This is a genomic window from uncultured Arthrobacter sp. (genome assembly GCF_947495145.1).
Classification (GTDB): domain Bacteria; phylum Actinomycetota; class Actinomycetes; order Actinomycetales; family Micrococcaceae; genus Arthrobacter_D.
The window spans coordinates 1-56,779 of record NZ_CANLXP010000021.1; the positions used below are offsets into that span (position 1 = coordinate 1).

At 64.4% G+C, this 56,779-nt stretch carries 52 protein-coding genes (1 of these 52 cut by a window edge); 16 read left to right on the forward strand and 36 right to left on the reverse strand.

Annotated elements, in window-relative coordinates:
* Positions 1-210: 210 nt before the first annotated feature.
* The gene (gene gabT, locus Q0877_RS13835; RefSeq protein ID WP_299168810.1) at positions 211-1,578 is read right to left on the reverse strand and encodes a 4-aminobutyrate--2-oxoglutarate transaminase; all 1,368 of its coding nucleotides are present in this window, start codon (positions 1,576-1,578) and stop codon (positions 211-213) included.
* 43 nt (positions 1,579-1,621) lie between these two features.
* Positions 1,622-3,052 carry a gamma-aminobutyraldehyde dehydrogenase gene (locus tag Q0877_RS13840; RefSeq protein ID WP_299168813.1) on the reverse strand — a complete coding sequence of 477 codons (1,431 nt, stop codon included), beginning with the start codon at positions 3,050-3,052 and terminating at the stop codon, positions 1,622-1,624.
* Positions 3,053-3,200: 148 nt separating this feature from the next.
* Between Q0877_RS13840 and Q0877_RS13845 the strand changes: the two genes are divergently transcribed.
* Complete coding sequence (locus Q0877_RS13845; RefSeq protein ID WP_299168815.1) at positions 3,201-4,634, forward strand: PucR family transcriptional regulator; 1,434 nt, start codon at positions 3,201-3,203, stop codon at positions 4,632-4,634.
* A 12-nt stretch (positions 4,635-4,646) separates the two neighbouring features.
* Here Q0877_RS13845 and Q0877_RS17120 read toward each other — a convergent pair whose 3' ends face one another.
* The 6 genes from Q0877_RS17120 to Q0877_RS13875 all read right to left on the reverse strand — a co-directional run bounded on the left by Q0877_RS17120 (position 4,647) and on the right by Q0877_RS13875 (position 9,986).
* A complete protein-coding gene (locus Q0877_RS17120) occupies positions 4,647-4,760 on the reverse strand; it encodes a TraR/DksA family transcriptional regulator (protein WP_367182179.1) in 114 nt (37 codons plus the stop codon).
* A 325-nt stretch (positions 4,761-5,085) separates the two neighbouring features.
* On the reverse strand, positions 5,086-5,730 hold the full coding sequence (locus Q0877_RS13855; protein WP_299168820.1) for a hypothetical protein: 645 nt from the start codon (positions 5,728-5,730) through the stop codon (positions 5,086-5,088).
* Positions 5,721-7,028 (reverse strand): hypothetical protein, encoded by a 1,308-nt coding sequence (locus Q0877_RS13860; protein WP_299168823.1) that lies wholly within the window; start codon positions 7,026-7,028, stop codon positions 5,721-5,723. Before Q0877_RS13860 ends, Q0877_RS13855 begins: the two co-directional genes overlap by 10 nt.
* A complete protein-coding gene (locus Q0877_RS13865; RefSeq protein WP_299168826.1) occupies positions 7,025-7,786 on the reverse strand; it encodes an ATP-binding cassette domain-containing protein in 762 nt (253 codons plus the stop codon). Before Q0877_RS13865 ends, Q0877_RS13860 begins: the two co-directional genes overlap by 4 nt.
* A gap of 16 nt (positions 7,787-7,802) precedes the next feature.
* A complete protein-coding gene (locus Q0877_RS13870) occupies positions 7,803-8,216 on the reverse strand; it encodes a hypothetical protein (RefSeq protein WP_299168828.1) in 414 nt (137 codons plus the stop codon).
* Between the two features lie 1,005 nt (positions 8,217-9,221).
* On the reverse strand, positions 9,222-9,986 hold the full coding sequence (locus tag Q0877_RS13875; RefSeq protein WP_299168830.1) for a metallophosphoesterase: 765 nt from the start codon (positions 9,984-9,986) through the stop codon (positions 9,222-9,224).
* A gap of 230 nt (positions 9,987-10,216) precedes the next feature.
* Between Q0877_RS13875 and Q0877_RS13880 the strand changes: the two genes are divergently transcribed.
* Positions 10,217-10,849, forward strand: coding sequence for a putative glycolipid-binding domain-containing protein (locus tag Q0877_RS13880; RefSeq protein WP_299168832.1), 633 nt, complete (start codon positions 10,217-10,219; stop codon positions 10,847-10,849).
* A gap of 90 nt (positions 10,850-10,939) precedes the next feature.
* Positions 10,940-12,595, forward strand: coding sequence for a BCCT family transporter (locus Q0877_RS13885; protein WP_299168836.1), 1,656 nt, complete (start codon positions 10,940-10,942; stop codon positions 12,593-12,595).
* Between the two features lie 81 nt (positions 12,596-12,676).
* Here Q0877_RS13885 and Q0877_RS13890 read toward each other — a convergent pair whose 3' ends face one another.
* The 11 genes from Q0877_RS13890 to Q0877_RS13940 all read right to left on the reverse strand — a co-directional run bounded on the left by Q0877_RS13890 (position 12,677) and on the right by Q0877_RS13940 (position 25,878).
* Positions 12,677-14,377: a cell wall metabolism sensor histidine kinase WalK gene (locus Q0877_RS13890; protein ID WP_299168839.1), complete on the reverse strand. Its 1,701-nt coding sequence runs from the start codon at positions 14,375-14,377 to the stop codon at positions 12,677-12,679.
* Positions 14,378-14,482: 105 nt separating this feature from the next.
* Positions 14,483-15,940 (reverse strand): FAD-dependent oxidoreductase, encoded by a 1,458-nt coding sequence (locus Q0877_RS13895; RefSeq protein WP_299168840.1) that lies wholly within the window; start codon positions 15,938-15,940, stop codon positions 14,483-14,485.
* Between the two features lie 50 nt (positions 15,941-15,990).
* Positions 15,991-17,202 (reverse strand): uroporphyrinogen-III C-methyltransferase, encoded by a 1,212-nt coding sequence (gene cobA, locus Q0877_RS13900; protein WP_299168841.1) that lies wholly within the window; start codon positions 17,200-17,202, stop codon positions 15,991-15,993.
* A complete protein-coding gene (locus Q0877_RS13905; protein WP_299168844.1) occupies positions 17,199-18,125 on the reverse strand; it encodes an ABC transporter permease in 927 nt (308 codons plus the stop codon). Before Q0877_RS13905 ends, cobA begins: the two co-directional genes overlap by 4 nt.
* A complete protein-coding gene (locus Q0877_RS13910) occupies positions 18,115-18,828 on the reverse strand; it encodes an ABC transporter ATP-binding protein (protein WP_299168847.1) in 714 nt (237 codons plus the stop codon). Before Q0877_RS13910 ends, Q0877_RS13905 begins: the two co-directional genes overlap by 11 nt.
* The gene (locus tag Q0877_RS13915) at positions 18,825-19,991 is read right to left on the reverse strand and encodes an ABC transporter substrate-binding protein (protein WP_299168849.1); all 1,167 of its coding nucleotides are present in this window, start codon (positions 19,989-19,991) and stop codon (positions 18,825-18,827) included. The genes Q0877_RS13910 and Q0877_RS13915 overlap by 4 nt, the downstream gene beginning before the upstream one ends.
* The gene (locus tag Q0877_RS13920) at positions 19,981-21,360 is read right to left on the reverse strand and encodes a sulfate adenylyltransferase subunit 1 (protein ID WP_299168852.1); all 1,380 of its coding nucleotides are present in this window, start codon (positions 21,358-21,360) and stop codon (positions 19,981-19,983) included. Before Q0877_RS13920 ends, Q0877_RS13915 begins: the two co-directional genes overlap by 11 nt.
* Positions 21,360-22,487 carry a sulfate adenylyltransferase subunit CysD gene (gene cysD / locus Q0877_RS13925; RefSeq protein WP_299168855.1) on the reverse strand — a complete coding sequence of 376 codons (1,128 nt, stop codon included), beginning with the start codon at positions 22,485-22,487 and terminating at the stop codon, positions 21,360-21,362. The genes Q0877_RS13920 and cysD overlap by 1 nt, the downstream gene beginning before the upstream one ends.
* Positions 22,484-23,215 carry a phosphoadenylyl-sulfate reductase gene (locus tag Q0877_RS13930; protein ID WP_299168934.1) on the reverse strand — a complete coding sequence of 244 codons (732 nt, stop codon included), beginning with the start codon at positions 23,213-23,215 and terminating at the stop codon, positions 22,484-22,486. The genes cysD and Q0877_RS13930 overlap by 4 nt, the downstream gene beginning before the upstream one ends.
* Positions 23,216-23,238: 23 nt before the next feature.
* Positions 23,239-24,987: a nitrite/sulfite reductase gene (locus Q0877_RS13935; protein WP_299168858.1), complete on the reverse strand. Its 1,749-nt coding sequence runs from the start codon at positions 24,985-24,987 to the stop codon at positions 23,239-23,241.
* Between the two features lie 132 nt (positions 24,988-25,119).
* Positions 25,120-25,878, reverse strand: a complete 759-nt coding sequence (locus tag Q0877_RS13940; protein WP_299168861.1) for a sirohydrochlorin chelatase — start codon at positions 25,876-25,878, stop codon at positions 25,120-25,122.
* Between the two features lie 62 nt (positions 25,879-25,940).
* On the opposite strand from Q0877_RS13940, the gene Q0877_RS13945 reads away from it, so the two are divergent.
* Genes Q0877_RS13945 through Q0877_RS13955 form a run of 3 tightly spaced genes read left to right on the forward strand, consistent with a single transcriptional unit; the run spans position 25,941 to position 27,504 of the window.
* Complete coding sequence (locus Q0877_RS13945) at positions 25,941-26,576, forward strand: trimeric intracellular cation channel family protein (RefSeq protein WP_299168864.1); 636 nt, start codon at positions 25,941-25,943, stop codon at positions 26,574-26,576.
* A gap of 35 nt (positions 26,577-26,611) precedes the next feature.
* On the forward strand, positions 26,612-27,034 hold the full coding sequence (locus Q0877_RS13950; protein ID WP_299168867.1) for a hypothetical protein: 423 nt from the start codon (positions 26,612-26,614) through the stop codon (positions 27,032-27,034).
* Complete coding sequence (locus Q0877_RS13955; RefSeq protein ID WP_299168870.1) at positions 27,031-27,504, forward strand: HIT family protein; 474 nt, start codon at positions 27,031-27,033, stop codon at positions 27,502-27,504. The genes Q0877_RS13950 and Q0877_RS13955 overlap by 4 nt, the downstream gene beginning before the upstream one ends.
* A 4-nt stretch (positions 27,505-27,508) precedes the next feature.
* Here the strand turns inward: Q0877_RS13955 and Q0877_RS13960 are convergent, their stop codons facing one another.
* From Q0877_RS13960 to Q0877_RS13975, 4 genes are all read right to left on the reverse strand, one after another.
* The gene (locus Q0877_RS13960; protein ID WP_299168873.1) at positions 27,509-27,946 is read right to left on the reverse strand and encodes a hypothetical protein; all 438 of its coding nucleotides are present in this window, start codon (positions 27,944-27,946) and stop codon (positions 27,509-27,511) included.
* Positions 27,947-28,276: 330 nt separating this feature from the next.
* Positions 28,277-29,380: a polyprenyl synthetase family protein gene (locus Q0877_RS13965; protein ID WP_299168874.1), complete on the reverse strand. Its 1,104-nt coding sequence runs from the start codon at positions 29,378-29,380 to the stop codon at positions 28,277-28,279.
* Between the two features lie 194 nt (positions 29,381-29,574).
* Positions 29,575-30,843, reverse strand: a complete 1,269-nt coding sequence (locus Q0877_RS13970) for a geranylgeranyl reductase family protein (RefSeq protein WP_299168875.1) — start codon at positions 30,841-30,843, stop codon at positions 29,575-29,577.
* Complete coding sequence (locus Q0877_RS13975; protein ID WP_299168877.1) at positions 30,844-31,608, reverse strand: demethylmenaquinone methyltransferase; 765 nt, start codon at positions 31,606-31,608, stop codon at positions 30,844-30,846.
* Between the two features lie 97 nt (positions 31,609-31,705).
* Between Q0877_RS13975 and Q0877_RS13980 the strand changes: the two genes are divergently transcribed.
* The 5 genes from Q0877_RS13980 to Q0877_RS14000 all read left to right on the forward strand — a co-directional run bounded on the left by Q0877_RS13980 (position 31,706) and on the right by Q0877_RS14000 (position 37,118).
* Positions 31,706-33,058: an isochorismate synthase MenF gene (locus Q0877_RS13980; RefSeq protein ID WP_299168880.1), complete on the forward strand. Its 1,353-nt coding sequence runs from the start codon at positions 31,706-31,708 to the stop codon at positions 33,056-33,058.
* 123 nt (positions 33,059-33,181) lie between these two features.
* The gene (locus tag Q0877_RS13985; protein WP_299168884.1) at positions 33,182-33,985 is read left to right on the forward strand and encodes a transporter substrate-binding domain-containing protein; all 804 of its coding nucleotides are present in this window, start codon (positions 33,182-33,184) and stop codon (positions 33,983-33,985) included.
* Between the two features lie 79 nt (positions 33,986-34,064).
* Positions 34,065-34,850 carry an amino acid ABC transporter permease gene (locus Q0877_RS13990; protein WP_299168886.1) on the forward strand — a complete coding sequence of 262 codons (786 nt, stop codon included), beginning with the start codon at positions 34,065-34,067 and terminating at the stop codon, positions 34,848-34,850.
* A gap of 3 nt (positions 34,851-34,853) precedes the next feature.
* Complete coding sequence (locus Q0877_RS13995) at positions 34,854-35,606, forward strand: amino acid ABC transporter ATP-binding protein (RefSeq protein ID WP_299168889.1); 753 nt, start codon at positions 34,854-34,856, stop codon at positions 35,604-35,606.
* 93 nt (positions 35,607-35,699) lie between these two features.
* Positions 35,700-37,118 (forward strand): D-alanyl-D-alanine carboxypeptidase family protein, encoded by a 1,419-nt coding sequence (locus tag Q0877_RS14000; RefSeq protein ID WP_299168891.1) that lies wholly within the window; start codon positions 35,700-35,702, stop codon positions 37,116-37,118.
* Here Q0877_RS14000 and menD read toward each other — a convergent pair whose 3' ends face one another.
* The 3 genes from menD to Q0877_RS14015 all read right to left on the reverse strand — a co-directional run bounded on the left by menD (position 37,119) and on the right by Q0877_RS14015 (position 42,203).
* Positions 37,119-38,807 (reverse strand): 2-succinyl-5-enolpyruvyl-6-hydroxy-3-cyclohexene-1-carboxylic-acid synthase, encoded by a 1,689-nt coding sequence (gene menD, locus Q0877_RS14005; protein WP_299168893.1) that lies wholly within the window; start codon positions 38,805-38,807, stop codon positions 37,119-37,121.
* A gap of 115 nt (positions 38,808-38,922) precedes the next feature.
* On the reverse strand, positions 38,923-41,091 hold the full coding sequence (locus Q0877_RS14010; protein ID WP_299168894.1) for a PhoX family phosphatase: 2,169 nt from the start codon (positions 41,089-41,091) through the stop codon (positions 38,923-38,925).
* 125 nt (positions 41,092-41,216) lie between these two features.
* Positions 41,217-42,203, reverse strand: a complete 987-nt coding sequence (locus tag Q0877_RS14015) for an o-succinylbenzoate synthase (RefSeq protein WP_299168896.1) — start codon at positions 42,201-42,203, stop codon at positions 41,217-41,219.
* Positions 42,204-42,379: 176 nt separating this feature from the next.
* On the opposite strand from Q0877_RS14015, the gene Q0877_RS14020 reads away from it, so the two are divergent.
* Together Q0877_RS14020 and Q0877_RS14025 are read left to right on the forward strand one after the other, a co-directional pair.
* Positions 42,380-43,840 (forward strand): glutamyl-tRNA reductase, encoded by a 1,461-nt coding sequence (locus tag Q0877_RS14020; protein ID WP_299168898.1) that lies wholly within the window; start codon positions 42,380-42,382, stop codon positions 43,838-43,840.
* An 88-nt stretch (positions 43,841-43,928) separates the two neighbouring features.
* A complete protein-coding gene (locus Q0877_RS14025) occupies positions 43,929-44,849 on the forward strand; it encodes a phosphatase PAP2 family protein (protein ID WP_299168899.1) in 921 nt (306 codons plus the stop codon).
* A gap of 26 nt (positions 44,850-44,875) precedes the next feature.
* On the opposite strand, the gene Q0877_RS14030 is transcribed toward Q0877_RS14025, so the two are convergent.
* The 3 genes from Q0877_RS14030 to Q0877_RS14040 are packed head-to-tail and all read right to left on the reverse strand — an operon-like array spanning position 44,876 to position 47,021.
* Positions 44,876-46,081, reverse strand: coding sequence for an MFS transporter (locus Q0877_RS14030; protein ID WP_299168900.1), 1,206 nt, complete (start codon positions 46,079-46,081; stop codon positions 44,876-44,878).
* A gap of 9 nt (positions 46,082-46,090) precedes the next feature.
* On the reverse strand, positions 46,091-46,549 hold the full coding sequence (locus Q0877_RS14035; protein ID WP_299168902.1) for a hypothetical protein: 459 nt from the start codon (positions 46,547-46,549) through the stop codon (positions 46,091-46,093).
* Positions 46,542-47,021: a cupredoxin domain-containing protein gene (locus Q0877_RS14040; protein WP_299168904.1), complete on the reverse strand. Its 480-nt coding sequence runs from the start codon at positions 47,019-47,021 to the stop codon at positions 46,542-46,544. Before Q0877_RS14040 ends, Q0877_RS14035 begins: the two co-directional genes overlap by 8 nt.
* 101 nt (positions 47,022-47,122) lie before the next feature.
* Between Q0877_RS14040 and Q0877_RS14045 the strand changes: the two genes are divergently transcribed.
* Entirely contained in the window at positions 47,123-47,815 is a 693-nt protein-coding gene (locus tag Q0877_RS14045) for a dTMP kinase (RefSeq protein WP_299168905.1), read from the forward strand.
* Here Q0877_RS14045 and Q0877_RS14050 read toward each other — a convergent pair.
* Genes Q0877_RS14050 through pdhA form a run of 4 tightly spaced genes read right to left on the reverse strand, consistent with a single transcriptional unit; the run spans position 47,753 to position 52,349 of the window.
* A complete protein-coding gene (locus Q0877_RS14050) occupies positions 47,753-48,616 on the reverse strand; it encodes an MBL fold metallo-hydrolase (protein ID WP_299168907.1) in 864 nt (287 codons plus the stop codon). The genes Q0877_RS14045 and Q0877_RS14050 overlap by 63 nt on opposite strands.
* Before the next feature lie 36 nt (positions 48,617-48,652).
* Positions 48,653-50,161 (reverse strand): dihydrolipoamide acetyltransferase family protein, encoded by a 1,509-nt coding sequence (locus tag Q0877_RS14055; protein ID WP_299168910.1) that lies wholly within the window; start codon positions 50,159-50,161, stop codon positions 48,653-48,655.
* Positions 50,158-51,231 (reverse strand): alpha-ketoacid dehydrogenase subunit beta, encoded by a 1,074-nt coding sequence (locus Q0877_RS14060; protein ID WP_299168911.1) that lies wholly within the window; start codon positions 51,229-51,231, stop codon positions 50,158-50,160. Before Q0877_RS14060 ends, Q0877_RS14055 begins: the two co-directional genes overlap by 4 nt.
* On the reverse strand, positions 51,228-52,349 hold the full coding sequence (gene pdhA / locus Q0877_RS14065) for a pyruvate dehydrogenase (acetyl-transferring) E1 component subunit alpha (RefSeq protein ID WP_299168936.1): 1,122 nt from the start codon (positions 52,347-52,349) through the stop codon (positions 51,228-51,230). Before pdhA ends, Q0877_RS14060 begins: the two co-directional genes overlap by 4 nt.
* A gap of 260 nt (positions 52,350-52,609) precedes the next feature.
* Between pdhA and Q0877_RS14070 the strand changes: the two genes are divergently transcribed.
* A complete protein-coding gene (locus Q0877_RS14070) occupies positions 52,610-53,053 on the forward strand; it encodes an Lrp/AsnC family transcriptional regulator (protein WP_299168914.1) in 444 nt (147 codons plus the stop codon).
* 196 nt (positions 53,054-53,249) lie between these two features.
* Entirely contained in the window at positions 53,250-54,278 is a 1,029-nt protein-coding gene (locus Q0877_RS14075; protein WP_299168916.1) for a DUF808 domain-containing protein, read from the forward strand.
* 244 nt (positions 54,279-54,522) lie between these two features.
* On the opposite strand, the gene Q0877_RS14080 is transcribed toward Q0877_RS14075, so the two are convergent.
* The 3 genes from Q0877_RS14080 to paaE all read right to left on the reverse strand — a co-directional run.
* On the reverse strand, positions 54,523-55,119 hold the full coding sequence (locus Q0877_RS14080; protein ID WP_299168918.1) for a nitroreductase family protein: 597 nt from the start codon (positions 55,117-55,119) through the stop codon (positions 54,523-54,525).
* A 68-nt stretch (positions 55,120-55,187) separates the two neighbouring features.
* Positions 55,188-55,967, reverse strand: a complete 780-nt coding sequence (locus Q0877_RS14085; protein ID WP_299168919.1) for an enoyl-CoA hydratase/isomerase family protein — start codon at positions 55,965-55,967, stop codon at positions 55,188-55,190.
* 33 nt (positions 55,968-56,000) lie between these two features.
* Positions 56,001-56,779 carry the 3' portion of a 1,2-phenylacetyl-CoA epoxidase subunit PaaE gene (gene paaE, locus Q0877_RS14090; RefSeq protein WP_299168920.1) on the reverse strand. Its footprint extends 382 nt past the window's final position, so the window shows 779 of its 1,161 coding nt (coding positions 383-1,161); the start codon falls outside the window, past its right edge — the gene reads right to left on this strand; its stop codon occupies positions 56,001-56,003.

The window sequence follows — 56,779 nt, forward strand, 5'->3', positions numbered from 1 at the left end:
GACCCCAGCCACCCGGCTGAACCAGCTGCTCACAGCGGCATGAACCCCAGCGTTGCCCCCACTACTTGACTTCGCCCTCTCCATTCGGGGCGTGTCCTGCCAACTCAACGCACAGGAACGACGACGGCGGCCGGTTGAGCCAGTCCTCGAGGAACCGCCCAGCCGACCGCCGTCGTCGTGTTTTTCGTAAGTGCTACTTCACCGCGCGGATCACTTCACTGCGCGGATCGCCTTCTCCAGAACGTTCAGGCCGTCGTTCAGAAGCTCCTCGCCGATGACCAGTGGGGGCAGCAGCCGGATGATGTTGCCGTAGGTCCCGCAGGTGAGGATGATGACGCCCTCGGCAAGGCACGAGGCAGCAATGGCCTTCGTCGCGACGGGGTTCGGCTCCCTCGTACCGGGCATCACGAATTCGACGGCGAGCATGGCTCCGCGCCCGCGCACCTCGCCGATGATGCCGCTCTCCTCCTGCAGAGCCTGCAGACGGGGCACCACGATCTCCTCAATCCGCCGCGCACGCGCAGACAGGTCCAGGTCGGTCATGGTGTCGATGGCCGCGAGCGCCGCAGCACAGGCAACGGGATTGCCGCCGTAGGTGCCGCCGAGGCCGCCGGGGTGGACGGCGTCGAGCAGGTCGGCGCGGCCGGTGACGGCCGAGAGCGGCATGCCGCCGGCAATGCCCTTGGCCATGGTGATGAGGTCGGGAACAACTCCCTCATGGTTCACCGCGAACCATTCACCCGTGCGGCAGAAGCCCGACTGGACCTCGTCGGCAATGAAGACAACACCGTTCTCCTTCGCCCACGCGGCGAGGGTGGGCAGAAACCCATCAGCGGGGACGATGAAGCCGCCCTCACCCTGAATCGGCTCGATGATGATCGCAGCCAGCGACTCGGCGCCGACCTGCTTCTCCATCATGATGATGGCCCGCTTCGCCGCTTCCTCGCCGGTGATCGACGGGTTCTCCTCCCGGAACGGGTAGCTCATCGGCAGGCGGTACACCTCTGGAGCGAATGGACCAAAGGTGCCGTCGGGGCCGGCCTTATAGGGCAACGACTTTGCAGTCAGCGCCATCGTAAGGTTGGTACGCCCGTGATAGGCGTGATCGAACGCAGCCACGGCTGAGCGGCCGGTAGCCAGGCGCGCAACCTTGACGGCGTTCTCAACCGCTTCGGCACCGGAATTAAACAGCACCGTCCGCTTCTCGAAGTCGCCCGGCGTCAGCTCGGCGAGCTTCTCCGCAACGGCGATGTAGCCCTCATAGGGGGTCACCATAAAGCAGGTGTGGGTGAAGTGCTCGACCTGCTCCTTTACTGCGCCGACGACGGCGGGATCGGACGCACCGACACTCGTCACCGCGATACCGGAGCCGAAGTCGATGAATGAGTTGCCGTCGACGTCGTGCACGATGCCGCCGTCAGCATCCGCCACGTAGACGGGCACGCCTGAGGCAACACCCTTCGCGACGACGGCAGCGCGCCGTGCGTTGAGGGCGGTGGACTTGGGCCCCGGGAAATCGCCGATGATGCGACGTTTCTGCTCGAGCCGGAACTGCGGCTGAATCACCTGGGTGGTCATGGGAGGTCCTTTCTGGACTAGAAAATCTGGACGGAGAAGCGGTCTAGGCGTCCAGTGCGCTCATGACGTGCTTGATGCGGGTGTAGTCCTCCACGCCGTACATGGAGAGGTCCTTGCCGTAGCCGGAGCTCTTGAATCCGCCATGGGGCATTTCGGCGGTAAGGAGGATGTGGGTGTTGATCCAAACGGCACCGAAGTCCAGGTCGCGGGAGACGCGCATGGCTGTTCCGTGGTCGGTGGTCCAGACGCTGGAGGCCAGGGCGTAGTCGACGTCGTTGGCCATCTCGATTGCTTCATCCTCGCTGGAGAACTTCTGCACGGTGATAACCGGTCCGAAGGTCTCCTTCTGCACGATGTCGTCGGTCTGCTCGGCGCCGGTGATGATCGTGGCTTCGTAGAAGTAGCCCTTGTCGCCGGAGCGCTTGCCGCCGACCGCCACGGAACAGTGCGAGGGCAATGCATCCATGACCGCGTTGACGGCGTTGAAGTGGTTGATGTTGTTGAGCGGCCCGAAGTAGTTCTTCGAGTCGTCGGGGTCGCCCGTCGTAAGGGTTTTGGTGTGTTCAACCATCGCTGCTACGAGATCATCGTGGGCTGAGTCCTGCACCAGCACGCGGGTCACGGCGGTGCAGTCCTGACCTGCGTTGAAGAAGGCCGCCTCGGCGATGGCCGCCGCGCACTTCTTCACGTCAGCGTCGCCGAAGACAATGGCGGGAGCCTTGCCTCCGAGCTCAAGGTGGGCGCGCTTGAGCCCCTTCGCGGCTCCCGTGGCGACGGCGATGCCCGCCCGCACGGAGCCGGTGATCGACACCATGGCGGGAGTCTTGTGCTCAACCATGGCCGCACCGGTGGCGCCGGTGCCCAGCACAACGTTCAGGACGCCGTCGGGCAGGATGCCCTGGGTCAGCCGGGCGAGGACAAGCGTGGACTCCGGGGTGGTGTCGCTGGGCTTGAGCACAATGGTGTTGCCGGCGGCGAGCGCCGGCCCGATCTTCCAGATGGCCATGAGGAACGGGTAGTTCCACGGTGCAACCTGCGCGATGACCCCGACGGGTTCGCGGCGGACGTAGGAGGTATAGCCTTCGAAGTACTCTCCGGCGGACTTGCCCTCAAGGATGCGGGCGGCACCGGCGAAGAACCGCATCTGGTCAGCTCCGGCTCCGACTTCCTCCGAGGCGATCATTTCGCGGACCTGGCCGGTGTTGCGGTGCTGAGCCTCGACGAGTTCCTCGCTGTGGGTCTCGATGGCGTCGGCGAGCTTGAGCAGCATGAGCTGCCGCTGCCCGGGAGTCTCCCGCTTCCACGAGGCGAAGGCAGTCTTGGCGGCGCTCATCGCTGAGTCAATGTCAGCCTGGATGGATACGGGTGACTGTGCTACCACTTCACCGTTGGTTGGGTTGACGATGTCCACCAGCTCGCTGCCGCTCGGCGTCACGAACTGGCCGTTGATGAAGTTCTGCAGGGTTGTGACCACGGCGTATTTCCTTTCGTTCCGGGACAGGATTGCCCAAATCCACTGCCGACCCTACGTGGTCCACGCCACGCCGCCTAGGTTTGACCGCACAGCGCTTTTACAAAAGCGTGATGCATCCGCACAAGCCCACCCGCCTATAGTGGAGGTTATGGCGATCACACTGTCGGCTCTCCTGGCCACGCCCGCATTGAAGCTCCAACGGGTGGGCACCAGTGCGGTAGCGGACATCCCGGTCCAGTGGGTTGCGGTGACAGAACTGGAAGATCCGAAGCCGTTCCTCAGCGGAGGCGAAGTGGTGCTCACAACCGGACTCCGGCAGAAATCAGCCACCTCGCAGCGCAACTTCGTCCGGCACGTCCAAGCTTCAGGCGCTCTCGCGATCGGCTTTGCAACAGGCCTGAGCCACGAGAAGGTGCCGGCCGCGTTCCTCGACCAGGCGGACGAGCTCGGGCTCCCGGTGTTCCGTGTTCCGTACGAGACGCCGTTCATCGCGATCGGAAAAATCGTTGCCGATTCCCTGTCCGCCGAACACTACGCGCGGCTCGAAAACCTGCTGAAGGGCCACCAGGTGCTGGCCGCCGCCCTGCTGGGCGGTGGGGGTCTCCCCCAACTCCTGCGTGAGCTTGCAGCGATGCTGCGCACCGACGTCGCGCTGTCCCAGTACGGAACGGTGCTGTTCGCGACCGGCGGCAGCGCGCCGGGTTCCCCGGCCGATGAGCAGGACCGCGCGTGGCACCGTGTTCCGGTGGCGACGGGCCTGAAGGACCGCTGCACCCTGGCCATCGCCGAACCGTACCAACGCGATGCCATCACGGATTACGCGCAGAGTCTGATCAGCGTCGAACTGAGCAACCAGGCCAGGCGCAGGGCGAGTGAGCGCGCCGTCGTCGGGCAGTTGCTGCAGGACGTGGTGCGCGGCACACTCACCGGCAGCGATGCTGCGGCGCGCCTGGGCAGCGCCGGCATAGACACTGCCCGGAGGCAGTGCGTTGTGCTTGCCGATGTGGCAACCGGCCAGCGCCGCGCCCTGCGGACGCTTCCACTGCCGGGCACGTACGACGACGCCGTCACCGCAGTTCTGGACGACCGGCTGGTGATTGCGGTGCCGGAAAGTGACGGTGAGTCCTTCAGCCAGGCGCTGAGCACCTACCTGCATGGCGCCGGTTTCACAGCAAAAGTGGGCTTCGGCGGTGGCTACGCTCAGCCCAGCGGGCTGCGCTGGAGCTACTTCGAGGCGCGGGAGTCGCTGACCCGTGGCCAGGCGGTCAACCAGCCGGACCGGCTCAGCCTCACGTCCCTGCTCATGGCAAGCGAGGACGTGCCGCTGGCTGATCTGGCCGCCGAAGCGCTCGATCCGGTCGTGGCGTTCGATGAACGGCACGGCGCGGAACTGATGCTCACGCTCGAGAAGTACCTTGCGCATAACGGGTCAGTGGCCGCCGTCGCAGACGTATTACAGCTGCACCGCAACACAGTCCGGTACCGTCTGCAGCAGATCGTGGACCTCACGGGCTACGATCCCGGCGTCACCGCAGACCGCGTGCACCTGTACCTGGCGTTGAACGTGCGCGGTCTCCGGTAGGTGCCGGGAAAGTCAAGCGCCGCCTGCGTGGTCAATGCAGAACCTCGTCCAGGGCCGCGCTTCCAGCCGCCCGTCGGCAATGCGCCCGCCGCAGACTTCGCACGTCCCGTAACGCCCCTCCTCCAACCGCTGCAGGGCAGCCTCAAGTTCGGTGATGCGGGAGTTTGCGTCCCGCAGCAGCGTGGCGGACTGGGAAAGTTCGAAGGCAATGGTCGATCCCTCGGGATCATGTTCGTCGTCGACATTCGAGTCGCGGCGCAGTTCGCTGGTGGACGTGAAATCCTCACTCAGTGACGCCTGTGCCTTGCGGGATTCCGCGAGCTCTCGCGCAAGTAGTGACCGAAAACGATGGATTTCGAGACTCCACGAATGGGGGGCGTGCCCGTGTCTACGAGTAGTGAGGAGTCGTTGCTCGCCCGTGGGTGGAAGAATTGGCCAATCTCAGCTGGTTTCAGTTCGCTGGTTGAGTGCCACGGCTGGGTTGCCGGTGGCTGAATGCTGTGTGTGCGATTAGGACCAAGAATACGGCTGAGAGGCTCAGGAAAGCTGCCGGGATGAGTGCGGCATCGGTTGCGGGGTTATAGATGACGTTCCATTTCCAGGAGATGAGACCGGGGATTGTGTTGAGGATGATGAAGGCCGGGGCGAGGAAGCCGGCCCAGGTGCTGCCGATTATGAGTGCTGCTATGAATGTGAGGGCGAGTAGCAGCATGAAAATGCTGACGATCCGGATCCATCGAATGTCACTGGGGTAGAGGGCTGCCGCTGCCATCGCTGATGAGACGCTCACAGCGGTGATGAGCCCTATATTCGCTAGGCGCAGTAGCCGGGGGTTTCGGGGGCTGGAAGCTGTGAGCCATGTCGTACGGTCTGGAATGAGGATTGCCACCAGCACGAGAGGGACACACAGGCCGATGGCACCAAGCTGCTCAAGTGCTGAGCTGGCGGATGACACTCCTGGATCGATTCGGGGGATAGCGACCCTTGCGCTGAGGACTGCGGCGGTCCAGGCGATAACCCACCATCCGAGCCATACCTTGTTCAGACCACTGTGCTGTAGGAGTAGCGCCGGTGCGGGTATAGAGATCACGGCCATATGACCTCATCTAGTTCGCAGTCGCTTATTCGTGGTCCGTTCTCTTCGAACCAGGTTTGACGCTCTGGCTCGGTTAAGTTCGCGAGTTCTTGGGCGAGCATGGGGGCATTTGAGAGATTCGGGTCGATCAGCCAAGGCGCGCCGGTGAAGGTGATCATGTCTCGCAGGCTGATGTCCTGTTCGATTCGCCACCAGGCGTAAAGGCCAGCAGCGGTGAGTTGCGCTTCTTCACCACGAGGTGAGCACTGAAAGAAGATCTGTTCCCCTAGGGCGGCAAGGAGCATGTCGCGGTCGATGGTCAACGATGGAACGGTATTGCCGTCCATCGGAGCTAGTGGCAATGCTCCCTGCTGGGGCGTGGTCGTGCTGTCCAGTTCTTCACGGCGTAAGGACTCCGGCAGGACCTTTAAGGCATTGGAAGTGAGTGAGTGAAATTCTGGGAGAGCCGGGGCATGTGCTCCATCTGTGCAGACACGAGGCTCGGCCCCTAGGCATACGCGTTCTTCCGCACCCGCTATGGGGATGAGCGTGGATCCTACGAAGGCGGCAGCGGTGAGGCCGGCGATGGTAATCCACGCACCTGTTTCCAGTAGTCGTCGGAGGCTGGTGGCGACACCGTAGAAGAACAGCGCCAACCCACTCCAAAAAAGCAGCTTCGCAGGAAGCTGGAAGTCCGCGGGCTGCAGATATGTCCACGGCCGCCCGTCCGTGAGCAATACACCAAAGAGCGGAGTGTCCAGGAGGTAGAAGACGGGGACGACGTAGGACGCGTAACTGAGTATGAGAGCTAGCGGGATAGCGATTTCGGAGCGGAGATAGCGACCGAGAATAGTACCGAAAGCTGACCACGCAACGGCTGATGCCCAGGCGATGATCAGCACTAACGACAAGTCGATTCCCCCGGGAAATTCGCTCGGGGCACGGACCATGGTCATGATCACCATCGCTAGGAAGGTGATCGTGTAGGCGATAACACTCAACAGGGTACAAGCGGCGATGGGTTGGCGGTAGACACCTCTGACTCCGCGAGCTGATGCCGCTGTCCATTCCGAGAGGCCGCTTCTTCTTACACTGCCGGCCAGCCATGCCGCGCTAGTGCAGATCGTCAGCGACCCGAACACCGTGCTCAGGAGGAACGCGCTCATTGTTGCCGGGAACCAGCCGAACCATATCTCTTGAAGAAATACCAGTGGGTAAACCATCGAAAGCAGATAGATCACGAATATCGTGAGGAGTGATCGCTTGGGGCGAGGCAGCAGAAGCGGCGAAGCTAATTCAGTTCTTGTGGTGGTGGTCATACCGATCCCGCAGCGTTACGGTCCATGCTCAAGATGACTGCTTGACGCAACGTGTCACCCAATTGATCGGCAGGCACTTCCAGGTCAGCTCCTGCAAGGTCGGCCGAGATTCTTCCCCGGTCGAGAACTAACACCCGTGATGCAGTGCGTACGACGTCGTCGACGAGATGGGAGGAGTACAGCACGGTTGTTGTCTGGCTGAGCCGTTTCAGCATGGCGAGGTAGCTCTCCCTCTGAGCCGGGTCCAAACCAGTAGTGGGCTCATCGAGCAGGAGGAATTGCGGATCCCCGACGACCGCTGAGGCAAGAATCACGCGTTGCCGTTCGCCACCGGAAAGGCTCTTGATTGTCCGTGTACTTAGTTCGGCCGCGTTGCAAGCCTCAAGGGCGCTCAACGCAGCGTCATGTCGCGCCCGCGCGGGAACCCGTTTTAGCCATGCGGCGTACTCCACAAGACGATCAACCCGCATGCCACCGGGATATCCAGGTCCTTGTGGCACCCATCCCATAACTGACAGGTGGGTGTTCAGCACGCGGCTGGAGTTGTAGAGCTGGCCGCTGCTGGTCTTGATGCTGCCAGAGGTAGGTTTCTGAACTCCTGCGAGCATGCGCATGAGCGTCGTTTTTCCTGCGCCGTTGCGGCCCAGCAGGGCGGTGAGCCCTTGTGACATTTCGAGTGACAGTTCGGAAAGAATGAGCTGGCCGCGTTTCCGGACTGAAACGCGGTCCAGCTCAATCAGATAGTTGTTGTCTTGCACTTGGTGATCGCTGGACTCAGTAATTCACTGACCAGTATCCGGAGGGATCTGGGGAGAACGCGATGTCACGTGACACTCGGGAGTTGACGCTGGTGGAGCTGCAGTAAGCCGACGATGTGGTGAGAATGTTCCCGCCGGTGCTCACGTTGCCGGTGCTTGTGGTGTTCGGTGTGTATCGGCCGACGACGACGTTGGAGCAACCGAATGCGTTGTAGTTGACTTTGCCCTCGTAGTAGACCGGGTATCCCTGGATCGAACGGAGTGTGCCGTGTGAGCTCGCCCCGTTCGCGTAGCTACCCGTGCGGTACATGTCGCCGGTTCCATGGGCAGAACTGACACCAACGGCCCAAGCGGCTGTTGGCAGTATCGCCAATGCCAAAGTGGCCGCTGCCGCGCGCAGAGTAGTGCGTGTTTTTGTTGACTTGGACATCCTATTTCCCCTTGATAGTTGTTTCCGCCTCACATTTGACGCTACGGACAGGCCTTTGAATCCTCAACCCTGCACGGGGTAACGATCGAATAAAGCACAACCGTTTGCCGAAGTGGCCGGACACGACAGTGGGCCAGTTGCTCCTGAACGAAGGCGAACGCAATCCAAATGCCAGCGGCCAGGGTGCCTACCGTTGGGAGTGCAGGTGGACTCCCAAGCATTTCTCCTGGAAGTGACTCGATGATGAGCGAAACAGCAAAGAGGATGACGCTGATGTAGAGAGCGGTGAAAGCGGCTAGGCTTCCCGCACCGAAGTGAGCGGCACGGGTACGTAGCAAAAGCAGATCCTCGAACTGTTGTTCATCGTTCAACGTCAGGAACCTACGCACCTCCTGTGGGATTACCTCTGGGAAACGTCGCGAGCGAAGACTTCTGCGGGTAAAGAATGCACGACGATCAGCCTAAACCGATCATCAGTTCGGCCCAGCTATTACGTTGAGCAAGGGCCACGCGCCTGTCGGTGTCTATCGCTCTCCACGCGGTAGGAGGGGCGCGATTCGGGCAAGGGTTGCTTGGCTACCGGGCTCCTCATAGCCGCCAGGTTGTCGCAAGCATTCTCAAGGTCTGCAGCATCCCAGTAATCCTGCCCGGGCTTTGAGAATAGAACGGCTTGCACCACCGCAGCACCATATCGCTGAGCAAGCGCAGCTTCGTGCTCGTGGCAGCAGTGCACGAACGCTGCACCTGCAACCTCCGATAAAGAGGCTGCCGCCTTATTCACTAGGGGCAGCAGTGCCTCCGATTCATTGTTGTAGCCGGCTAACAGACACTTCGGAAAGGGAGTCATGATTTCAGCTTGACCAAGGGGCTGAACCTCGTGGGGGACGCGGTACATCGTGTCGCCGCGAGTTAGGACCGGGGCAGAGCGCCCCTGTGACTGTTAGCTAGCAATGGCGGTTAATCGCAGCTTCGATTGGCGGTTCTGTTGTCCCGCGAACGGATCTTTCAGCGGGACGGTCGTCCGTCTCTGGGTCCAAATATTGTAAGGGCATCAGTATCACTGGCAGGCCGGCGGACTGCTTCCTCTAGCCATTCCGAAACCTGTGGGAAGGTTGAATGAGAAGTAATTTCGTCGATGAGCTGGTTGGCGTCGATGACTGTTCGGGCGAAAGTCGCAGCACCGTCGTGGAGCAATGCCCAGTGTGCACCGGGCCTACCGTAGGGAAGTCCAACGCTGCCGGGATTGATCACCATTCGATTGACGGCGAGACGCATGAACGGCATGTGTGTGTGCCCGCAGACAATCGTCTCGACCTCGGCTGGCACGTCCTGCAGAACCTGCTCCCAACGTTCTACTCGGCTGTCGACGAGGACGACCTCCTCATCGTCGCGAGGAGTGGCGTGGCAGAACAAGACGGGACCAAAGCCCTGCACATTCAGGATTAGGCGCTCGGGCATTCCAGCTAACAGTTGGATATGAGCGGGCGACAGTTGAGCGGCTCCCCACACCGATAATGGATCATCGTCGAGGCCGACACTGATACCTTGAGCCATCTGCATGAGCTCTCGATCGGCGTTTCCGCGGATAAGAACCGCGCGGTCTCCGAGTTCCATCAGTCGGTCTAGCACTTCAGTGGGCTGTGGCCCCCAAGTGTGGTCGCCGGCAACGACTATCAAATCAGCAGCTTGCACGGCGGGCTCCGCGAGAACCCGGTCCAGGGCGGGAAGCATCCCATGGATGTCGGAAAGTACGGCGATGTTGGTCGTCATGCCCCTATCCTGCCTGACCCATACCCCTACCCCTCCAGCTAGGCCACCGCGTAAGAGGAACGCTCAACGCGACAGTTCCCATGTGGGTCCGTGACCGAAAACTCCCATGCGGGTCCGTGACCGAAAACGATGCTCAACGCCCATCTACCCTCCCGGAATTCGACGATGGGTCGGATCCTACTCGCTGCGTCCTCTGGCGCGCCGCCCCCACCGCTCCATAAGGTGAGCGAATGGAGAATCAACTGCATACGAGTTTGCTGCACACCTGGCAGGGCATCGACGATCCGGGGCGTCTCGACTCCGCGACCATCAATCTTGAGCCTGGCCGTTTGAGCGCGCACGGTACTTCCCGGACTGATTCGTATGCCTCGAGCTGGGCGTTAACCACCACGGACGGCTGGGTAACCCGCCGTCTCACCGCAACAGTGCACGGTCATGGATGGAGCCGGCACCTTGAGCTGGAACGCGATGACGACGGCGCGTGGACAAGCACCAGCTCCAGTGCAGGAGAGTGCAACCTCCCTGCTCCCGGTATTGAAGATCCCTCCGCGCTGACGGGAGCCCTCGACTGCGACCTCGGCCTCTGCCCGGTCACCAACACCATGCCCATCCTTCGGCTCAACCTGCAGTCGGAGGAGTTGGCCCCGGCGGATGAGACCTCCATGGTGATGGCTTGTGTGGAGGTTCCCAGCCTCCGCGTGGTGCGCAGCAGCCAGATGTACAGCCACTTGCGCTCGGCCGACGATGACCGCAACGGTGTTGTCCTCTACAGCTCGGACAACCATGGCTTCACCGCTGAACTGCAGATCGACAGCGACGGGATTGTCCTCGACTATCCGGGACTGGCCACCCGGATCCGCTAAGTTTCGGTAACTTTTCTCACGATTCAGCGGCAGATCCAGCGCTGCACCTAACACAGTTTCCACCGTGAGTACAGGGGCTACGGTGGAATTATGTCTGATTCTGTCCCTAATTCTGTCCTGCCCGAATCCGGGCCACCGGGTACGGGCACCGCTGAGGCACCTTCGAAGGGTGTCCTCGACCGTCCTGTCTTCTACACGTCCCTGGTGGTCGTGCTGGCGCTGGTAATCCTCGGTGTCGTTTTCCCCACCGGTTTCGCCGATGTCACCAGCAGTGTCCTCGATGGATTGGTAACCAACTTCTCCTGGGCCTTCGTGCTCACAGCCACAGGCTTTGTGGTGTTCGCGGCGTTCCTCGCGTTCAGCAAATACGGCCGCATCCGCCTCGGTGCTGACGATGAGAAGCCAGCCTTCTCGCGTGCGTCCTGGATTGCCATGATGTTCAGCGCCGGAATGGGCATCGGCCTGATGTTCTACGGCGTCACCGAACCCATTTCCCATTACCTCACCCCGCCGGTCTCAGGCGTGGAACCGGGTACTGACGCCGCCGCCCGGCAGGCCATGAACTACACCCTTTTCCACTGGTCGCTGCATCCGTGGGCGATTTACGCCGTCGTGGGCCTGGCCCTCGCCTACTCTGCGTTCCGTAAGGGACGCGGTATCGGCTTCAGCGCCGCGTTCGCCCCGCTGTTCCGGGGACGCACCAACATCAAGGCGCTGCGGGCGATCGACGTCTTCGCCATCTTCGCAACGCTGTTCGGCTCCGCCACCTCGCTGGGCCTCGGCGTTGTGCAGATCAACGGCGGCCTCACCGAGGTCTTCGGCATCGAAACGAACCTCTGGGTCCAGGTCGGGCTCATCGCCCTGTTGACCGTGTGCTTCGTGATCTCAGCCGTCAGCGGCATCTCCCGCGGCATCAAGTGGCTTTCCAACGGCAACATGATCGCCGCGCTGGTACTCCTTGCCTTCCTGTTCATCGTGGGGCCGACGGTCTTCATCCTCGAACTGATCCCCTCCGCCGCCGGAAACTACCTGTTCGCCCTTCCGCAGATGGCAACACGCACCGGAGCCTTCGGCGGCCAGGACTGGCTCTCCGCGTGGACCATCTTCTACTGGGCCTGGTGGGTTTCCTGGACCCCGTTCGTCGGATCCTTCCTCGCGAAGATCTCACGCGGCCGCACCATCCGTGAATTCATTCTGGGCGTCGTCGCCGTACCGAGCTTCGTCAGCCTGATCTGGTTCGGCGTCTGGGGAGGAACCGCGATCACCGCGCAGAACAACGGCGTGGACATCGCAGCAGCCAACGCGGAGAGCCAGGAGTCAGCAATGTTCGCTCTCCTCGCTGAGTACCCGCTGGCCTCCGTGACGGCGATCCTCGTGGTCCTGCTCGTAGCGGTGTTCTTCATCTCCGGAGCCGACGCCGCCTCAATCGTGTTGGGCTCACTCTCCTCCTTCGGTTCCGAAAACCCGAAGAAGTGGCTCACTATCCTGTGGGGCACCATGACCGGTGCGGTGGCCGCAGTCCTGCTGTTCATCGGGAGCCTCGGCGCACTGCAGACCCTGACCATCATCGCGGCAGCGCCCTTTGTGCTCATCATGGTGGGCCTGTGCGTGGCGCTGATGATGGACCTCTCAAAGGACCCGGCGATTGTCGGCGGGAAGCGCCGTCGTACTCCCCCTGCTTCGGCAGTTGAGCCGGAGCGCCAGGAGGAGGACCTCGGCACGGCTGAGGAAGCCGCCGCCAGGTAACAAGCAACGCATTCCGACGACGACGCTCCCGCAGCTCAGGCTGCGGGAGCGTCGTTGTTTGTGGAGCATGTGACGGCCGGGCTAGCGGCTGACATCACTGGTTGACCTGCTGGCCTCCGAGTCGTTGCCACCCGGTTCGTCCGGCAACTCGAAGGTGAAGGTGGTGCCGCGGCCCAGTTCGCTGCGGCAATGAATCTTGCCGCCGTGTTCTTCGACGATCGAACGGACAATGGCCAGCCCAAGCCCGACGCCGGGAATCGCCGCCTCGCGCACAGCTGAGGTCCGGAAGAACTTGGAAAAGACCTCCGCGCTGTCTTCCGCGCTCATGCCCATGCCGCTGTCCTCCACTTCGCAAATCACTGAGCCGGGCATCTTTTGAGCGCGCACGGTGACGGTGCCTCCGGCGGGCGAGTACTTGACGGCGTTGGACAGCAGGTTGTCCAGCACCTGACCGATCCGCGCCGGGTCGCACCGTGTGATCGTTCCTGCCGGAACATCATTGATCACATCGACGCCGGCTTCCTTGCCCCGCGCAGCGATCGCACCCACTGATTCCTGTGCTATCTCGGCAAGATCGGCGTCCACGGGCGATACTTCCGGCGGGCCGGATGCTGCAGTGAGCAGGTCGTCAACGAGCCTGCGAAGACGCGTCACGTTGCGGCCGATAACCCCGAGTCCGGTCACGATCTCCTTCGGCGGCTCTTCGTCGAGCATCATTTCGAGGTAGCCGACGATAACCGTCAGCGGAGTGCGCAGCTCGTGCGAGACCATCGCCACGAACTCCTCCTTGGCATTCAGTGCGTTGACAAGCTCGGTGACATCGTTGAAGGCGACGACGGCGCCTTCACGTTTACCGCCCTCGTCCAGCATGACGCGGGCTGAGGCTGACAGGACCCGCTGATTCTCTCCTACACCGATCCGGATGAGGTAGTCGGAGAATGTTTCGCCCGCGACCGCCCGGTGCGCAGGGCGCTCGTCAGCCGGGATGGGCGTGACGCCGTCGGGTCGGAACAGCAGGAGGTCCTGTTCGGCCGCATCCTCGACTCCCTCAGGCAACCCGATCCGGTGAACCTCGCGCTGCCGGCGGTTGAACAGGATGTCGTGTCCGTCCTGGTCGATGGCAAGCAGACCGACGTCGACCGTGTTCACCGTCGCATTGAGCAGCCGCTCCCGCTGCGCGCTGCGCTGGAGGATCTGCTGCAGGGCGTGGTCTTTCTCCTGCATGGCCTTCTGCTGGTCCATCATGCTGGCGGTCATGACACGGATCGTCACCGCGATCCCGAAAATGATGGTGGGTGTCAGGGCTGATTGGGTGAGGTCGGATACGCTGACGCCGGCATCCGTGGCGAAAAGTGGAGCCCAGATCATCGCAAACGGGCCAATAAGGCTTAGCGAAAGGCACAGCCGCGGGTACAGGCCCGAAGCCGACAACCACAGGACCGGGAACACCGCCATGAGCCCGATCCCGAGGACCTCCGTGCCGGAACCGAAACGCAATAGTGCGATCGGCACAAAATCCAGCACGGGGATGATGAGGAACATGCCGTAAGGCAGCCGATCCCACGGGATGACGGCGCAGAGCACAAGCAGCACGCCGCTCAGGATCATTCCCCACTGGAACGCCGCACTCGCCCACACGACCGGGTGGAGGAAGATGCTCCCGACCGCCAGCAGCGCCGTCGTGATGGAGAGCGGCGCCTGACTGAGCAGCACCCGGGACCGCATCGACATCTCGTGGAACTTCCGGGTGTTGAACGTCAGATACGACAGGACATTGTCCATGGTGGCTGGTGCTCCTAACACTCCGGGCAGTTCCGACACTGCCAACTCTATAGAGCCATACCAGTTACCCTGATCGCCCGCCGGTGAAAGCCATAATTGTGGCGCTCAAGCGTCAGCCTGTGCTCCCACCTGCACGCTTCGGGAAACCGACACCATGTCCTCGCGCGGCACCACCTTGATGCGTTCGCGCACAATGCCGTCAATCTCTGTAGCGGCGTCCCCCAACCCGCGCTCGTGCGCATCGAGTGCCAGCCAGCCCTCCCAGGTGGTGAACTGCACGCCGCGCTCGTTCAGAAGTTCGACGACGGCGTCGTCCGCCGGTGCTGCAGTTGCCGGCAGGTTCTCGAGGTCCTCCAACAGGTAGGTGACGGTTTCCAGTGCGTCCCCCTTGGTGTGTCCGATGAGTCCGACCGGTCCGCGCTTGATCCAGCCCGTGGCATACACGCCCGGCACATGGGTGCCGGAGGCGTCCAGTACCCGGCCGCCGTCGTTCGGGATGACACCGCGGCGGTGGTCGAACTCCACCTCCGGCAGGGCTGAGCCGAAGTAACCCACCGCACGGTAGACCGCCTGGACGGGGTAGTCGATGAACTCGCCGGTGCCCACGGCATTGCCGGTTCCGTCGAGTGCGGTGCGTTCGAACTTGATGCCGGTGACCTTGCCGTCCTCACCGAGAACCTCCACGGGATTGTGGAGGAAATGCAGGTGGAGCCGGCGTGAGGCGGTGAAGTCGGCCGGGTCCTCGGGCTGCTCTGCAATCCAGTTGGTCAGTGTGCCAACCATGGTCTTGGTCTGGTTGTTCGTCTGGATCTGGCGGTCGGACTCGGCGTCGAACTCGAAGTCCTCCGGGTAGAGCACGATGTCGACGTCCCGTGAGTGGGACAGTTCCCGCAATTCCAGCGGCGTGAACTTCACCTGGGCCGGCCCACGGCGGCCGAACACGTGGACGTCCGTTACGGGTGAGTTCTTGAGGCCGGCGTAAACGTTGTCGGGGATCTCGGTGACGAGCAGGTCCTCGGCGTGCTTGGAGAGTACGCGTGCAACGTCAAGGGCAACATTCCCGTTGCCGATGACAGCGATTTCCTTTGCGTCGAGCGGCCACTCGCGTGGAACGTCCGGATGCCCGTCGTACCAGGAGACGAAGTCCGCCCCGCCGAAGGAGCCCTCAAGCTCGATGCCAGGGATGTTGAGGTCCGCGTCCAGAAGAGCGCCGGTAGCAAAGATGATGGCGTCGTAATGCGTGCGGAGGTCTTCCAGCGTGAGGTCCGTGCCGTACTCAACGTTGCCGAAGAAGCGGATGTCACCGCGGTCCAGGACCTTGTGCAGGGCGTTGACTATGCCCTTGATGCGCGGGTGGTCGGGGGCCACGCCGTAGCGGATGAGTCCGTAGGGCGCGGGGTAGCGATCGTAGAGGTCGATGCTGACCGTCAGCTCGCCCGAGGCTACGGGCGCGGACTTGGTAAGGATGTCGGCAGCGTAGACCCCGGCCGGACCGGAGCCGACGACGGCGACGCGCAGCGGGCGCTGGGAGGCGCCGCGGAAGAAGGTAGGAGGTTGAGACACGGCTGTGTTCCTTTGCTGTGATGTGGTGTGTGGGAGGACTGAAGGAGCGGCTAGGCGGGTTGCCAGTGCGGTGAAAGCGCGACGACGTCGCCCACCACGATCACGGCGGGAGACTTCACCCCGCGCTCCTCGGCGAGGTCGGCGATGGTTTCAAGGGTGCCGGTGGTCACGCGCTGGGACTCCATCCAGCCGTCCTCAATAATCGCGACGGGTGTGGACGGCGCCCTGCCGCCGGTGATGAGCGAGGCTGCGGAGGAGCGCAGCAGCGAAACGCCCATCAGGAGGATCAGCGTGTGGTCGCTGCCGGGCGGGATGAGGCCCGTCTGCTGCCGGATGTCCTCGTGCCCGGTGAAGACGCTGAAGCCCTTCGCCACGCCCCGGTGCGTGACGGGAATCCCCGCGGCGGCCGGAACGGAGATCGCGGACGTGACGCCGGGAACCACCTCGACAGGTACGCCGCTGTCGCGGCAGTAGGTTTCCTCTTCTCCGCCACGTCCCAAAACGTATGGGTCACCGCCCTTCAACCGCACCACGCGGTTGCCGAGCAGCGCCTGTTCCACGAGGATCCGGTTGATCTCGTTCTGCGGCACAGGATGGTGCCCGGGGAGCTTGCCCACCTCGATGACCTGGACGTCAGCGGACAGCCCTGCGATCAGCGAGCGTGGCCCGAGCCGGTCGGCTACGACGACGTCGGCCTGTGCCAGGAGGCGGCGGCCGCGGGTGGTGATGAGGCCGGCGTCGGCCGGACCTCCACCGACCAGCGCAACCGAACCCACCGCGTTCTCCGAAGCGCGTCGGTGCCGCCGCAGCGGCAGCTCGCCGGATTCGAGGGCGGCAGCAACGCCGTCGCGCAGGGCGGCAGCCCGCTTGGGGTCGCCGTTGGTGTTCACGGCGACCGTGACATCGTCAAGGCGTGCCACGGCCGGAACCCACGCTGTTGAGGCAGCGGAGTCGCCGCCCTTGACGCACCAGATGCGCGCGGAGTCTGCCTCGGCGGCGACCTGGTCCTGCACCTCAGCGGAGCCGGAGTGGGCAAGGACCAGCCAGGCGCCGTCGAGGTCGGCGGTACGGTATTCACGCTGCTGCCAGTTCAGCTGGCCGGCGGCGGCAGCGTCGACGATGTCTTCGCAGGCATAGGGGGCAACGACGGTGACCAGCGCACCGTCGTCGAGCAGTGCCTTCAAGCGGCGGGCAGCGACCGGGCCACCGCCCACCACGAGCACGCGGCGGCCGCGCAACTGCAGCCCAAGGGGATAAGTCATCGTGAACCTCCGGTAAGCAGGCCGCGGCGGCGCAACAGATGCCGTTCGAGCGGCCCGAAGATGAGCAACTCCACCACAATCCCGATGAACAGAATGAGCAGGATGGCTGCGATCACCGTGGCCATCGAAGAGAACTGGCGTCCCTGATCGAGCAGGGCACCGAGTCCGAAGCCCAGGGTCCCGCCGGTCGCGATGATTTCCGCAGCCATGAGTGACCGCCACGAGAACGCCCAGCCCTGCTTCAGCCCCGACACATAGCTTGGAAGGGCCGCGGGAAGGACAATGCGGGTGGCAAGCTCCCACCTGTTCGCGCCGAGCACGTGGGCTACGCGGCGGTGCTGGTCAGGAACATGATCGACGCCTGCGATCAGTCCGTTGGTGATCGACGGGATTGCGCCCATGAGCACCACAAAGTAAACGGTGGCGTCGCTCAAGCCGAACCAGATGACAGCGGCCGGAACCCAGGCAACCGAGGGAAGCACCTGCAGTCCGGAAATCAGCGGACCGAAAGCACCACGAAGGATCTTGCTCTGGGCCAGCAACAGGCCCAGCGGCGTCGCGATGACCACCGCAATGGCAAAGCCGACGACGCCGCGTTGCAGACTGGTCAACACGGTCTCGACCGCTTCTCCGTTCTGCCAGAGCGTGCCCAGGGTGCCGAAGACGTCGGCAGGGCCGGGAAGTTGATCCGGCCGTGGCCGTGCAATCCAGACATACATCTGCCAGGCGTAGAGGACGGCAATCAGCGCAGCTACCGGCAGGAGGGCCTTGGTGACGCTGGACCTCCAGGAGGACTGGACCCGCGTCTCCTGCTGAAGGGCGTCGAGTCCCTTCTCAAATGCGCGGTCGTCATCCGGAGCGGCACCGGGCAATCCGGTCCCGGCGGGCGCCTCCCGCTCAACAAGGGTCGTTTCAGGCTGCATGGCGGCGGATCTCCTTGCGCAACTCTGTGGTGATCTCCGCGGTCAGCGCCACGGGATCCTGCTCCTCCACTGCCCATTCCGCAACCACGCGACCGGGGCGGGAAGACATCAGAAGTACCCGCTGACCCAGTCGGACGGCCTCGCGGACGTTGTGCGTGATGAACACAATCGTGCGTCCGGTTTCCCGCCAAACGCGCTGCAGCTCATCGTGCAGCAGGTCACGGGTGATGGCGTCGAGTGCCGCAAAGGGCTCGTCCATCAGGAGTACCTCGCGATTCTGCGCGAGCGACCGGGCAAGCGCCACCCGCTGGCGCATGCCGCCGGAAAGCTCGTGCGGCCGTTTGGCCGCCGCGTCGGAAAGGTGAACCAGCTCCAGCAGCCGGGCAGCTTCCGTCCGTCGCTCCGACTTCGGTGCGCCGCGCAACTGCAGTGCCAGCTCCACATTTGCCTGCGCCGAGAGCCAGGGGAACAGGGACGCATCCTGGAACATGAAGGCCGCCTTCGGCGAAGCGATCGTGCCCGACGTCGGCTCTTCCAGTCCCGCAATCAGGTTCAGGAGCGTGGATTTTCCGCATCCGGAAGCTCCCAGCAGTGCCACGAACTCACCCTGACGGACCCGCAGGTTTACATCCTCGAGGACCAACGGGCTGTCTGCGGAGAAGCGCTTCGAGAGCGCGTTGATCTCTATCTGCGCCGTGCTCATGGCGAGGCCGAAGAGCTCAGGCCGGCGTCGTCGTACGCTGTGCCGCCGGTTTCCTCCTGAAGCAAGTTGAGCAGAGTGAAATCCAGGATGCCCGCTATGTCTGCGTTCTCCGTGGTGCCCGCTGCCACGCCGTCTTCGAACAGCTGTGCAAGTGCATCGGCGAGCGGCTCCTGTGAGAAGGTGACGTTCTCCAACGCGCGAGCCAGGACCGGCTCGGCGAGCGGCTTGGCATTTGCCGACTCGAGGCCGGCGTTGATGAGCGCCGCAGTCTCTTCCGTGTTTTCGTTCAACGAGGTGATGGCGCGATGCTCGGCCCGAAGCAGGGCTTCAACCTGGGCCGGATGCTCAGTGAGGAACTGCTTGCTCACCACCAGGACCGTCGTGGCGAACTTGCCCTCCGGCCACAGGTCGGCCTCGTCGACCAGGACCTCGGCTCCGGCGTCGACCACGAGTCGCGATGCCCAGGGTTCCGGCATCCAGGCACCGTCGATGTCGCCGTTTTGGAACAGCTGGAGTGTGGTGGCGTTCTCGGTGGGCACAATGGCGACATCGCCCCCGCCCTCCGTGGTGGTTTCATAGCCCTGTTCGCCGAGCCAGACCCTCAGTGCGACGTCCTGAGTATTACCAAGCTGCGGCGTGGCAAGGGTTTTCCCCGCCAGGTCCTCCACGGAGTTGATGTCGGGCTTCACGACCAGTTGGGCACCGCCGGAGGTGGCACCGGCCACGATTCGCAGCGATTCACCGTTACTCTGGACGTAGGAGTTGATGGCCGGATTGGGGCCGATGAAGGTCGCATCGATAGCGCCGGCGTTCAAGGCCTCGATGGCCGAGGGGCCGGCATTGAAGACCTGCGTGCTGAGTTCGGTGTCACCCAGTTCCTCGGCGAAGTAGCCCTTCTCCAGGCCAACCAGCGCGGGAGCATGCGTGAGGTTGCCAAAGTAGCCCAGGCGTAGTTCGGCCGCGTCGGAAACGGGTGCTGCCGTCGTCGTGGTTTCGGGTGCCGACTGCGACGAAGCGTAAGCGGCGATCGCAGCGCCGGTTGCGACTGCAACGATGGCAGCCCCGGCGGTGAAGCTTTCGGCGGCGCGGCTCTTCAGGAAGATCCCGCGCCTGGCAGGGCGGGTCAGGTTCTCGTTGACTGGGGAGCTGGGGTCATATGTCATAGCGTTCGTCCTCGCGGGCCGACAGCTCAAGGTGGTCGGATTCCACCAGACCTGCAGCCAGGGTGTTGCCGTCGGAGGGGTCGATGACCAGGAAGGCTCCGGTACGGCGGAAGTTCACGTAGTTGTCCACCGGCAGCGCTGCCGCGAGCCGGATGTGGACGGTCCCAATGTCATTGAGCTCAAGGCCCGACGCCGGTTGATCGGCGAACGTTGACAGATCCAGTTTGTTGATGACCTGGCGAACCAGCCCCTGGACCGTCTTGCTGCCGTGCTTGATGAGGAGCCGCGAGCCCTCTTTCAGCGGCTTCGGCGACAGCCAACAGAGCGCGGCGTAGAGGTCCTGGGTGGGTTGCGGAAGTTGGGCTGCCGAAGTGTCCGTCCCGGCTTCGGCGAGAAGATCGCCGCGCGCGATATCGATGTCGTCGGCTAGCCGCAGCACTACTGACTGCGGAGCGAACGCTTCGTCGAGTTCCTTGCCGGCGAAGTCGATGCCGGCGACCGTGGTGCTACGCCCTGACGGTTGCACGGTGACTGCGTCGCCCACCCGGATGGAACCGGCCGCGACCTGCCCGGCGTACCCGCGGTAGTCACGGTACGTGTCGGCGTCAAGCCCGGGCGCCACCGCACCCTGGGGCCGGATGACGGTCTGGACCGGGAAGCGGAAGGCTTCGAGGTCGGTCTCGAGATCGGCGAGCGCCGGCAGCTGCTCGAGAGTCTCCAGCAGCGACGGACCGCCGTACCAGGGAGTCCGCTCCGAGCGGTCCACCACGTTGTCACCCTCCAGTGCGGACACGGGGATGATCGCGGGTTCGTCGACCTTCAATTCCCGGGCGGCCCGCTTGAGCTGCGCTTCGACGTCGCGGAACACGTCCTCGCTGTAGTCCACGAGGTCGATCTTGTTCACTGCCACGATGATGTGCGCCACGCGCAGCAGGCGCGCGACTGCGAGGTGCCGGCGGGTCTGCTCCAGCACGCCCTTACGTGCGTCAATCAGTACGACGACGGCGTCGGCCGTGGAAGCGCCCGTCACCGTATTCTTCGTGTACTGCACGTGCCCCGGCGTGTCCGCAAGGATGAACGTGCGGTTGGCTGTGGCGAAGTAGCGGTACGCGACGTCAATCGTGATGCCCTGCTCCCGTTCGGCGCGCAGGCCGTCGGTCAACAGTGCGAGATCCAATCCCCCGCGCTCCCCACCGAAACCGCGTTCCGCGGAGGTGCGGGCAACGGCGTCGAGCTGGTCTGCCAGGACCGACTTGCTGTCATGCAGGAGACGGCCAACGAGGGTGGACTTGCCATCGTCGACCGAGCCTGCTGTGGCGAAGCGAAAGAGCGTGGAGCGTTCGAGTGCGGTTTCGACTGCTGTGCTCATTAGAAGTACCCGTCTTTCTTGCGGTCTTCCATTGCGGCTTCCGAGATCCGGTCGTCCGCGCGGGTGGCGCCGCGTTCGGTAAGTGTGCTGAGGGCGACTTCCCTGACGACTGCCGACACGTCCGCCGCATCTGATTCGACTGCCCCGGTGCAGGACATGTCACCGACCGTGCGGTAGCGGACCGTGCGCGTCTCAACGATTTCCTTCTCGGTGGGCTGGGAGACCTCACCCACGGCGCGCCACATGCCGTCACGGCTGAAGACCTCGCGCTGGTGGGCGTAGTAGAGGCCCGGAAGCTCGATGTTCTCGCGCTCGATATAGCGCCAGACGTCCAGCTCGGTCCAGTTGCTGATGGGAAACGCCCGTACGTGCTGGCCGACGGTGTGGCGGCCGTTGTACAGGTTCCACAGCTCCGGACGCTGGTTGCGCGGATCCCACTGACCGAACTCGTCGCGGAGACTCAGAATCCGCTCCTTGGCTCGGGCTTTGTCCTCATCGCGGCGGCCGCCGCCGAAGACGGCGTCGAACTTGTTGGCGTTGATGGTGTCGAGCAGGGGGACGGTCTGCAGGGGGTTACGGGTGCCGTCGGCGCGTTCGCTCAGCTCGCCGCGGTCGATGTACTCCTGGACCGACCCAACGACGAGCCTGATTCCGAGCCGCTCAACGGTGCGGTCGCGGAACTCCAGTACCTCGGGGAAATTGTGGCCGGTGTCGACGTGCAGCACGGGGAACGGAACCTTGCCGGGCCAGAATGCCTTCGTAGCAAGGTGCAGCATGACCACCGAGTCCTTGCCGCCGGAGAACAACAGAGCGGGCCGCTCAAACTCGGCAACAACTTCCCGAATAATGTGAATGGCTTCGGACTCGAGGGCATCCAATGAGCTCAAGCGGTGCGTGGCTCCACCGATGCGGTCTGCCTGCGAAGCAGTTTCCGCTTCGCTGAGGCGACTTGCCTGCTGAGCTGGAACCGCTGATGCCGCCCAGGGAGTGGCATCGGGCCTGTCGGAGCGGGACGCGATGCTGCTTGCAGCATTGCCGTCCCGCGCAGGGGCGGGGGCGGCATCAGCGGTGGAGGCGGAGCCTGCAACGCTCACGACGTCGTCGTAAGTGTTCGTGTATGAGCTCATTGGTGGATTCCGCACTCTGTCTTCGCTAGGCCGGCCCAACGACCGGCTCTCGGGTCTTCTCCTGGGGCTACCGGCCGGGTGCAGGGTTTGCACCCGATCGAGGGGTAGCCGTTGGACAGCAACATGTTCACGGGGACCTGATGGTCGCCCGCATAGTCGAGGAGTTCGTCGAAACTCCAGGCGGCGAGCGGGTTGATTTTGACCAGGTTGTGCACGTGGTCCCAGGTGACCAGCGGCGTGTTGGTCCGGGTGGGCGCCTCGTCCCGGCGGACACCGGTGAACCAGACCTCATAACCGGCGAGCGCCTTCTTCAGCGGGTCCATCTTGCGGATCGCGCAGCACTGAGCGGGATCCCGTCCAAACAGGTCCTTGCCGAAAGTGGCGTCCTGTTCGGCGACGGTCAATTCAGGCAGAACGTCGACAATCGTGATGTCGAGCTGATCGGCGACTTCGTCCCGGGTGATGCGGGTTTCGGTGAAGTGGTAGCCGGTGTCCAGGAACAAGACGTCGACGCCGGGAAACTGCTGTGAAACCAGGTGCGGAAGGACGGCGTCGGCCATGGAGCAGGCAACCGCTGCCTGGGAGAGGTCGAAGTTACGTGCCACCCAGGCGATGACCTGCTCGGCAGAGGAGTCCCAGCCAAGCTCGTCGGCGCCCTTGGCAGCGAGCGCCTTCAACTCGGCTTCCGGACGGCGGGAACGCGGCGCTCCAGCTGTAGCGGCGCCCACGGAAACGTTCTCGGATGACAGGGTCACTGCAGCTCTCCTTCCTCAGCTCGGTGCGCCCACTGGGCGAAAGTCTCGTTCTGCTGGCGGTCGCTGGCGTAGCGGCGTACCACCCGCTCGACGTAGTCAGGCAGGTTTTCGACGGTGACCTTGAGGCCGCGTACCGTGCGGCCCAGGCCTGCTTCCTCGCGGTTGGAATCGGCCAACCCACCACCGAGGTGCACCTGGAAACCAGGGGTGGGACCGCCGTCGGGCGTTGGAAGCATCATGCCCTTGAGTCCGATGTCCGCGGTCTGGATGCGCGCGCAGGAGTTGGGGCAGCCGTTGATGTTCAGCGCGATCGGCTGTGTGAGGATGCCGTTGTCCACGAGGTCGGTCAGACGCGTTTCCAGTTCGGCGATGGCCGTGGCCGCGGTGACCTTGGTTTCGACGATGGCGAGCTTGCAGAACTCGATGCCGGTGCACGCGATGGTGGAGCGGCGGAACAGGGACGGGCGCGCAGACAGGCCCAGGGCGTCCAGTTTCGAGATGAGCGGCTCAACCTGCTCTTTCTCGACGTCGAGGACCACCAGCTTCTGGTGCGGCGTGGTGCGCAGGCGGGTTGATCCGTGTGCCTCGAGGGTGTCCGCGAGGCTCGTGAGAATGGATCCGGAGACCCGGCCAACCGTCGGCGAAACACCGATGAAGAACTTTCCGTCCTTCTGCTCGTGGACGCCCACGTGGTCGCCGGGGGTGTCAGGTTTGGGTGCAGCAGGGCCGTCGGGCAGCTCGAAGCCGAGGTATTCGTCCTGGAGAACCTGGCGGAATTTCTCGGTTCCCCAGTCATTCAGCAGGAACTTCAGGCGCGCCTTGGTACGCATGCGGCGGTACCCGTAGTCCCGGAAGATGCTGGTCACACCGAGCCATACTTCGGCGGCGATCTCGGGCGTGACGAAGACTCCGAGCCGTTCAGCCAGGCGGGCATTGGTGGAGAGCCCGCCGCCGACCCAGAGGTCGTACCCGGCGCCGAGCTCGGGATGGACCACGCCCACGAGGGCGAAGTCGTTGATCTCGTGCACCACGTCCTGGCTCGGGTGGCCGGTAATCGCCGTCTTGTACTTGCGCGGAAGGTTCGCCAACTCGGGATCGCCGATGAACCGTTCGCTCAACTCGCGGATCAGCGGCGTGGGATCGAGGATCTCGTCTTTTGCGATGCCCGCGACCGGTGAGCCGAGGATGACGCGGGGAACATCACCGCAGGCCTCTGTGGTGGACAGCCCAGCGGATTCAAGCCGGTTCCAGATTTCCGGGACGTCCTCGACCCGAACCCAGTGCAGCTGAATGTTCTGGCGGTCGGTGATGTCAGCGGTGTCCCGAGCGAACTCGGTGGAAATGCCTCCGATGACGCGCAGCTGGTGTGTGGTGAGTGCACCGCCGTCAATGCGCACGCGGAGCATGAAGTACTTGTCCTCAAGTTCGTGCGGCTCAAGCGTGGCGGTCTTGCCGCCGTCGATACCCTGCCGGCGCTGTGTGTAGAGGCCCCACCAGCGGAAGCGTCCGTGCAGGTCGGTGCCGTCAATCGAGTCAAAGCCGTTCTTCGCGTAGATCTGCTCGATCCGTTCGCGGACGTTGAGGCCGTTGTCCTCCTGCTTCCAGGTTTCATTGGCGTTGAGGGGCGTGGTGCCGTCGATCTTCCACTGGCCATGGGGCTTGGCTGCCGGTCGGGCCGACTTTGCCGCAGGAGATCCCTTCCGTGCGGTTGCCGGGCTTGCTGCGGTCGCGAGTGAACTCGTCATGTGAAGACAGTAGGACCGGGGTTGGAAGCCCTTCAAAGGTTCGGCAACACCCGTTCACGTGGAGACACGGCACGTCATAATCGCGTCAGGATATTGACACATTCAGAAGCCGGGCTTGAACTCGAGCCTTTTCTATGGACGGGCGCACACCTCGACCAGAGGCCTGCAGGCACGGCCGCAGTCCCTGCCGGGGTCAGGCGCCTCAAGGCGGCCGGCGGCGGCGTCGTACCGGGCGAGGGCAATCTCCGCGAGCGACGCGGACGGAAGCAGCGGCGCACTGACAACGCTCCCGCCTGCCTTGGCCAGCTGGTCATGAAAGTAGCCGGGTGCCAGCAGGTAGGACGCGACTGCCGGAGCGGCGCCGCCCTCCTGCGCCTGAGCGACCGCTTCCGGAACGGAAGGACGTGCGCTGGCACCGTATCCGACAGTGATCTCTCCGGTGCGCAGCTCACCGAGCTGCCCCGCCAGTTCCTCGACGTCCACGGCAGCGCAGGCGTCCGAGGAACCTGCAGCGGCCAGTACGACGGCGTCTCCCTCCTTTACGCCCGCTTCTTCCAGGCGCAGCTGCAGCAGTGCGGCCAGCCGCGGGTCCGGACCGAGGGGAGCTGCCGCAAACGTGCCCGGGCGGCTACGCACCGCTTCGGCGATGTCCACCTTCACGTGATAACCGACCGACAACAACAGCGGCACGATGACGGCCGGCCCGTCCGGGAGCGCGGCCACCACCGAGGGAAGATCAGGCTCCTGAACGTCGACATAAGCCTCCCGGATGTCCAGCTCCGGACGCAGCGCCTGCATTTCATCACGCAGCCGGTTGACGGCAGCCTGACCTTCGGCGCTGCTGGTGCCGTGCGAACAGGCGATCAGGACTGGATGATTCGACGTCTGCATGTTGGCCATTGAAGCACCCGCCTGCGACTATTGACAGTTGTGTCCCGTAACGCAGAGACCCCATGAACGCGCCGCTGATCCTCGACCTGTTCGGCGTTTTCTTCTTCGCCATGTCCGGATCACTGCTGGCCGCGCGCAAAGGGTTCGATCTGATCGGCTCGCTGTTGCTGGCCTCCCTTGCCTCGCTTGGCGGCGGTGTGGCGCGCGATCTGATCATCGACGTCGAACCCGTCGCATTTCACAATCCCCTGTATCTCGTGCCGCCGCTGCTGGCCACCGGTCTGGTGTTTTTCCTCTACTCAGGAATCGAGAAGGCGAGCCGCCCGTTGGTGCTCTTTGATGCCGGCGGGTTGGCTCTGTTCTGCATCGTGGGTGCCCTCAAGGCGGTCGATGAGGGAATGAATCCGGTGGCGGCCGTACTGCTGGGCGTCACGACCGCCGTCGGCGGCGGATTGCTGCGCGACGTCGTCGCCAATGAAGTGCCGCAGCTTTTCACCGGTGACCTCTACGCGCTCCCAGCGTTCCTCGGCGCGACCCTGACCGTTGTGCTGGAGAAGCTCGGCCTCTTCAATGTCGTGACTGGCGTCGTCGTTGCCGCCCTGGTGTTCACGCTCCGGGTGATGGCATGGCGATCCGGCTGGCACGCTCCCCTCGCGGCCCAGTACGCACGTCCCGTCGACCCCCCGCCCGCGGGATAGGATGACTTCATCCCCCAACAACACCTGGAGCCACTGTGACCGAGCTGTTCCTGGATAAATTCCGCGCCCTCGTACCCGCTTACTTTGAAGAGCAGTGGGTGCCGGAAGACGGGCTGTCGGAGGACGAGCTCGCGGAGCTGCGCGCGGGGCAGGATTTCCCGCTTCCGATGGCGCTGCGTGAGTTCTACCTTGCGGTCGGTGCGTCCGAGGACCTCATGGAGGCGTTCCACTACGTGTGGGATCCGGATGAACTGGAAATCGAAGACGGATTCCTGCTGTTCATGGAAGACATCGACGAGAAATTCGTCTGGGGCATCAAGGCCGACCAGCTGAACGTCCCCGATCCCATCGTCTGGCGGCGCAACAACGCCCGCGGGTCCTGGAAGGACGAGGAAGGCACCTTCAGCGAGTTCATGCTGGACATGTTCGACTGGGTGTTTGACGAAGAGGCAGAATGACCTGGACCACCCACGCCCCTTCAGGGTACGAGTGCCCGTTCTGCGACCTGGCATCGGGCGAGTTCCGATTCGCGTCCAACCTCTGCAAGCCGGGTGACCTGATCTACTCGGATGACCTGGTGCTCGCGTTCATTGCTTCCCACGGCTTCGAGCCGAACCCCGGGCACGTCCTCGTCACTCCACGCGCCCACTACGAGCTGCTGTATGAACTGCCCGACGACGTAGCCGGCCGCATCATGACCGTCACCCGGGACATGGCCATCGCCATCAAGCGCGCATGGAATCCGGACGGCGTCTCAACGCGCCAGCACAACGAGCCGGCCGGGAGCCAGCACGTGTGGCACTACCACCAGCATGTGCTTCCCCGCTGGCACGACGACGGCTTCTACTTCACGCCGAAGCGCCCCATCGTGGACCCGGCCATCCGTGCCCGCAAAGCCGCGGAGCTCCGCGCCGCGTTGGGCCTCTAACCTTTTAGCCACCTGCGATGGTCATGTTATTTCGTCGCTGATCCCTGGTCCGCTCGCGCCTGGTCGAGTGATACGCATCGCCGTCCACCTCGACCACCAGGCAACCCTCCAGCAGGAAATCGACGCGACCGACACCATCGATCCTCACCTGAGTCTCTACCTGGAGTCCTGCATCAACGAACATAAGTCGTGTCACAACCTCCAGAGCTGACTCGGCACATCCTGTGACTGCGTCGAGCGCGGCACGGGCCCTTCCGTTCCGAGGCCCTTCCAACCGCTCGAGCAGGAAACTGCGCACAGTTTCGTCTCGCCGCAATGCGCTCTCGACGATTACGGCGGACTGCTCCTTTGGGAGGCAGTGCAGCGCGTGGATGAGCACGTCCGCCAACCCGACCAGCGGAAGATAGGGGTGTACTGGAACGCTTCGCGCGCGGTGGTTCACATACTGATTCGCGCGGGCATGCAGACAACTGACGTGTTGGGACGGCGGGGACTCCAGCACCCACAGCCCATAGTGCCCTGCAGCCGAAGCACATGTGAGAAGACCGTTGCTGCCGACTGCACCGAGGAAATCGCTGGGCGCGTTTGGAAGGGCAAGGACTCCGGGCCGCACCTATTCGATCGTGCAGCGGTAGTCGACTACAAACGCGTACCGGTCTGCTCAACTTTCAGCGCCGATCGAAGGGCTTTGCCTTGGTACGACGCCATTTTTACCGGTCGGGCACCCGTGAAAGTGAGCAGACCGGGGCGCGGCCCCTGGAACCGGACGGGGTCAGACGTCGCGGCTGACAACCGCCTGGGCAAAGCTTGCCAGGGCTGTCTTGACCATGCTGTCCGGCAACGGGTCGAGGGCGGCGACGGCGTCTTCCGCCCACTGCTGAGCAACCGCCCACGCCTTCCGGGTAGCGGAGTGCTCGCGAAGCGCCGACACTGCTTCGGCCAGCGCCTCATCGGAGGTCAGGTCCCCGTCAACGAGCTCAAGCACACGCTGCGCCGAGTCATCACCGGACGCGGCCGCCTCCCGCAGCAGCAGCACGGGCAGCGTGGGGACGCCTTCACGCAGGTCGGTACCCGGAGACTTGCCCGACTTGTCCTTCAGCCCGGTGACGTCGATGACGTCGTCAGCGAGCTGGAATGCCACACCGACCTTCTCGCCGTAGGACACCATCACGTCAACAGCTGACGCCGGTGCATCCGCGAAGATTGCGCCGAGCTGCCCGGATGCTGCAACCAGCGAGCCGGTCTTGTCCGCGATGACGGAGAGGTAGTGGTCCACCGGATCCTCGCCGTCGCGCGGCCCGACGGTCTCGTGCAGCTGGCCGAGGCAGAGCCGCTCGAAGGTGCGCGCCTGGATACCCAGCGCACGCGATCCCAGCTCCGAGACAAGGATCGACGCCCGTGCGAAGATCAGGTCCCCGGTCAGGATCGCAACGGAGTTGCCCCACACTTCATGGGCGGTTGGAGCGCCGCGGCGGTATGGCGCGGAGTCCATCACATCGTCGTGGTACAGCGTTGCCAGGTGGGTCAGTTCGACGACGACGGCGGCAACCACCACCTCTGCCTTGCTTGCGTCTCCCAGATGGGAGGCGAGGATGGTGAGCAGCGGTCGGATTCGCTTGCCGCCCGCTTCCACCAGGTGGCGGGAGGTCGCATCGGCCAGCGGATCTGAACTGGAGATCGCTTCGCGCAGCTGCTTCTCCACCTTTGCAAGGCACGTCGACACGGCCGGACCAAGTTCCGGATCCTCGGCAATCAGGGCAAAACCCGCGGGCAGGCGCAACCCCGTGGCGATCACGCCGGTGCTCGGGTCCAGCTCGTCGATGAGCGGGCGCGGATGGCCAGCACGGGTCCAGCTGGTTTGGGGGGAATCCGTCATGGTGCTAAGCCTATCGGGCGAGGGACCCGATGCGAGCGCAGCGAGTGTTGGGAGCCCGATAGGCGCTATCGGGCGAGGGACCCGATGCGAGCGCAGCGAGTATTGGGAGCAAGACTGGGAAATTTTGTGCAGCGATGGCGGATTCTGTGCGATGGAACCCACCAGAGATGCGCAGAAGTTCCGGTTTGGGGCACCTACTGGTTGCTGGTCGCCGGCACGAGCTTCTCGAGCACATGGATCAGCCGATCCTCGAAACCCTTACCGGATTCGTCCGTCAGGTTGGCCAGCATCCGCACGACGAACCGCATCAGCACGGGGATGGGCATGCCTGTGCGCAGCGCGAGGCGAAGAATGGCCGGCTTGCCGATAAGCCCCGCGAAGATCCGCCCGAGGGTGAAGTGGCTCCCCCACTGGTCCCGGATGTACGGCGCGTAGCCGGCGAGCACGTTGTCCCGCCCAGGCCCCGGCGAAAGGCTGAGCGACCGCTCGATGAACTCGGCCGCATACCGCGCGGACTCCATCGCGTAGGAAATTCCTTCACCGTTGAACGGCGACACCATGCCGCCGGCGTCGCCCAGCAGCAGCAGTCCCGGTGAGTAGTGGGGAGTCCGGTTGAAGCCCATCGGCAGCGCCGCACCGCGTATTTCGCCGACCTGGTTCTCCTCGGTGAATCCCCAGCCGGCGGGCATTCCGGCGGTCCAGTCGCGCAGCACCTGCTTGTAGTCGAGCTTCCCGAACGACGCCGAGGAGTTGAGAATCCCCAGCCCCACGTTCGACGTCCCGTCGCCCACGCCGAAGACCCAGCCGTAACCGGGCAGGGGATTTCCGGAGGCGTCCGGCAGTTCCAGCCAGCCCTCCATCCACGGATCCTCATGCCTGGGACTGGTGAAGTAGGTCCGGACCGCGACGCCGAGCGGTCGGTCATCCCGTTTGGCCATGCCGAGACTCACAGCGGTGCGTGTGGAGTTTCCATCAGCCGCCAGCACGACGTCTGCGCTCAACGTCTTCTGCTCGCCGGTCCGGCGGCCGTTGGCGCCAAGTACATTGACGACGACGCCGGTCACCCGCCCGCTCTCGTCGCGTACCGCTTCGGTGACCGAGTGGCCCTCGAGAATCTGCGCACCGGCGGACCGGGCGTGCGAGGCGAGCTGCTCATCGAAGCCGAGGCGGGTGCGTACAAGCCCGTAGGAGGGAAAGTCGGACAGTTCGGGCCAGGGAAGCTCCACCGTGCGGCCGCCGGCCAGCAGCCGGAGGCCCTTGTTCCGCCGCCAGCCGAGTTCCTCGCCGTGCGGCAGTCCCAGCAGCTGGATTTCCCGGACGGCACGGGGAGTGAAGCCGTCTCCACAGACCTTCTCGCGGGGGAAGAACGTTTTCTCGACAACGGTCGTCTCGATCCCTGCGGCGGCCAAGTAGTAGGCGGCGGTGGACCCGGCCGGCCCCGCCCCGATGATGAGGACTGACACTTAGTTGGCAGCCCTGCTGCTGCGTCGGCGACCGCGGGTCTGGGAGGCTGCCGCCGTCGTCGTCATGGCGCCTTCCGGCTTGGTGGCGCGGTGTACCGCGACGATGCCGCCGTTGAGGTTGCGGTAAGCGACTGACTCCCAGCCGCTCTGGGTGATCCAGGCGGCGAGCTCATCCTGGTTGGGCCAGGCGCGGATGGACTCCGCGAGGTAAACGTACGCGGCGGGGTTCGAACTTACCTTCGTGGCGATCGCCGGAAGTGCCCGCATCAGGTACTCGGTATAAACAGTGCGCCACAGCGGGAAGGTGGGCTGGGAGAATTCGGCAATCACAAGGCGTCCGCCCGGCTTGGTGACGCGAAGCATCTCTTCCAGCGCTTTGGTGGGACGGTCAACGTTGCGCAACCCGAAGGAGATGGTGCTCGAGTCAAAGGAGTTGTCAGCAAACGGCAGGTTGGTAGCGTCTCCCGCAACGAAATCGATATCCGGCCGGCGGCGCTTGCCCACGCGCAACATGCCAAGTGAGAAATCACACGCGACGACGTTCACGCCGGCGTCCGCGTAAGGCTCGCTGGAGGTGCCGGTGCCGGCTGCAAGATCAAGCACCCGGTCGCCCTGCTTCGCATCTACGGCATCCACCACGATTCGCCGCCATCGGTGGGTTTGCCCCAGCGACAGCACGTCGTTGACGACGTCGTACTTGGGAGCCACGTCGTCAAACATGGCCGCAACTTCCTCGGGACGCTTATCCAGCGATGCTCGATTCACTCCGTCATCATCTCAAACATTGTCAGCGCCGAAAAATACAGTCCCCCAATCCGGGGCAGAACGGAGAGGACACAGCGCGGGAGTACGCTAGATCATCATGAGCACTCCGTCCCCTGCTGCAGTGGCGACGCCGCTGAACCGGACGCCGGCACTTCGCAGCATCACCTTCGAGCGGGGCGATCTTCAGCTCGACACAGGCCTCCTCGATTACGTGGTGCGCAATGACGTTCACACCTGGATCCGGCGTGGCACAGGCATCGTCGGCTTCGGCGAAGCTGCGCGCTTCACCACCGCGGGCCCGGAGCGCTTTGCCGAGGCGCAGGCGTGGTGGCGAGATATCGTCACGGCGGCCGACGTCGTCGATCCCCTCGCCCAGCCGGGCAGCGGGCTGGTGTCCTTCGGCTCCTTTGCCTTCTCCAAAACCTCCCGCCACCCGTCGCGCCTGATTGTGCCGCGCATTCTTGTGGGCAGCAATGAAGGCAAGAGCTGGCTCACTTACATCACGGACGACGGCGGCGCGGAGCTCACTGCCTCCGCCGCCGAGGCGGAATTGGCCGCCTATCTCGACGAAGTGGATCCCGAGCGCAAGCCCTGCCCGGGCGACCGGCTGGCTCCCGGGATCCTTACCGAGGAGCAGTGGATGACGGCGGTCAGCCGCGGCGTGGCGCACATCCGTGCCGGTGAGCTGAGCAAGCTCGTCCTGGCCCGTGACGTTGTTGCGGAACTCGGCTCACCCATTTCGACGGCGCAGGTACTCCGCGAACTCGCTGTCCGCTACTCGGACTGCTGGACATATGCCGTGGACGGGCTCATCGGCTCGACCCCGGAGATGCTCATCAAAGTCGAGAACCAGACCGCCCGGGCCCGCGTGCTGGCGGGAACCCTTGACCGGTCCACCGCGCCCGCCGGCGAAAATGGCTACGCGCAACGGGTCCTGGCCGGTTCCGAGAAACAGCAGCATGAGCATGAGATAGCGATCGACTCCCTCACCCGGCAACTGGAGCCGTTCACGCAAACCATGACCTCGCACAGCGAGCCGTTCGTGCTCGAACTCCCGAACGTGTGGCACCTCGCCTCGGACGTGAGCGCGGAGCTGACGCCGGACAGCGAAGGCAACGTGCCGTCGTCGTTGGCTCTGGTCGAGGCGCTCCACCCCACCGCGGCTGTCTGTGGAACGCCCACCACGGTGGCGGGCGAGCTGATCCGCGAACTGGAACACCTTGAGCGCGGCCCCTACGCCGGCCCGGTCGGCTGGATGGACGCCGAGGGCAACGGTGAGTGGGGCATCGCACTGCGCGGCGCCGTCGTTGAAACTCCAACCAGGGTGCGGATGTACGCCGGGTGCGGCATTGTCGAGGCTTCCCAGCCGGTGGCGGAGCTCGCTGAGACGTGGAGCAAGTTCCGGCCGATGATCGAGGCGCTGGGGCTGCGGGCACCGCTACGATCCTGAGCGGTACCGGTTCCTTCTGTTGGTTACTAATAGGCAATAGCTGTAGCCTGTGATGCACATCTCTATTACAGCTAGAATCGTCGATGACGTTTCTTTACACCCCGTCCCGAGCTGAGGTACTGCATGTTCCCGAAGATTTCCAAGTCCCTTGCCGTAGTGGCAATCGGCACCCTCGCACTGACCGCCTGCGGCGGCGGCTCCGAGTCCGGAGAGGGCGGCGAGGCAGCAGGCGGCTCCGAGTTCGACCTCGTCTCCCCCGGTACCCTGACCGTTTGCTCCGACATTCCCTACGAGCCGTTCGAGTACGAGGAGAACGGCGAGTACGTCGGATTCGACATGGATCTGATGCGTGAGATCGCCACCGGTCTTGATCTTGAGCTCTCCGTACAGGACGTCGGCTTCGACGGCCTGCAGTCAGGCGCCGTGCTCGCGGCGGGGCAGTGCGATGTCGGTGCCAGCGCCATGACCATCACGCCCGAGCGCGAAGAGAACCTGACGTTCGCCGACCCGTACTACGATTCCCTGCAGTCGCTGCTGGTTCCGGCTGACTCGGACGTCGCCACGCTTGAGGATCTTGCCGGCGAGTCCGTGGGCGTCCAGCAGGGCACCACCGGTGAGCAGTACGCCCGCGACAACGTGCCCGCTGATGCCGAGGTAGTGGCATTCCCGAGCGACGCCGAGCTGTACGCGGCGCTGCAAGCCGGCAACGTAGCGGCGATCCTGCAGGACCTGCCCGTCAACCTGAACCACACTCAGGAAGGCGAGTACACGATCGCCGCCGAGTTTGAAACCGATGAGCAGTACGGGTTCGCCTTCCCCAAGGAGGGAAGCGAGGCACTCGTCGAAGCAGTGAACACCCAGCTCGGTGAGCTGCGTGAAAGCGGCACGTACGACGAGATCTACAACACCTACTTCGAGGAGCAGTAACCTCTCCACGGACCTGCGGCAGTTCCAGCTTCTGGAGCTGCCGCAGTCGTGTTCATCTCCGGAAAGATAGGTCAAACACGTGAGACCCACTACCCGCAAACGCCTGTTCCGCGGTGTGCTCTACGCCATCTTCATCATCGCCGTCGCCGTCGTTGTCCTGCTGGCTGACTGGGAAGCGATCAGCACCAATTTCTTCAACCTGGAAGTGGCGGCGGAGGCGTTCCCCACGGTCGTTACCGAGGCTGCGAAGAACACCGTCATCTACACGGTCATCGCCTTCATCGGCGGCATGATCGGCGGCCTGATCCTGGCGCTGATGAAGCTCTCCCCGGTCGGCCCGTACCGCTGGGTGGCCACGGCCTACATCGAACTGTTCCGCGGCCTTCCTGCGCTGCTCGTCATCTTCGGCTTCGCGTTCGCTGTCCCGATCGCCTTCGAATGGCGTCCGCCGGGCGGCTCGACCGGCGCCGGATTGATCGCGTTGATCGTCGTCTCCTCGGCCTACATTGCTGAGACTATCCGGGCAGGCATCGAGGCCGTGCCGAAGGGACAGGTTGAGGCTGCACGATCGCTCGGCATGCGGCCATCGTGGACGCTCGTGTCAGTGGTGCTGCCGCAGGCATTCCGGATCATCACCCCGCCGCTGACCAACGAGCTGGTGATCCTGATCAAGGACACCTCTCTGCTGTTCATCGCCGGTATGGCGCTCGGAGACCGCGAGCTCACCACCTTTGCCCGCGACACCGTCTCTTCCCAGGCCAACTCGACGCCGCTCGTACTTGCCGCGCTGCTGTACCTGATCATTACCCTCCCGCTGACCCAGCTGGTTGCCAAACTGGAACGTCACAACAAGAGAGGCCGATAAGCCATGGCCGAACAGCCACGGACCGACGTACCCGCCATCGAGGTACGCAAGTTGTGCAAGTCCTTCGGAGACAACGAAGTGCTCAAGGGCATCGACTTCCATGTTGACCAGGGTGAAGTGGTCTGCGTCATCGGCCCCTCGGGCTCGGGCAAGTCCACGCTGCTGCGCTGCGTCAACAGGCTTGAAGAGCCGACGTCGGGGACCATCATTGTGGAGGGCGTGGACATCACCGATGAGGATACCGATCTGGACAAGGTACGGACCCGCATTGGAATGGTGTTCCAGCAGTTCAACCTGTTCCCGCACCTGAACGTGCTGCGCAACCTGACCCTGGCCCAGATCCGCGCCAAGAAGCGCGGAAAGGCGGAAGCCGAGGAGACCGCCCGGCGGAATCTGGACAAGGTAGGGCTCGCTGAGAAGGCTGAGGCCTTCCCGGCACAGCTGTCAGGCGGACAGCAGCAGCGCGTTGCCATTGCCCGGGCGCTGTCCATGGACCCGGACATGATGCTCTTCGACGAGCCCACCAGTGCGCTCGACCCGGAGCTGGTGGGAGACGTCCTCGACGTCATGAAGCAGCTCGCCCGCGACGGCATGACCATGATGGTGGTCACCCATGAGATGGGCTTTGCCCGCGAAGTCGGTGACCGCGTTGTGTTCATGGACGGCGGCGTGGTGGTGGAGCAGGGCAAGCCGGAGGACGTCCTCGGCAACCCGCAGCACGAGCGCACGAAGAGTTTTCTCTCAAAGGTGCTCTGACCGCAACTCAGGACCACCACCATTTCCAAACGGATTGGTGCGTGCGAAAATGAACGCACCAATCCGTTTGGTCTCCCCTATCGCAGGAATCCCATGTCCGAGTCAGCCACCGTCGGACGTCCGCGTCTGAGTGCGCGGTTTGCCGCCGTCGTCGTTCTTTGTTTCACGCTGCTCACCGGCCTGCTCACCGCACCGCCGGCCGTCGCCGCGCTCCCGGTCAACGATCCCAACAACCTCCAGGTGCTGGTGACGAAGTCACGGCCACTGAATCCGCTGCGCTACATCGCACCGGACCTCGTGTTCTACCCGGGGACCAACTTTGTGCTGCGGCGCGAGGTGTCCGCGAACCTGCAGAACCTCTTCGCCGCCGCCCGAAACGCCGGTGCACCGCTCGCTGTGGTGAGCGCGTACCGTTCCTATGACCAGCAAGCCGCGCTGTACAACTCGTATGTGGCCCAGTATGGACAGGCCGTCGCCGACACCATCTCCGCACGACCGGGCCACAGCGAACACCAGACGGGCCTGGCGGTCGACGTCGGCAACCTTGACGGCTCCTGCGGCCTCGGCGCCTGCTTTGCGAATACTGCCGGCGGCCGCTGGGTAGCAGCGAATGCGCACCGGTACGGATTCATCATCCGCTACCCGAACGGCTACCAGTCCACCACCGGCTACACCTTCGAACCGTGGCACCTGCGCTATGTCGGCCGGTCAGTGGCCACCGAGATGCGGACCCGCGGCATCCCCACCATGGAGCACTACTACAACGGCTCCAACCAGTCGATCAAGAGCGGCACTGCCCTGGTCGCCGCGGATTCCGCCGGAACGCTCTGGAACTACGCACCGAACTGGTACGGAGGTTTTCTGGGACGCACCCGCATTGGATCGGGCTGGCTCGGCCTCAAAGCCGGGTACTCGACAGACTGGAATTCCGACGGTTCCCAGGACATCCTGGCGCAGTGGCGGGACGGAAGGCTTACGCTCTACCGCGGGCTACGGGCCGGCGGATTCGCGCCGCCTATCCAGATCGGAAGCGGCTGGGCGTCGATGGATCTCGTTGTGGGCACCTGGTGGCGTGGGAGCCGCTACCCCTCGGTGGTCGCGAAAGACTCAACCGGCGGGTTGTGGCACTATTCGAACACCACCGGCGGAGCGCTGTCCTCGTTGCGTTCAGCCAAAATCGGCCACGGCTGGCAGGGGCTGGGCATCGCCCTGGCCGACTGGGACCGGGACGGAAATCAGGACATCCTCGCCACCCGGGCGAACGGGCAGCTCGTGGTGTATCGCTCCAACGGGCTGGCACGTTTCATCAGCGAAGGACGCCCAGTGGTGGGCACCGGGTGGGACTTCATGGACAGCCTGCGAGCGGTTTCAGGATTCCAGGGGCCGGGCTCCTACGGCCTGCGTGCACGGGCATCCAACGGTCAGCTTCGCTACTATCCCCTGCCGGGCAACGCCTTCGGTCCGCGCGCAATCATCGGGAGCGGCTGGCAAAATTACACCATCCTCGACTGATCAGTTGCCCCCGGCGGCGTTCCGCACAGCGTCCTTCACCCGTGCGTGAATCTCGCGCAAACGGGCGCGGTCTGCGCGGACCTCGAGAACCGATCGGCCGCTGATCGGTTCAGCCAGCGCTGAATCCAATTCATCGGCGGTGCTGATGAGCCGGTGCGAAACGCCGTAGCCCTTCGCCAAGGCGGCAAGATCCGCGGAGTGAGGCGTGCCGAACAGGCGTTCGACGGCGGTTCCGTAGCGTTCCAGCGCGGCCGGGCTGCCATGCTCGAGCAGCCCGAAGATGCCGCCGCCGGAGTCGTTGAGCACGACGACCTGCAGGTCCGGACCCTCCTCGCCGGTACCGAGCAGGAGCCCACCGGCGTCGTGCAGGAAGGTCAGGTCGCCAACCAGCAGTCGGGTGGGTATGCCGGCCGCGAGCGCAATGCCGGTCGCAGTGGAGATGGTGCCGTCAATCCCGGCCACACCCCTGTTGGCGTACACCTCAAGGGGGTGCCAGTCGCCCGTGGCCATCAGGTCCAGGTCCCGGATGGGGTTCGAGGACCCCACAACCAGGTTGTCGGTGGTGTTTTCCCAGACGGCATCGGCGACATGCAGCCCGGTCAGGAGCGGCTCCTCGTCGAGATGCAACTGCAGGGCGGCCTCGGCCCGGGCACCGGCCTCGCGCCATTCCTCCAGCCAGCCGTCCGCGCCGCGCCCGGCGAAGCTCAGCAGTTCATCGAGGGAGCTGATCAGTCGTTCGGGCCGCCTGCCCTCCTCAAACCAGGCCTGCGGCTCAGGCACGTACAGCGCCCGCTCCACATCCGTCCGGGCGAGCAGCGCTGCCACGGGCCGGGAGAGCGTCGGCCGGCCGAAGACAACGATCCGCTCGATCCTGGGACCAAACCGTTCAAGCAGCAGCCGGTACGCCCCGATCACCGAAGACCCGAACCGGGCGTTCGACGACGGCTCAGCCAGCAGCGGCAGGCGAAGGTGCTGCGCGAACACCGCTGCCAGCTCTCCCGCACCGTGCCCGGCGACCACAACGGTGCGGGCACCGTCATTTCCAGGAGGAGCCGCCGTCGTCGTTGTTGCTGCTGTTGCTGTTGTTGTTGTTGCTGCTGGAAATCGAGCCTGCTCGCCTGATTCTGAAACCGTCGGCTCGGGAGGTCCTGCGGCCTCGGCGAAGTTAGGCACCAGCGGATCGCGGAAGGCAAGGTTCACCTGCACCGGGCCGGCTGGTCCGTCGGCGCCGCGCGCTTCAGCGAGCGCCCCGGCCAGGTAGGGCGCGGGGTCATTCCCGGCGGGAACATCAAGCGCGGCACGCACATGTACGCCGAACATGCCGTCCTGCCGGGTGGTCTGGTTGGCACCGGTTCCGCGGAGTTCATCCGGGCGGTCTGCGGACAGGACAATCAGGGGCACTCCGGCGTGATTGGCTTCCATCACCGCCGGGAGGAGCTCGCCGACTGCGGTTCCGGAGGTAGTGACGACAGCGGCGGGGCGCTGCGAGCCCAGCGCCAACCCCAGCGCGGTGAACCCGGCAACCCGCTCATCAGCACGAACATGAATGCGCAGTTCACCGCGTTCGGTTGCTTCAGCCAGCGCGTAAGCGAGGGGTGCGCTGCGCGAACCTGGGGCCAGAACGACGTCGGTAATCCCTGAGGCAATGAGCGCGGCGGTGACGCGGCGGGCTGAGTCGATGGAGTCCACCCCTCCATCCTCACACTCTTGGTAACCACCTCGGGAAACTTCCGCGCGGATTTGATGAGTCGGCGTCAGGCCCAGCCCACCAAACCCGCACAGAAGTTCCCGAGGGCTCTGGGTGCTACTTGTTGTCGCGGCCGCCGCGGTTGTCATCGTTGCGGGGCTTCCCGTTGCCGCGTCCGCGTCCGGGCTTGTCGTTGCCCTTGCCTGCCCGCTGCTCCGGGTAAACCTGGATCACCGAGGGGCGGGGCAAGGCGCCTTCCCCACGCTTCGGCGCAGTCCCCGCCTGGACGTAGTCGGGGAAGAGCGAGTTCTGTGCACCCCATGCGCCGTCCTCACCCGGGTGTTGCACGGCTACGAAGACGTTCCGCTCGTCGTCGTGAATGATCGGACCGCAGGTCTCGCCGTCACGGGGAACGGCGAGGAACTGATCCACGCGCCCGCGCTCGCTTCCCTCAAGGCCAACCCGGAATAGGCCGTCGCAGTAGCCGATGGTGCCCGGCTGGCCGTCGGTGGAGATCCACAGGTTGCCTGCAGTGTCGAAAGCCAGGTTGTCAGGGCAGGAGATTGGGGACACCTTGTCCGTCGGATAACCGCTGAAGTAGGTGCTGGAGTTGGTGGCCGGATCGCCGCAGACCATCAGCAGGTTCCAGGTGAACCGGGTGGAGGTCTGGTCGCCGCCGTTCTCGGTGATCTCGACGATGTGGCCGTCCCGGTTGCGGGTGCGGGGGTTCGCCTCGTCCACCGGGGCCTGGCCCGGTACACCGCGGTTGGTGTTGTTGGTGCACGCGACGTACACCTTGCCGGTTGCCGGGTTGGGCTCCACGTCTTCGGCGCGGTCCATCTTGGTGGGGCCGACCTTGTCCGCTGCCAGCCGGGTAAAGACGGCTACCTCGGCGGCGCTCATGCCCGGAACTGCGGACTCGTTGTCGATGATCAACGGCAGCCACTCGCCGACGCCGTCGAATGCGCCGTCGGAGGGCAGCTCACCGGTGCCGTCAATCTCCGGCACGGAGTTGCCCTGGAAGCGTGCGACATACAGCGACCCTTCGGAGAGCAGCTCCATGTTCGCCCGGCGGTCCTCGGCGCGGGTGCCCGGGCGGACCGTGTTCTTCGAGACGAACTTGTAAAGGTAGTCGAAGCGCTCATCGTCACCGGAGTAGGCGACCACGCGGCCGTCAGCGGCGACAATTACGTTCGCTCCCTCATGCTTGAAACGGCCGAGCATGGAGTGTTTTTTCGGCGTGGAGCCCGGGTCGAAGGGATCGACTTCCACGATGTAGCCGAAACGGTTGGCTTCGTTGGCGTAGCCGGCGTTCCGCGTATCGAAACGCGGTTCGTCGGTTTCCCACGCACGCCCGGTGGGGCGGGACGTCAGTCCGTAGCGGCGGTCAGCGTCGGAGGTGCTCGGGGTGACGAAGTAGCCGTTGAAGTTCTCCTCGCCCGAAAGGATGGTGCCCCACGGGGTGGTGCCGCCGGCGCAGTTACCGAGCGTGCCGAGGATCGTGCGCCCGGCTGGGTCGTCAATGGTTTTCACGAACTCCGAACCGGCGGCAGGGCCGGTCAACTCGTACGGGGTGTCCAGGAGGTAGCGGCGGTTGAGACCCGCCCCGACCACGTAGTTCCAGGGCGCATTCTTGTTCTTCCGCTCAAGCTCGACGACGGAGAGCCCGTGGGCCGCCCGTGCGATGGCCCGTACTTCGCCGGCGGGAAGTTCCGGCGGGAACATGATGCTCTCATTGGTGTACTCGTGGTTGGCGAACAGGACCGCACGGCGGCCTTTACTGCCGGGAATCTCAACGATATCCGTGTAGTCGCAGTTGTAACCGAACTGCTGAGCCTGAGCCGCGGCGCTCTGGTTGTTGGCATCGAACGCCGGAGCACCACGGAACAGCGGGTCGCCCCAACGGATCACCGGACGCCAGGCAAAACCTTCGGGAACCGTGAAGTCGTCGACGAGCGCGTCCACCGGATCGATCGGGGTGAATTTCAGCTTCCCCTTTCCACCGTGGCGTTTCAGCGCGACTGCGGGTGCAATGCCGCCCCCGCCCGGTGCCAGCTGCGGCGCATTGGCACCGACCAGCATGGTGAGGGCACCCACGGCGCCGGCTCCCATGACGCTGCGCCGGGACAGCTCGTTCGAAACGATGTCGCGGAAGTAGTTGTTGCTGCTCGTGTTGCAGACCGCTGACGCGCAGGCGTTGTCGCACTTCAGTGCGCAGGTGACGGCACTGCGTTTGCCGTTGGTGTGGCCGAGCATGGGTAGGAGTCGGCGCTTGGTGTCGCTCACGAGGGTACCTTCCGGTGTACAGATGTGGGGTCGGTCCCACCCTGACAACCGAAATGAACCTTTGGAGGGTCCTTCGATGAACGCGGACCCAACGAAGAACGAACACCGGCCTACATTCGGCGCGACTACAGCTTGCCCGCCACCCGCCTCAGCCGTTCCAGCCACCAGTCAGCACGCTCAATCGGGGCCTTGAACCGCTCAAGAAGCTCCTCCGACACGGCCACCGGTTGCACCGGCAGCCAGCCGCCGTCGGGCAGTAACGGCTCAGGCGACACGTCGCCGTCCATCAGCGAGAGCGTTGCCAGCCCGCAGGCATAAGGCAGGTCTGGCAGTGAGGCCGCGAGCGCCACCCCTGCACGAATGCCGACTGACGTGTCCAGCGCGGAACTGACGACGGCGGGAAGGCCCGCCTGCGCCACGATGTCCAGTGCGCGCCGCACCCCACCGAGCGGCGCAACCTTCACAACGATCAGATCCGCCGCGTCCTCGCGGGCGACGCGCAGTGGATCCTCCGCCTTGCGAACGCTCTCATCGGCCGCGATAAGGACTGGGAGCCCGCGTCGCCGCAGTTCCAGCCGCACCGCCCGCAGATCGCCGGTGTCCAGAACGGGCTGCTCGGCGTACTCAAGTGCATACGGCGCGAGCGCTTCGAGCGCCAAAAGCGCTTCGGCTGTGCTCCAGCCGCCGTTGGCATCGACGCGCAGCTTTGCCTCCGGGAGGAGGCGGCGCACCTCAGCGACGCGCGCGACGTCGTCGTCGAGGGTCTGCCCGCGCTCCGCCACCTTGATCTTCACAGCGGTGACAGCGCCGAAACGGGACAGGACCGGTTCGACGTCGGCCGTGCCCACCGCGGGCATGGTGGCGTTCACCGGCACACGGGTACGCACCGGCACAGGGAAACCTTCCCAGGCGGCTTCCACCGCGGCGCGCAGCCACGCAGCTGACTCATCGTCGTCGTACTCCGGAAAAGGCGAGAACTCACCCCAGCCAGCCGGTCCGTGCAGGAGCAGCGCCTCGCGATGTGTGACCCCGCGGAAACGGACGCGCATGGTAATGGAGACGACGCGCGCCGATGCCAGCAGTTCCTCGAGAATGGGTTGGGACGGCTCCATCCGACCAGCGTACGCTCGCACCAGTCAGCTCCCCGCCTCGAAACAGGTCAGGACTGCCCTGCAATGGCTGCAACGGGATCAAGAATTCCCAAAGGTACCTGCGCGACGCTGTTTCAGGTAAACAGAGGTTGTGAGCGATCCCGACTTCACGCGCATCTCTATGGGAGGAGATGGTCTTGGCTGCCGTACTACGCTCAATCTGTCCCCAGGCAGAACCCGGCCGGGAGAATCCCGTGCTGGCCGCGCTGGTGGTGAACTACCGCGATCTGGACGTTGATGCAGCCGCGCGGCTTCATGGCGTGTCGGCGCCGCTGCTGTGGCACCTTCTCTCTGACGGGTCTGCTGTTTCAGGCGTGGTAATTCTGTCCACCTGCAGTCGCTTCGAAATCTACTGTCAGATTCCTTCCGACGTCTGCGTTCTGAGCACGCGCTCGACCGTTCTGAGTGCCCTCAGCAACTGCTCGGGCTTGCCCCTCTCCCGGCTCTTCGCGATCTTCAATCAGATCCAGGGCCAACTCCTGGTGAAACACCTTTTCGCCGTTGCATCCGGTCTTGATTCGGTCATTGCAGGTGAATATCAGATCGGGGGCCAGGTCCGTCGCGCTCTTTCAGACGCCCAGACGGCAGGCACAACCACGGGTCCGCTGATCAGGCTGTTCCAGGAGGCTTCCCGCACCGCCAAGACAGTGGCGACGCGTACCACGGTCAATGCGTCCGGACGATCCATCGCAGCTCTTTCCCTGGATATCGCCCTCTCGGTGATGAGACACGAGACGCTGGCCGCCGCTTCTGTTGTCATCTTCGGAACCGGAGCCTACGCCGCTCACATCATGGAGGTACTCAGGGGCCAAAAGTGTACGGCAGTGTTCGTTTTTTCCTGGACCGGCCGAGCCGAGGACTTCACCGCCGCCAAGGGAGGAACCGCGCTGTCCCTTGCGGAGCTACCGGCAGCGATCGCCGCAGCAGACATCATCCTCGGTTGCAGCGGCAATGGAGCCCGCCTCGATGCCTCCACGCTTGGTTCATGGAGACAACACACCACACGCCCTCTCGTTGCCATAGACCTCTCCCCCAACAATGATTTCGATCCGGCCATCGCCCACCTTCCAGGCCTCGAATTGCTCACCCTGGAGTCAATCCGGCGTGCGGCCCCGAAAGCGGACATTGAGACGCTGCGCCAGGCTCATGACCTGGTTCAGGACGCAGTGCATCGCTTCGAAGAACAGGAAAGCATCCGCCAGATAGATACAGCCATCGTCGCTCTGCGCCAGCACGTGGAGGGTGTCCTTGCCGCAGAGCTGAAGCGACTCCATCAACAGGAACGAGGCGCCGCAGTTCCGGAGGCCAGCGCCGCCCTGCGCCGAATGGCCCAGCAGCTGCTGCATACACCGATGGTCCGAGCCCGGAAGATGGCCACAGCTGGCGAGCATCACGCATACATCGCAGCTTTGGATGCTCTTTTCGGTATCAGCGTTGATCTTCCCGATCATCCGGATAGTTCTCCCGGGTCGGCCGAGCTCGGTGTCATCCCCTGGCCGTATCGAGCGCAGCCGTGCCAACCATCCCTGCACGGTGAATCACAAGCCGCAGGCATCTGGCCGGAAGCGTGCGCAACACGTCAGGCAGCAGCGATCTAGTACCTCCGCTCTCCCTTCCACCGAGCCGGACGGGAACTGTCCCCGACCGATTCAGGAACCAACACGGCGTTGTGTCAGTGTTAATCAGGTGAGCACCAAGCACCCCACTACGGCACGCCGCTTTTCCACGGCCGCACGGCACCCCGTGCTGTTCGTCCTTGGCGCGCTCGGCTGCTTTGTTGCCCTGGGCTGGACCTACTGGGCCTTTGTCCGCACCACCACGGGGCAGTTTGCCGATGAGTCCGCGTGGGCGGAGGCGGGGATCGCCGCTCCGGACACCCAGGGGCCCTTCCTCCGGTTCCTCGATAGCCTGCCCCTGATTTCGGTGTTCATTGCTGCAGCAGTGATCGTCTTCGTCACGCTCGGACGACGGCGGTGGGCGGCTGCCGCTATAGCGCTTGGCACAATCATCGGCGCCAACCTCACCACCCAGATCCTGAAGAACCTGCTCTTCGACCGCCCTGACCGGGGTGTACCGACGCTCGACTTCAACTCACTTCCATCGGGGCATACGACGCTGGCCGCGTCCGCCGCCGCAGCGATCTTCCTCGTGGTGTCACCCCGCTGGCGACCGCTCGCAGCCGCCAGTGGCGGCACCTACTCCGTTCTTGCAGGAGCCGCGACCTTCATCAACCTATGGCACCGGCCCGCCGACGTCGTGGCCGCGTATCTGGTGGTGGCAGCCTGGACCCTCATCGGCGGTCTCCTGATCATGCGCACCGGCAACCGCTGGAATGTCTGGGATGGATTCGGGAGGTTTTGGGGTGCGTCCCGGGCCTGGCTGGCGCTGTGCTGGATTCCCGGGTTGATCGGCCTGGGTCTGTCCCTCGGGCTGTACCTATATGCGCAGGCAATTGGTCCTGCTCCCGTGCCGGGCACGGCCGGTGTTCCGCTGTTCTTCTGGTCCGGCCTGTCGCTCATCGTCGGGGTAGGCTACACGCTGAGCGCGACGGCGTGCTGGCTGTTCGGTTCACAGGCGCGCCTGAACGGCTCCCCGGACCACGGCTGACACTCATCCTTCCGCAGCGTGCCCGCTTACTTCTGCCGCACCCGCTGCGCTCCCGGCGGCACCCACCGCCACAGGACGATCGCACCGAGCAGTCCGAGAACCCCCGTGGTCCAGATTCCTCCCGCGAGTGTCGCCGCAGCTGTCACGGCGGATACGGTTCCCGGGCCGGCCATCGTCCCGATGTCGGTCAGCAGGCGCCAGATTCCCAGGAACTGAGGACGCCCGGGTGACGGCGAGAAGTCCGCTCCCAGCGTCATGACGATCCCGGAACCGATCCCGTTTCCGAAGCCGATGAGCAGCGCCACGGCCAGCAGACCCGCCGCATCCTGCGTCAACGGCAGGAGAAGCAGCGCCGTCCCCATGATGAGCATGCAGGGCACGGCGATCCAGCGCCTGCCGTAGACGTCCATCACCTTGCCTGCGGGGTAGAAGATGAGCATATCGATGGCCCCGGAGAGGCCGTAGATGAGTGCCGTCGTCGTCGGATCGATCCCGATTTCCTGCGCCCAGAGCGGCAGGACCGCCTGCCGCGTGGCCCTCACCGCTGCGATCAGCAGCACTCCTACGCCGACCGTGCCGAAGATACGGGCATGGCTGCGGAGAATCGCCCGGAGGGTCGGCGGGGCGGCAGCGTCGACCGCCAGCCTCGTTGATGACCGGCGCGAACCTCCCAGCTCCGGGACCTGGAAACTGAGCACGGCGGCCAGAACCGTTGCGGCCGCACCGACCCAGTAGGCGCCGTCGAGCCCGAGAAAGCTCATTGCGAGTGCCCCCGCGAACGGGCCGAGAAAGACGCCGATCCGCGTCACTCCGCCGAGGGTTGAGAGCGCACGGGCCCGGAAGTGGATGGGCACGGCTTCGGTGAGGTAGCTCTGGCGGGCGAGCCCGAAGACGGCGCCAGCCATGCCGACCATGAAGATGGCGGCGGCAAAGACGGCCAGGTTTGTCGCGGACAGCGCAAGGATCATCGCCGCTGAACACCAGAGTGACGCCACCACAAGCGCCCACCGCTCGCCGAAACGGGAAGTGATCAGCGTGGCCGGAACGTTCGTGACCAGCGATCCGATACCGGTAAGGGTGAGGATGAGCGCCGCCGTCGCTACGTCGGCGCCCAGCTCAGTGGCCGAAAGGACAATGACCGGGACAATCGAGCCCGTCGCGGCGCCATACAGAAGCGAAGGACCGTATGCGCCAACGGCGATCTTCCGAAGGTTGAACGGTTCCTGAGGCACCGTCCAACGCTAGCGCAGTGCAGTGTCCTTCCGCGGGACCAGGAAGAAACCGACAACGGCGAGAACCCCCGCTATGCCCTCGGCGACCGCACTGAGGGACTTCTCAAAGAACCACAGCGGTTCATACATCGCCGGGATGGGGCCGACCTGCGGAAGTTGGATATACACGGACAGGACGACGGCCGCGAACGCGGAGAGCGCCACCACCGCGGCGATGGCGTAGGACAGGCGGCTCCCGCGGATCAGCACGTAGAGCGCTGCAAGGATGGCTGCCACCGCCTGAATCCGAAAGAGGTTTCCGCCGCCCATTCCGCCCGGGAAGGCCAGTTGGTATTGCGGCGCGAGGATGAAGTGCACGTACGCATCAACTGCCAGTCCAAGGGCGATGAGTACACGGAGCACCATCATCCGCGGAGCGGAGCGTCCGCGCCCGCGCGCAACCGGTCCGTGCGTCGCCGCGCTAGCCATCGCTGCTCACCACCAGCGTTCCCGTCATGTTGGGATGGTACGTGCAGAAGAAGGGGTACTCGCCCGGTTCCGAAGGTGCTGTGAAGGTGGTGGTCTCGCCGCCCTGCACAATGGCGTCGAAGTCCTCGGTTTCCGTGGTTGTCACGGTGTGCGGGGCGGTATCTTCGTTCACCACGGTGATCTCGGCTCCGGCGGGCACAGTCTCCGGCATTTCATACTCGAAGTTGCGGATGGTGATGACGATCTCTTCGGCCGGCGCCTCTTCGGCGGGTGCTTCCGACGCTTCCCCGGATGAGGTTGGTTCCTCCGGCGCTGTTGTCTCCTCCGGGGTTGCCTCAGCTGTAGGCTCTGCTGCACTGGAAGTTTCAGCCGGGGGAGGTTCGCTGGTCGGTTCGCCGCCTGAGCCGCAGCCGGCGACACCCACCAGCACCGCTGCAATGACAAGGCCTAGTGTGCTTTGCGGAACCTTCATGGTGCTCCTCCCACTGCGGACTGCCAGACAGTGCCCATCAGGATCCATCCAGTCGCCCTTGCGATGATTGTTCCCAGAGAGTACACCCGCGAAAGGCCAATATGACCCACTTCACACGGAATCCACAGGTTCTCCGCGTGGTCCTGCTGGGCATCGACGGCGCGGGCAAAACAACGGCGGCCCGGTCAGTTCTTCGGAAGCTCCGCGAGCACGGCATCGAGGCGGAACTGCTCCGCAATCCGGGCGGCCGGCGCACCCTCGATCGCTGGGCGTCACGGCATTCCCGGACGGCTGAAGCTCTGCTCGGGCCCCGCGTCTTGGACACGATCGAGAGCTGCCTCCGGGTGCTCGCGGTGCTGCGCTCAACCCTGCAGGCACGACGACGGCGCGGCGTCGTCCTTTTCGACCGCCATCTGCAGTGCCAGCTGGCTCTGCGTCAGGTGCGGGGGCTGCCGGCCGGCAGGCTGGTGCCGTGGCTGCTGCGCGTACTGCCGCAGCCCGATCTTGTGGTCTACCTCGACGTGGACCCCCGCGCGGCTCTTGCCCGCATCACTTCGCGGAACACCGACATGGAAAGCCTGGAGTTCCTCACAGCACTGGACGCCGCCTACCGGCAGCTCCCGGGGTTTGAAACGTACGCTCTTGTGGACGCGAACGGAACCGCGGCCGAGATCGCAGCGGCCCTGTGGACGCAGATTGCGTCGAGGCTGCTGCCGTCCGGTCCGCCGCTATCAGCTGCTGCCCTGACGCTCCAGCCACTTCCAGTGCGCGAGGGTGCGCAGGCGGGTCAGTAGCGCCCGCGATTGCTCGGGGCCATACGGGAGAATCGGAATCGCCTTGGTCATGTCCACCGAGGCCTCGTCCATCGCTACCTTGGTGACCCGGACCGCGCTGCGCATCTTGTTCAGCTGAGTGGACACGAAGTCGACGTCCACCGGCGCACCGTGGCCGGGGACGAAGACGTCGTACAAATCATCGAGCGCAGCGATCTTGCCGAGCGTGCGGATCCATTCCGCTGGAAACGAATCCTCGAACCCCGGGTCTGCACCCTCTTCGACGAGGTCGCCGGTGAACAGCACGTTGCCTGCGCCGACCAGAAGATCGTTGTCCGTATGGCCGAAGCCGAGGTGGAACAGGGTAACCGAAATGCCGCCGAGGTCCAGGTCCACCGGCTTCCCGGAGACATGCCGGTTGGCGGGGTGGATGGCAGTGTGCTCTCCGCGGCTTCCAGCCATTGCCGGTTCAGTCTCCGATACTTCCGCCCGCTGCTCCTCGCCGCTGTCACGAACGACGACGGCGCACCGGTCGGTTGCCCAAAAGTCCGCAGCGCCGTGGGCGGCGAAATAGGCGTTCCCGAACACGTGGTCGAAATGCGAGTGGGTGTTGACTACGCAGAGCGGCAGATCAGTCAGCCGACGCACGGCCTCGAGTATCCACGCAGCCTGGACCGGTCCGGAGCCGGTGTCGATCACAAGGGCCCGGTCCGTTCCGACAACCAGTCCTGTGTTCAGCCCAAAGGGATCGGTCCGAAGCACCCAGACGCGGTCCCCCAACTGCGCCCAGGGGTGGAGCTGTTCGCCTTCTCGCTCAGACATGGATTCCTCTCTGTGGCTGCTGTCCCTCAAGCGTAGTCACAGGTCAGCGAGGACACCGCCCGGGTTTTCGATGGCGTCCGCCACGTAGCGCAGGAAACCGCCGGCCACTCCGCCGTCGCACACCCGGTGGTCAAAAGTCAGCGTCAGTTCGGTTACCTTGCGCACGGCCAGCTCTCCGTTGACCACCCACGGGCGGTCGATGATCCGCCCCAGCCCGAGGATCGCGGCCTCGGGATGGTTGATGATGGCCGCACTTCCGTCAACGCCGAACACACCGTAGTTGTTCAGCGTGAACGTTCCGGAGGTGAGCTCCGCCGGTGTGGCTTTGCCCTCGCGCGCGACAGCGGCAAGTCGCCGGATCTCTGCGTCCAGTTCCCGCGCGCTCATTCGGTCCGCCCGGTGAACCGCCGGGACCAGAAGCCCCCGGTCGGTCTGGGCTGCGATGCCGAGATTCACGCCGTCGAACCTGAGGATTTCGGAGCTGCCGTCCGCACGCTCGACGATGCGCGTATTCAGTTCCGGGTACCGTGCCAGGCCGGCCAGCGCGAACCGCGCGACGAAAGCGAGCAACCCGGGAGTCGCGTCCGGCTGCCGGCGCTTGAGCTCGGTGCGCAGGTCGATCAGTGCGGTTGCGTCGACATCAACCCACACCGTTGCCTCGGGAATCTCCCGGCGGCTTCGGGTCATCGCTTCGGCGACAGCCTTGCGCACGCCGCGGACGGGCACGCGTTCGGCGATATTCAACCCACTGCGGCGGTCCTGATCAGCCCCTTCGGGCACGGTGGAATCGCTGCTTCCCTGAGGTATCGCCGCGTCTCCGGAAGTCCCGAGAACGCGCTCCACGTCGCGGCGCAGAATCATGCCGTCCGCGCCGGTGCCTTCGACTGACGACAGGTCCAGCCCGGCATCCCGCGCCAGCTTGCGCACCAGCGGAGAGATACACAGCACCGCTCGCTTCTCAGCCTCGGAGGAGGAAGTTTCGCGCACGCCCGGTGCCACCGGCGCATCCGGAGCCTTCGGCGGCTCAACCGTAGCCAAACCGGAACCACCCCTGCGGCGCCGGGTCCGGCCGCCGGTATCTGTTCCCGGGGTGCCGTAGCCGATCAGGACGTTGCCCGATCCCCCGCCTGACTCTTCTGACGATTCGTCTGGTTTTGCAACAGCGGGCGCGGCAGCGATCTCCGCATCGGTGGGCACACTGACGCCCGCGCGTTCCTCTTCGCGGTACGCCTCTGCATCAGGACTGGAAATGGACTCAGCGGAGGACGATTCCGCCGCAGCTCCGGCCTGCCGCACCGAAATCAGGGGCGCGCCGACGTTGATGGTGGTCCCCGCTTCGCCGTGCAGCTGGGCGATGACACCCGCGAACGGGGAGGGCACCTCCACCATGGATTTCGCGGTCTCAACTTCGGCCACCGGCTGGTCGACGGAGACAGTGTCACCCTCGGCTACGAGCCAGTTCACCAGTTCGGCTTCGGTGAGCCCTTCGCCGAGGTCAGGCAGCAGGAACACCTTCACCGTGGGGCTGGTTGTCATGGCGCTCATGCGTCCTCCCACTGGAGTTCGTCCACGGTGTCGAGGATCCGGTCGACGCTCGGCAGGAAGTAGTGCTCGAGCTTGGGCGCGGGGTACGGAATGTCGAATCCGGTCACGCGACGCACGGGGGCAGCCAGGGAGTTGAAGCAGCGCTCCTGCACGCGGGCAACAATCTCCGCGGCGACCGAGGCAAACCCCGGCGCTTCAGCAATGACGACGGCCCGTCCAGTCTTCCGCACGCTGGCGGTCACGGTCTCGTCATCAAACGGCACGATCGAGCGCACGTCGATGACCTCCAGGCTGCGCCCTTCGCTTGCCGCCGCTTCAGCGGCAGCAAGTGCTGTCGGCACGGAGGGTCCGTAGGCAATGAGGGTGGCGTCTGTTCCGGAACGGGCAACGACGGCGCGGCCAACCAGCGAACCCGTCGTGGCGGCGTCGTCGGCTTCCTTGCGGAGCTCATCCAGATCCAGGGTTTCCTTGGACCAATACAGTTTCTTCGGCTCGAGGAACACCACGGGATCGGGGAAGCGGATGGCCTCGCGGAGCATCAGGTACGCATCGCGCACGGTGGCGGGCGCCAGGACCGTGAGCCCCGGGGTGTGTGCGTAGTAGGACTCCGAGGAATCGCAGTGGTGCTCAACTCCCCCGATGCCGCCGGCGTACGGGATGCGCATAACCAGCGGCAGCTTCACCTTGCCCCTGGTGCGGTTGGGCATTTTCGCGACGTGGCTGACCACCTGCTCGAAGGCGGGGTAGGCGAAGGCATCGAACTGCATTTCGACGATGGGGCGCATCCCGTTCATCGCCATGCCGACGGCCATGCCCATGATGCCGGATTCTGCGAGGGGCGTATCGAAGCAGCGTTCCTCGCCGAAGCGGGCGGTGAGCCCATCCGTGATCCGGAAGACGCCGCCGAGGGGGCCGACGTCCTCACCGAAGATAATGACGGAAGAGTCAGCCTCCATGGCGTCGGCCAGTGCGGTGTTCAGGGCCTTGGCAAACGTGAGTGGCTGGGGCCCCGTCCGGGCGCCTTCGGCTGCCTTGGCGGCGGCACCTGATCGAACTGCGGTGTCAGTCATTGCTGGGCACCTTCCCGTGCAAGCTCGTCGGCCAGGAGCGCAGCCTGTTCACGGAGCTGGCTCGTCTTCTCGGTGTAGACGTATTCGAAGAGATCCGCCGGGTTGATCTCCGGTTCGGAGTTGAGCCCGTCCCTCAGGGTGCCGGCAGTCTCTTCGGCTGCGCCGGCGATGCGCTGCTCCTCCTCTGACGTGAGCAGGTTGAGGTTGCCCAGGTAGGTGCGCATGCGGGTGATCGGATCCTTCGGGACCCACTCGTCGACGTCGGACTGGGGGCGGTACCGCGACGGATCGTCCGCGTTGGTGTGCGCCTGCATGCGGTAGGTGTGGGCTTCAACGAGGGCCGGGCCGCCGCCGTCGCGCGCTCGGTCAACCGCCTTGCCCAGCACGGAGAGCATGGCTGCGAGGTCATTGCCGTCCACGCGTTCGCCGGGCATCCCGTAGCCGATCGCCTTGTGCGCCAGCGAGGGGGCCACCGTCTGGTGCTTCAGCGGAACCGAGATGGCGTACTCGTTGTTCTGAACCAGGAAGACCACCGGCACATGGAACACCGCAGCAAAGTTCAGAGCCTCGTGGAAGTCACCCTCGCTGGTGGCACCGTCACCGCACAGGGCCAGCACGACTGTGTTCTCGCCGCGCAGCTTTGCCGCGTGGGCAACTCCGACGGCGTGGAGCAGCTGGGTGGCCAGCGGCGTTGCCTGCGTGGCGGTCTTGTGCTCGTAGGGGTCGTACCCGGAATGCCAGTCGCCCCGCAGGAGCGTCAACACTCCCAGGGGGTCAACACCACGCGTGATGACCGCGACGGTGTCCCGGTACGTCGGGAAGAGCCAGTCGTCTTTCTCCAGCACGACGGCGGCAGCCACCTGGCAGGCCTCCTGCCCGTGTGATGAGGGGTAGACCGCCATCCTGCCCTGCCGGACCAATGCGTTGGCCTGTTCGTTGATACGGCGGCCAACCACCAGCTTCTCGTAGGCAGCCAGGAGAGCTTCGCCGTCGGGAAGGGGGTAGCGATCGTTGTGAATGTGCTCGCCGCTGGGGTTCACGAGCTGGACCGGCTGGGCGGACGGAAGCATGTATTCCTCCGCAGTGGGACCCAGGTCGCTGGTGTCGGCGCGCTTCATGGACTCGCCGTACTGGTTCTCGGCCGAGCTACCGGTAGAAATGGTCATGCTGCCTCCCTCAGCCGTTCCGACGAGGGGACGGCTTCGCTGCCTGGCGTCCCGAAGTTGTACCGGGAACTCACTAACTGTTCCTCAATTATGCTTTTGCGGTTAGATTCGTATCCACATACGGCCCAAATCATGGAATAATGGTTACGAATAGATATTATTCGTAGACGCAATGACAGTGTGAGCTGGATAACCAGTAAGGGTGTAGACAGATGGCGGAACAGCCCCTCGACGAAGTGGACCGGAAGATTCTCGCCGAACTCACCCGCGATGGCCGGCTCTCCGTCACGGCGGTCGCCGAGAACGTTCACATCTCCCGGGCGCATGCGTACTCGCGGATAGCCCGGCTGACGGAAACCGACGTGCTGACCAAGTTCACCGCGCTGATCGATCCCATCAAGGCCGGGCTCAGGTCCTCCGCGTACGTGACGCTCAAGGTGCGCCAACACTCGTGGCGGGAACTGAGGGAGCAACTGCGTGCCATCCCCGAAGTGCATCACATTGCGCTGGTGGGCGGGGATTTCGACGTCATCCTGCTGGTCCGAGCGGAAGACAATGTGGACCTTCGACGGGTGATTTTCGATCAGCTCCAGTCCATGCCCGGCGTACTGGACACCCAGACCTTCCTTGTGTTCGAAGACATCGATACACGCTAGGAAAGCGCACTGCCGGGCGGTACATCAGCACTACTGCTCGTCAGCACTACTGCACGTTCCTAACGCACGCCGCCCGCGTCGAACGGCCGCCCCCACAAGATAGCCCGCCGCAATATACTGGGATCATGCCAATTACGCGCCTCGACCGAGGCCTACACGGCCAGCCGCCCACCCCCGATCAGTCCAGGTGCACGCTGTGAGCGGCGGTCTCGTCGCCCTGCTGGACGACGTCGCAGCTCTGGCGCGCATCGCAGCAGCCTCGGTGGACGACGTCGCGGCCGGAGCTGCCAGAGCGGGAGTCAAAGCCGCCGGCGTGGTGATTGATGACGCCGCCGTCACCCCGCAGTACGTGTCTGGGGCCGACCCATCCCGCGAACTGCCGATGATCAAGCGGATCTTCTGGGGCTCGCTCCGGAACAAGCTGCTGATCATCCTCCCGGCGCTGCTGCTGATCAGCGCTTTCATCCCGTGGATCATTCCCTTCATCCTGATGCTGGGCGGCACCTATCTCTGCTATGAGGGCGCCGAGAAGGTCTGGCACAAGCTGCGCGGCCACCACGCGGCAGAGAAGGCGCCCGCCGTTGAACGGGGCCCTGAGGCAGAGGCAAAGGTGATCAAGGGCGCCATCACCACCGACTTCATCCTGTCCTGCGAGATCATGGTCATCTCGATGAACGAGGTGGCCACTGAGTCGATCTGGTCCCGTGCGCTCATCCTGGTTGTCGTGGCTATCGCGATCACTGTGCTGGTGTACGGAGCCGTCGGGCTCATTGTCAAGATGGACGACATCGGTCTGCACTTGACCACCAAGGCTTCCGCGGGCTCCAAGCGCTTCGGCGAACTGCTGGTCAAGGGGATGCCGTCAGTTCTGGCTGCGATTACCTTGGTAGGAACCATCGCCATGCTGTGGGTTGGTGGCCACATCATGGTGCAGGGGGCATACGACCTCGGCTGGCACCTGCCGTATGACCTGATTCATTCCCTCGAGGAGCCGTTTGTCGGCATCCCGGTGGTCGGCGGCCTGCTGGCCTGGCTCGTGAACACGCTGTGCTCGGCCGTCGTCGGAATCACCTGGGGACTCATCGTCATGGCCATCGTGCACCCGCTGCTGAACGCTCTGCCGTTCGGCAAGAACAAGGAAAAGGGCGCACACGAGGAGGGCGACATTCGTGCCGCAGTCGCCGGATACCGGCCGGCCAAGACGAATGCTGATCGCGCCCCTTAGCCCTGGACGAACAACGCATCGCATCTGAAACGTGCAACGCGAAGAGGGTGGCCGGGCGTCCGCCGTACTGGAGGTGACATCCCGTTCTGAATGTCACCGTCCCCCATGAGGCCCCCCGGCGGACTGCTCCGGCCACCTGTCCTAGTAAATGCCACGAAAAGACAAATGTCGGCTCTTCACTGCAAATTACTCAGGATTGAGTTCAAACCGTTGCATAACCTGTTGCTCCGGCGCGCGGATGGCTTCAGTCGCGGACCAACACCAGTTCGTCCAGCGGCAGGCGGGTACGCGGAGCGGTCTCGCGCTCAGCAAGCGCCTCGACCAGCTTGTCCGCCTCGTCCACGACACCGACTGCCGTCACGGTGACCGGCTTCAGATTTTCGGTCAGGCCGAACGCAGCAGCGACCTGATCCCAGTCCACCCCCGCCATCTGGTGGGTGTGAAGACCCTCATGATGCGCCTGAACCGAGAGGTGCGCAACTGCCTGTCCGAGGTCATACTCCGCCCACTGCCGCGGCTCACCTTCGACCGTGGAGGTCTCGGCGATGGCTACGATCAGTGCGGACGAGTTTCCTGCCCAAGCGGCGTTGAAACCCATCAGGGCGCTGACAATCGCATCGAACGTCTTACTCCCGCGACGGCCCACAATGAAGCGGCGGGGCTGGGTATTCGCCGCTGACGGTGCCCAGCGTGCCGCCTCAAGCAGCGCAGTGAGCTGCTCATCCGTAATGGTGGCAGCCGGGTCAAACGAGCGCGGGCTCCAGCGCTCGTCAAGCAGTGGAACCAGCGGGACGCTCGTCTCTGCGTTGCGGACGGTGGAATCGAATGTTGTCGAGGTCATGCTTGGGACAACCGCTGGAGTTCCGCCGGGATTCCAAAATCCGCTGTGACGTGGGACTCCTGCCGCCGTCAGCCTTTGAAGACGGGTGCCCTTTTCTCCTGGAATGCGCGGAATCCTTCGGCGTAGTCCACACTGCTGCACAGTTCGCCCTGGACGGTGTTCTCATCAGCGACCGACTCCCACAGGCCCAGCCGCCGGTCACGGATGGAGGCGACGAGTTCTTTCGATGCGCGGAAAGCGCCCGTTGCACCCTCAGCGACGCGCTCCGCCGTGGACCTCGTGAACGGGAGCAACTCCTCCGCCGGGAAGGCCCTGCTGAAGAGACCGGCCGCGACGGCATCTGCGCCGCTCATCAAGTCAGCTGTGTAAATGAGGTCGAGCGTCCGATGCGCACCGAGCCGCTCCGTGAACAGCCAGTGTCCACCGGAGTCCAGCGTTGCGCCGAGCTTGGCGAACGGGGATCCGATCTTCGCGGAGTCGGCAACGTACACCACGTCCGTTGCGATCAGCAGGCCAAGGCCCACCCCGAGGCAGGCACCGTGTGCGGCCGCGAAGGTAGGCGCGGGAAAGGCCGCCATCTTTTTGAGCAGCGGAGTGACCAGCCCGTCCAGATAAGCAACGGCGTCGTCGGTTTCGGGACTCACCTGCGAAATATCGCGCCCCGCGCAGAAAGCCCTTCCTTCGCCCCGCAGCAGCAGTGCACGGACCTGACCGTCCGCAGCAGCGGAGGCGGCGTCGTCGTACGCTGTGGATAGTTCAGCCAGCGCTTCCTCGTTGAGGGAGTTCAGCTTCTCGGGCGCGTTCAGGACGATCTCAGCGACATTGCCGTCAATGGCGAGGTCGATCATGCTGCTCCTTGTTCGTTGTGGAGGGCGACTGGGTCAGGCGTCGTAGTCGACGGTGACTTCAGGGCTGGTGGGCCGGGACTGGCACGTCAGCACGTAGCCATTGGCCAGCTCGTCCGGCTCCAGGGCGTAGTTCTCCTCCATGTCAACGGTCCCGCTGACCACCTTGGCGCGGCAGGTACCGCACACTCCGCCGGCACACGCGAAGGGCACGTCGGGTCGGACGCGAAGTGCGGCGTTGAGGATGGACTCTCGTGCGTGGGTGGGACTGGAGACCGTGCCCTGCAGGCCATCGAGGTTGAAGTTGATGGAGAAGGTATCCTCGGCGCCGTCTGTCTTGACCGGGCGGCCGATCTGGCCTTCGGGCTTGGTCGGCTCGCCCGTGGTGAACAGCTCAAACCGCACCTTCTCCGGCGCCACCCCGCGTTCGGCGAGGGTGTCACGGCACAATTGAACAAGTTCGAAGGGACCGCACAGGAACCACTCGTCCACCTCTTCGGTGCGGATGACGCTGGTCAGCATGGTCTGCAGCTTTTCCGCGTCGATCCGCCCGCTCAACAGCGGGGAGATGCGCTGTTCGCGGGAAAGCACATGGTGCAGCGCGAACCGTGCGGGGTACCGGTCTTTCAGGTCAGCGAGTTCCTCGAGGAACATCACGTCCATCGCGGCTCTATTGGCGTAGATGAGGTCGAACCGGGTTGCAGGGTCGGCGGCGAGCACCGACCGCGCAATGGCGATGACCGGCGTGATCCCTGAACCGGCGGCGACCGCCACGAACGAATGCTCAGTTGTGGTGTCGATGCTCTCAGGACTGT

What these genes read in the sequence shown, in the direction of transcription:
- Q0877_RS14015 (WP_299168896.1), bottom strand. Translation starts at nt 42,203, where the DNA reads ATGGAGCCGTCCCAACCCATTCTCGAGGAACTGCTGGCATCGGCGCGC.
- Q0877_RS13945 (WP_299168864.1), top strand. Translation starts at nt 25,941, where the DNA reads ATGAACGCGCCGCTGATCCTCGACCTGTTCGGCGTTTTCTTCTTCGCC.
- pdhA (WP_299168936.1), bottom strand. Translation starts at nt 52,349, where the DNA reads ATGAAGCGCGCCGACACCAGCGACCTGGGTCCCACTGCGGAGGAATAC.
- Q0877_RS14050 (WP_299168907.1), bottom strand. Translation starts at nt 48,616, where the DNA reads ATGTCTGAGCGAGAAGGCGAACAGCTCCACCCCTGGGCGCAGTTGGGG.
- Q0877_RS14085 (WP_299168919.1), bottom strand. Translation starts at nt 55,967, where the DNA reads ATGATCGACCTCGCCATTGACGGCAATGTCGCTGAGATCGTCCTGAAC.
- Q0877_RS13905 (WP_299168844.1), bottom strand. Translation starts at nt 18,125, where the DNA reads ATGCAGCCTGAAACGACCCTTGTTGAGCGGGAGGCGCCCGCCGGGACC.
- Q0877_RS13940 (WP_299168861.1), bottom strand. Translation starts at nt 25,878, where the DNA reads ATGCAGACGTCGAATCATCCAGTCCTGATCGCCTGTTCGCACGGCACC.
- Q0877_RS13885 (WP_299168836.1), top strand. Translation starts at nt 10,940, where the DNA reads ATGTCTGATTCTGTCCCTAATTCTGTCCTGCCCGAATCCGGGCCACCG.
- Q0877_RS14070 (WP_299168914.1), top strand. Translation starts at nt 52,610, where the DNA reads ATGGCGGAACAGCCCCTCGACGAAGTGGACCGGAAGATTCTCGCCGAA.
- Q0877_RS13915 (WP_299168849.1), bottom strand. Translation starts at nt 19,991, where the DNA reads ATGACATATGACCCCAGCTCCCCAGTCAACGAGAACCTGACCCGCCCT.
- Q0877_RS14035 (WP_299168902.1), bottom strand. Translation starts at nt 46,549, where the DNA reads ATGGCTAGCGCGGCGACGCACGGACCGGTTGCGCGCGGGCGCGGACGC.
- Q0877_RS14040 (WP_299168904.1), bottom strand. Translation starts at nt 47,021, where the DNA reads ATGAAGGTTCCGCAAAGCACACTAGGCCTTGTCATTGCAGCGGTGCTG.
- Q0877_RS13920 (WP_299168852.1), bottom strand. Translation starts at nt 21,360, where the DNA reads ATGAGCACAGCAGTCGAAACCGCACTCGAACGCTCCACGCTCTTTCGC.
- Q0877_RS13880 (WP_299168832.1), top strand. Translation starts at nt 10,217, where the DNA reads ATGGAGAATCAACTGCATACGAGTTTGCTGCACACCTGGCAGGGCATC.
- Q0877_RS13845 (WP_299168815.1), top strand. Translation starts at nt 3,201, where the DNA reads ATGGCGATCACACTGTCGGCTCTCCTGGCCACGCCCGCATTGAAGCTC.
- cobA (WP_299168841.1), bottom strand. Translation starts at nt 17,202, where the DNA reads ATGACTTATCCCCTTGGGCTGCAGTTGCGCGGCCGCCGCGTGCTCGTG.
- Q0877_RS13860 (WP_299168823.1), bottom strand. Translation starts at nt 7,028, where the DNA reads ATGACCACCACCACAAGAACTGAATTAGCTTCGCCGCTTCTGCTGCCT.
- Q0877_RS14055 (WP_299168910.1), bottom strand. Translation starts at nt 50,161, where the DNA reads ATGAGCGCCATGACAACCAGCCCCACGGTGAAGGTGTTCCTGCTGCCT.
- gabT (WP_299168810.1), bottom strand. Translation starts at nt 1,578, where the DNA reads ATGACCACCCAGGTGATTCAGCCGCAGTTCCGGCTCGAGCAGAAACGT.
- Q0877_RS13995 (WP_299168889.1), top strand. Translation starts at nt 34,854, where the DNA reads ATGGCCGAACAGCCACGGACCGACGTACCCGCCATCGAGGTACGCAAG.
- Q0877_RS13855 (WP_299168820.1), bottom strand. Translation starts at nt 5,730, where the DNA reads ATGGCCGTGATCTCTATACCCGCACCGGCGCTACTCCTACAGCACAGT.
- Q0877_RS13875 (WP_299168830.1), bottom strand. Translation starts at nt 9,986, where the DNA reads ATGACGACCAACATCGCCGTACTTTCCGACATCCATGGGATGCTTCCC.
- Q0877_RS13910 (WP_299168847.1), bottom strand. Translation starts at nt 18,828, where the DNA reads ATGAGCACGGCGCAGATAGAGATCAACGCGCTCTCGAAGCGCTTCTCC.
- Q0877_RS14080 (WP_299168918.1), bottom strand. Translation starts at nt 55,119, where the DNA reads ATGACCTCGACAACATTCGATTCCACCGTCCGCAACGCAGAGACGAGC.
- Q0877_RS13935 (WP_299168858.1), bottom strand. Translation starts at nt 24,987, where the DNA reads ATGACGAGTTCACTCGCGACCGCAGCAAGCCCGGCAACCGCACGGAAG.
- Q0877_RS13955 (WP_299168870.1), top strand. Translation starts at nt 27,031, where the DNA reads ATGACCTGGACCACCCACGCCCCTTCAGGGTACGAGTGCCCGTTCTGC.
- Q0877_RS13980 (WP_299168880.1), top strand. Translation starts at nt 31,706, where the DNA reads ATGAGCACTCCGTCCCCTGCTGCAGTGGCGACGCCGCTGAACCGGACG.
- cysD (WP_299168855.1), bottom strand. Translation starts at nt 22,487, where the DNA reads ATGAGCTCATACACGAACACTTACGACGACGTCGTGAGCGTTGCAGGC.
- Q0877_RS14045 (WP_299168905.1), top strand. Translation starts at nt 47,123, where the DNA reads ATGACCCACTTCACACGGAATCCACAGGTTCTCCGCGTGGTCCTGCTG.
- Q0877_RS13870 (WP_299168828.1), bottom strand. Translation starts at nt 8,216, where the DNA reads ATGTCCAAGTCAACAAAAACACGCACTACTCTGCGCGCGGCAGCGGCC.
- Q0877_RS14000 (WP_299168891.1), top strand. Translation starts at nt 35,700, where the DNA reads ATGTCCGAGTCAGCCACCGTCGGACGTCCGCGTCTGAGTGCGCGGTTT.
- Q0877_RS13890 (WP_299168839.1), bottom strand. Translation starts at nt 14,377, where the DNA reads ATGGACAATGTCCTGTCGTATCTGACGTTCAACACCCGGAAGTTCCAC.
- Q0877_RS13965 (WP_299168874.1), bottom strand. Translation starts at nt 29,380, where the DNA reads ATGACGGATTCCCCCCAAACCAGCTGGACCCGTGCTGGCCATCCGCGC.
- Q0877_RS13985 (WP_299168884.1), top strand. Translation starts at nt 33,182, where the DNA reads ATGTTCCCGAAGATTTCCAAGTCCCTTGCCGTAGTGGCAATCGGCACC.
- Q0877_RS14060 (WP_299168911.1), bottom strand. Translation starts at nt 51,231, where the DNA reads ATGACTGACACCGCAGTTCGATCAGGTGCCGCCGCCAAGGCAGCCGAA.